This is a genomic window from Clostridium lapidicellarium, from assembly GCF_041224415.1.
GTDB lineage: Bacteria > Bacillota > Clostridia > Clostridiales > Clostridiaceae > Clostridium_B > Clostridium_B lapidicellarium.
On the sequence record NZ_JBGFFE010000017.1, the window covers coordinates 1 to 57,671 of the forward strand.

General features: G+C 39.1%; 44 protein-coding genes, 3 tRNA genes, 1 pseudogene and 2 riboswitches (1 of these 50 running past the window's edge). Of the genes and pseudogenes, 40 read left to right on the forward strand and 8 right to left on the reverse strand.

Translation table 11 applies throughout. The features are described 5' to 3' along the window. The first annotated feature begins 99 nt into the window (after window positions 1–99). The 9 genes and pseudogenes from AB8S09_RS11085 to AB8S09_RS11125 all read left to right on the forward strand — a co-directional run bounded on the left by AB8S09_RS11085 (window position 100) and on the right by AB8S09_RS11125 (window position 5,947). Window positions 100–175: transfer RNA gene (locus AB8S09_RS11085), tRNA-Pro, on the forward strand. Between the two features lie 98 nt (window positions 176–273). Next, window positions 274–347, forward strand: a tRNA-Gly gene (locus AB8S09_RS11090). Window positions 348–372: 25 nt separating this feature from the next. Next, a tRNA-Arg gene (locus tag AB8S09_RS11095) sits at window positions 373–449 on the forward strand. A gap of 717 nt (window positions 450–1,166) precedes the next feature. Beyond that, window positions 1,167–1,640, forward strand: a complete 474-nt coding sequence (locus tag AB8S09_RS11100) for a hypothetical protein (protein WP_294180232.1) — start codon at window positions 1,167–1,169, stop codon at window positions 1,638–1,640. Between the two features lie 73 nt (window positions 1,641–1,713). Further along, complete coding sequence (locus AB8S09_RS11105; protein ID WP_294180235.1) at window positions 1,714–2,070, forward strand: hypothetical protein; 357 nt, start codon at window positions 1,714–1,716, stop codon at window positions 2,068–2,070. 372 nt (window positions 2,071–2,442) lie between these two features. Next, window positions 2,443–3,405: pseudogene (ilvA, locus tag AB8S09_RS11110) on the forward strand (threonine ammonia-lyase); the annotation flags it as partial. Between the two features lie 209 nt (window positions 3,406–3,614). Continuing rightward, the gene (locus tag AB8S09_RS11115) at window positions 3,615–4,877 is read left to right on the forward strand and encodes a double-cubane-cluster-containing anaerobic reductase (protein WP_294180240.1); all 1,263 of its coding nucleotides are present in this window, start codon (window positions 3,615–3,617) and stop codon (window positions 4,875–4,877) included. 17 nt (window positions 4,878–4,894) lie between these two features. After that, entirely contained in the window at window positions 4,895–5,146 is a 252-nt protein-coding gene (locus AB8S09_RS11120; protein ID WP_294180243.1) for a putative Se/S carrier protein, read from the forward strand. Window positions 5,147–5,188: 42 nt separating this feature from the next. Continuing rightward, window positions 5,189–5,947, forward strand: coding sequence for an acyl-CoA dehydratase activase (locus AB8S09_RS11125; protein ID WP_294180245.1), 759 nt, complete (start codon window positions 5,189–5,191; stop codon window positions 5,945–5,947). 5 nt (window positions 5,948–5,952) lie between these two features. Here AB8S09_RS11125 and AB8S09_RS11130 read toward each other — a convergent pair whose 3' ends face one another. Continuing rightward, entirely contained in the window at window positions 5,953–6,828 is an 876-nt protein-coding gene (locus AB8S09_RS11130) for an SDR family oxidoreductase (protein ID WP_294180247.1), read from the reverse strand. 143 nt (window positions 6,829–6,971) lie between these two features. On the opposite strand from AB8S09_RS11130, the gene AB8S09_RS11135 reads away from it, so the two are divergent. Then, entirely contained in the window at window positions 6,972–8,975 is a 2,004-nt protein-coding gene (locus AB8S09_RS11135; protein WP_369869121.1) for an FAD-dependent oxidoreductase, read from the forward strand. Window positions 8,976–9,067: 92 nt separating this feature from the next. Here the strand turns inward: AB8S09_RS11135 and AB8S09_RS11140 are convergent, their stop codons facing one another. Next, window positions 9,068–9,646 carry a class D sortase gene (locus AB8S09_RS11140; protein WP_369869122.1) on the reverse strand — a complete coding sequence of 193 codons (579 nt, stop codon included), beginning with the start codon at window positions 9,644–9,646 and terminating at the stop codon, window positions 9,068–9,070. 479 nt (window positions 9,647–10,125) lie between these two features. Between AB8S09_RS11140 and AB8S09_RS11145 the strand changes: the two genes are divergently transcribed. From AB8S09_RS11145 to AB8S09_RS11205, 13 genes are all read left to right on the forward strand, one after another. Then, complete coding sequence (locus tag AB8S09_RS11145; protein ID WP_369869123.1) at window positions 10,126–11,247, forward strand: response regulator; 1,122 nt, start codon at window positions 10,126–10,128, stop codon at window positions 11,245–11,247. A 242-nt stretch (window positions 11,248–11,489) separates the two neighbouring features. Further along, a complete protein-coding gene (locus AB8S09_RS11150) occupies window positions 11,490–16,304 on the forward strand; it encodes a SpaA isopeptide-forming pilin-related protein (RefSeq protein WP_369869124.1) in 4,815 nt (1,604 codons plus the stop codon). A gap of 161 nt (window positions 16,305–16,465) precedes the next feature. After that, window positions 16,466–16,915, forward strand: coding sequence for a MarR family winged helix-turn-helix transcriptional regulator (locus AB8S09_RS11155; RefSeq protein ID WP_294180259.1), 450 nt, complete (start codon window positions 16,466–16,468; stop codon window positions 16,913–16,915). Window positions 16,916–16,923: 8 nt separating this feature from the next. Then, a complete protein-coding gene (locus AB8S09_RS11160) occupies window positions 16,924–19,149 on the forward strand; it encodes an ABC transporter ATP-binding protein (protein WP_369869125.1) in 2,226 nt (741 codons plus the stop codon). Then, on the forward strand, window positions 19,146–20,993 hold the full coding sequence (locus tag AB8S09_RS11165) for an ABC transporter ATP-binding protein (RefSeq protein WP_369869126.1): 1,848 nt from the start codon (window positions 19,146–19,148) through the stop codon (window positions 20,991–20,993). The genes AB8S09_RS11160 and AB8S09_RS11165 overlap by 4 nt, the downstream gene beginning before the upstream one ends. Window positions 20,994–21,297: 304 nt before the next feature. Beyond that, a complete protein-coding gene (locus AB8S09_RS11170; protein WP_369869127.1) occupies window positions 21,298–22,635 on the forward strand; it encodes an amidohydrolase in 1,338 nt (445 codons plus the stop codon). Continuing rightward, window positions 22,629–23,432 (forward strand): DUF3100 domain-containing protein, encoded by an 804-nt coding sequence (locus tag AB8S09_RS11175; RefSeq protein WP_369869128.1) that lies wholly within the window; start codon window positions 22,629–22,631, stop codon window positions 23,430–23,432. Before AB8S09_RS11170 ends, AB8S09_RS11175 begins: the two co-directional genes overlap by 7 nt. A gap of 1 nt (window position 23,433) precedes the next feature. After that, entirely contained in the window at window positions 23,434–23,886 is a 453-nt protein-coding gene (locus tag AB8S09_RS11180) for a hypothetical protein (RefSeq protein WP_369869129.1), read from the forward strand. Window positions 23,887–23,999: 113 nt separating this feature from the next. Then, window positions 24,000–24,485 carry a ferritin family protein gene (locus AB8S09_RS11185; protein ID WP_294180266.1) on the forward strand — a complete coding sequence of 162 codons (486 nt, stop codon included), beginning with the start codon at window positions 24,000–24,002 and terminating at the stop codon, window positions 24,483–24,485. 281 nt (window positions 24,486–24,766) lie between these two features. Then, on the forward strand, window positions 24,767–25,996 hold the full coding sequence (locus tag AB8S09_RS11190; protein WP_294180267.1) for an ammonium transporter: 1,230 nt from the start codon (window positions 24,767–24,769) through the stop codon (window positions 25,994–25,996). A 29-nt stretch (window positions 25,997–26,025) separates the two neighbouring features. Beyond that, entirely contained in the window at window positions 26,026–26,397 is a 372-nt protein-coding gene (locus AB8S09_RS11195) for a P-II family nitrogen regulator (RefSeq protein ID WP_294180326.1), read from the forward strand. A gap of 313 nt (window positions 26,398–26,710) precedes the next feature. Further along, window positions 26,711–28,057 carry an aspartate aminotransferase family protein gene (locus tag AB8S09_RS11200; RefSeq protein WP_369869130.1) on the forward strand — a complete coding sequence of 449 codons (1,347 nt, stop codon included), beginning with the start codon at window positions 26,711–26,713 and terminating at the stop codon, window positions 28,055–28,057. 140 nt (window positions 28,058–28,197) lie between these two features. Then, complete coding sequence (locus AB8S09_RS11205; protein WP_294180269.1) at window positions 28,198–28,878, forward strand: HAD family hydrolase; 681 nt, start codon at window positions 28,198–28,200, stop codon at window positions 28,876–28,878. Window positions 28,879–28,904: 26 nt separating this feature from the next. On the opposite strand, the gene AB8S09_RS11210 is transcribed toward AB8S09_RS11205, so the two are convergent. Then, window positions 28,905–29,768 (reverse strand): AraC family transcriptional regulator, encoded by an 864-nt coding sequence (locus AB8S09_RS11210; RefSeq protein ID WP_369869131.1) that lies wholly within the window; start codon window positions 29,766–29,768, stop codon window positions 28,905–28,907. 134 nt (window positions 29,769–29,902) lie between these two features. Between AB8S09_RS11210 and AB8S09_RS11215 the strand changes: the two genes are divergently transcribed. From AB8S09_RS11215 to AB8S09_RS11240, 6 genes are all read left to right on the forward strand, one after another. Continuing rightward, complete coding sequence (locus tag AB8S09_RS11215) at window positions 29,903–31,153, forward strand: dicarboxylate/amino acid:cation symporter (protein WP_294180271.1); 1,251 nt, start codon at window positions 29,903–29,905, stop codon at window positions 31,151–31,153. A 65-nt stretch (window positions 31,154–31,218) separates the two neighbouring features. Further along, window positions 31,219–32,670 (forward strand): UDP-N-acetylmuramoyl-L-alanyl-D-glutamate--2,6-diaminopimelate ligase, encoded by a 1,452-nt coding sequence (locus AB8S09_RS11220; protein ID WP_369869132.1) that lies wholly within the window; start codon window positions 31,219–31,221, stop codon window positions 32,668–32,670. A 47-nt stretch (window positions 32,671–32,717) separates the two neighbouring features. Continuing rightward, window positions 32,718–33,632, forward strand: a complete 915-nt coding sequence (locus AB8S09_RS11225) for an HAD family hydrolase (RefSeq protein ID WP_369869133.1) — start codon at window positions 32,718–32,720, stop codon at window positions 33,630–33,632. 272 nt (window positions 33,633–33,904) lie between these two features. Further along, a complete protein-coding gene (locus AB8S09_RS11230) occupies window positions 33,905–34,954 on the forward strand; it encodes a carbamoyl phosphate synthase small subunit (protein ID WP_369869134.1) in 1,050 nt (349 codons plus the stop codon). A 50-nt stretch (window positions 34,955–35,004) separates the two neighbouring features. Then, the gene (gene carB / locus AB8S09_RS11235; protein ID WP_294180275.1) at window positions 35,005–38,217 is read left to right on the forward strand and encodes a carbamoyl-phosphate synthase large subunit; all 3,213 of its coding nucleotides are present in this window, start codon (window positions 35,005–35,007) and stop codon (window positions 38,215–38,217) included. Further along, complete coding sequence (locus AB8S09_RS11240) at window positions 38,174–39,436, forward strand: M20 metallopeptidase family protein (protein WP_369869135.1); 1,263 nt, start codon at window positions 38,174–38,176, stop codon at window positions 39,434–39,436. The genes carB and AB8S09_RS11240 overlap by 44 nt, the downstream gene beginning before the upstream one ends. Window positions 39,437–39,447: 11 nt before the next feature. Here the strand turns inward: AB8S09_RS11240 and AB8S09_RS11245 are convergent, their stop codons facing one another. Together AB8S09_RS11245 and AB8S09_RS11250 are read right to left on the reverse strand one after the other, a co-directional pair. Then, window positions 39,448–40,662, reverse strand: a complete 1,215-nt coding sequence (locus AB8S09_RS11245) for a sensor histidine kinase (RefSeq protein WP_369869136.1) — start codon at window positions 40,660–40,662, stop codon at window positions 39,448–39,450. A gap of 2 nt (window positions 40,663–40,664) precedes the next feature. Then, on the reverse strand, window positions 40,665–41,342 hold the full coding sequence (locus tag AB8S09_RS11250) for a response regulator transcription factor (protein WP_369869137.1): 678 nt from the start codon (window positions 41,340–41,342) through the stop codon (window positions 40,665–40,667). Window positions 41,343–41,484: 142 nt separating this feature from the next. On the opposite strand from AB8S09_RS11250, the gene AB8S09_RS11255 reads away from it, so the two are divergent. From AB8S09_RS11255 to AB8S09_RS11295, 9 genes are all read left to right on the forward strand, one after another. Further along, window positions 41,485–42,429 (forward strand): glycosyltransferase family 2 protein, encoded by a 945-nt coding sequence (locus tag AB8S09_RS11255; protein WP_294180279.1) that lies wholly within the window; start codon window positions 41,485–41,487, stop codon window positions 42,427–42,429. Window positions 42,430–42,435: 6 nt separating this feature from the next. Then, window positions 42,436–42,855 carry a GtrA family protein gene (locus AB8S09_RS11260; RefSeq protein WP_369869138.1) on the forward strand — a complete coding sequence of 140 codons (420 nt, stop codon included), beginning with the start codon at window positions 42,436–42,438 and terminating at the stop codon, window positions 42,853–42,855. Between the two features lie 11 nt (window positions 42,856–42,866). Further along, window positions 42,867–44,960, forward strand: a complete 2,094-nt coding sequence (locus tag AB8S09_RS11265; protein ID WP_369869139.1) for a glycosyltransferase family 39 protein — start codon at window positions 42,867–42,869, stop codon at window positions 44,958–44,960. A gap of 40 nt (window positions 44,961–45,000) precedes the next feature. Next, window positions 45,001–45,179, forward strand: a riboswitch (cobalamin riboswitch). Between the two features lie 112 nt (window positions 45,180–45,291). Then, window positions 45,292–46,503 (forward strand): glutamyl-tRNA reductase, encoded by a 1,212-nt coding sequence (gene hemA / locus AB8S09_RS11270; protein WP_294180282.1) that lies wholly within the window; start codon window positions 45,292–45,294, stop codon window positions 46,501–46,503. A gap of 17 nt (window positions 46,504–46,520) precedes the next feature. Beyond that, window positions 46,521–47,795, forward strand: a complete 1,275-nt coding sequence (gene hemL, locus AB8S09_RS11275; RefSeq protein ID WP_294180283.1) for a glutamate-1-semialdehyde 2,1-aminomutase — start codon at window positions 46,521–46,523, stop codon at window positions 47,793–47,795. 718 nt (window positions 47,796–48,513) lie between these two features. Further along, window positions 48,514–49,368, forward strand: coding sequence for a DegV family protein (locus AB8S09_RS11280; RefSeq protein WP_294180327.1), 855 nt, complete (start codon window positions 48,514–48,516; stop codon window positions 49,366–49,368). Window positions 49,369–49,489: 121 nt separating this feature from the next. After that, window positions 49,490–49,903, forward strand: coding sequence for a GntR family transcriptional regulator (locus tag AB8S09_RS11285; protein ID WP_294180284.1), 414 nt, complete (start codon window positions 49,490–49,492; stop codon window positions 49,901–49,903). Next, window positions 49,900–51,033 (forward strand): DUF1648 domain-containing protein, encoded by a 1,134-nt coding sequence (locus tag AB8S09_RS11290; protein ID WP_294180285.1) that lies wholly within the window; start codon window positions 49,900–49,902, stop codon window positions 51,031–51,033. Before AB8S09_RS11285 ends, AB8S09_RS11290 begins: the two co-directional genes overlap by 4 nt. A gap of 85 nt (window positions 51,034–51,118) precedes the next feature. Beyond that, window positions 51,119–52,294, forward strand: coding sequence for a pyridoxal phosphate-dependent aminotransferase (locus AB8S09_RS11295; protein WP_294180288.1), 1,176 nt, complete (start codon window positions 51,119–51,121; stop codon window positions 52,292–52,294). A 50-nt stretch (window positions 52,295–52,344) separates the two neighbouring features. On the opposite strand, the gene AB8S09_RS11300 is transcribed toward AB8S09_RS11295, so the two are convergent. Continuing rightward, on the reverse strand, window positions 52,345–53,106 hold the full coding sequence (locus AB8S09_RS11300) for a cell wall hydrolase (RefSeq protein WP_369869140.1): 762 nt from the start codon (window positions 53,104–53,106) through the stop codon (window positions 52,345–52,347). Window positions 53,107–53,113: 7 nt separating this feature from the next. Continuing rightward, a riboswitch (cyclic di-AMP (ydaO/yuaA leader) is annotated at window positions 53,114–53,248 on the reverse strand. A 69-nt stretch (window positions 53,249–53,317) separates the two neighbouring features. Further along, entirely contained in the window at window positions 53,318–55,006 is a 1,689-nt protein-coding gene (locus tag AB8S09_RS11305) for a methyl-accepting chemotaxis protein (protein WP_369869141.1), read from the reverse strand. Between the two features lie 327 nt (window positions 55,007–55,333). Here AB8S09_RS11305 and AB8S09_RS11310 point away from each other — a divergent pair, with 327 nt between their 5' ends. After that, on the forward strand, window positions 55,334–55,894 hold the full coding sequence (locus AB8S09_RS11310; RefSeq protein ID WP_294180293.1) for an RIO2 family protein: 561 nt from the start codon (window positions 55,334–55,336) through the stop codon (window positions 55,892–55,894). Window positions 55,895–56,053: 159 nt separating this feature from the next. After that, window positions 56,054–57,409: a B12-binding domain-containing radical SAM protein gene (locus tag AB8S09_RS11315; RefSeq protein WP_369869142.1), complete on the forward strand. Its 1,356-nt coding sequence runs from the start codon at window positions 56,054–56,056 to the stop codon at window positions 57,407–57,409. 79 nt (window positions 57,410–57,488) lie between these two features. Here AB8S09_RS11315 and AB8S09_RS11320 read toward each other — a convergent pair whose 3' ends face one another. Beyond that, window positions 57,489–57,671 carry the final stretch of a PAS domain-containing sensor histidine kinase gene (locus tag AB8S09_RS11320; protein WP_369869143.1) on the reverse strand. Its footprint extends 1,671 nt past the window's final position, so only the last 183 of its 1,854 coding nucleotides appear in the window; the start codon falls outside the window, past its right edge; its stop codon occupies window positions 57,489–57,491.

A 57,671-nucleotide genomic window follows, 5' to 3' on the forward strand; every position in this document is an offset into this window, starting at 1 on the left:
CGCCATTAGCTCAGTTGGTAGAGCATCTGACTCTTAATCAGGTTGTCCGGGGTTCGAGTCCCCGATGGCGCACCATCACACATTATAATTTCATAATGTCGGGGTGTGGCGCAGGTGGTAGCGCGCTTGGTTAGGGACCATGAGGTCGCAGGTTCAAGTCCTGTCGCCCCGACCATTTCCTACCATTCATTTCTTACTGTTTAGTTTTAGGGAGAAGAAATTTTAAAATCCTGGTAAGTTCGCATGTTTGTGCAATTACCTCACAATAGATTTGCGGGTGTAACTCAATGGTAGAGTGCTAGCCTTCCAAGCTAGTTATGAGAGTTCGATTCTCTTCACCCGCTCCATTTGTATTTTTGAAATGAATACTGTGCGCCCATAGCTCAGCTGGATAGAGTGATGGACTTCGAATCCAGAGGCCGGGAGTTCGAATCTCCCTGGGCGCACCATAAATCATTGATATTAAGGGATTTGCAGAAATGTAAGTCTCTTTTTTATTTTTTTATACGTGTTAACAAATAGTTTATTAATATGACATTAAATTGTAATAAATACCGTATATAATTGAAAGTGTTCTAAGGGATAACCTTAGTTCATGCAAATGAATAGTCCCCTTTAAATATAATTGCAAGTGCTAATTGGTGCCTGTGGGTTGAAGGGCACGGTAAAATTGATACAACCCATCATAAACTAAGCTCCTTAAAATTTATAAATTATATAAAATAGGCATCCGTCATTTAGGATGTTTATTTTATATAAAGAAAAGGCCAGGGATGGAGATCCCTGGAATGAGGTTTATTACAGTATGAGTTTTTTTTAAACACCGGGGATAAAATCCCCAGTGTAAAGTAAGCAATAAGTACTCGATAAATAATTAAATACATTGAAGTACCTACATAACATAGAATGCGTATAATTCTATATATTATACTGGTAATTTAAGGAATAACATTGCGTTATAGTATGGATGTTTTAACAAGAACTTAACAGGAAAAATATCCTGCTGTAACAAATTATGTGTATATTAAAAGTATAAAAAAATAAACTCTTTGTGTACATGAAGTAGGCATCCGTCATTTAGGATGCCTACTTTATTTGAAATTGTATATAATATTTCATCTGACCTTCCGCATATTCTGTATTAAAAGTATTTGTTTGGAGGTTTTATGATGAAGGAGCAGCTGCTCGGCATATTATTAGAGTTTATTTTGGGTGTGGTTGGAATTATAGGAGGTTATGTCCTCAAAAAGATTTCAGATGTAATAGAAGAGCAGAGGAGATCTTTCATAGCCAGGAAAGATATGGACAATTATAATCATGCCCTTACTTTGGCAAAAGGGATGTATTACGTTTTGGAAGATGAATTCAATTCCAAGCGGAAATCAGGTGATATTAAAAAGAGTGAGATGGATAAAAGGCTGCTGCAGCTATTGCCGGATCTTACGCAGGAAGAGTTAGATGCTATAAATAAGCAGGTATGCAGTGATACTAACAGTGAAATAAAGGAAAAATTGTTTCAGATTGAAGAACTTAAGGAGACACAGTCTAAATTATGGCAGCAGCTGACTCAATTACAGAAGGAAAATTTGCATCTGAAACAAATTATATATAACATGCAAAATCCGTATCGAAACAAATAGGGAATTCATTTATGGAGATCAGGAAGTTTTTGTGATAAAATTAAATAAAATACATGGGGAGGAGTTGTTTTACGTGTATAGGGAATGGTTAAAAGTTTTAGAGAAGAATAGAGATAAAGTTGAAAGGGGACTTAATGAATTATTTAAAAAGGCGATCTCAGGACACCACGAGGAGGGGAAAGAAGGCATACTGACTATTGATGCCTTTGGAAATACTGACATATATTTTGAAGATAAAAAGTACGCACTGGAAAAAGTTTCAAAGGGGAATGAGCTGGAGATTTTAAGAATTGACTGCAATAAATACAAAAATTTAAAAAATAAAGAAGATATTGATAAAAAGATGAAGTGCTTGAAAAACGAAATCATACCTGAGACCATGAATAAATTATATGAGGACGTGAGAGGATGGGCATTGGAGGAAGGTTAATCAAATAATTTCTCAACTTATATGAATATGCGGGCTATCTCAAATTTTTCTTGAGATAGCTTATTTTAATTCACATATTTATTATTTAGAAATATTTAATTCACTGATTTTAAAATATGATATAAACAAATTGATAAAATTAAATTTATATGTTATTATAGACTTGAAATAATAAATGATATGTGTATAATTTACATTTTTATATATATGTAAGAACATTACGTACATATATCGTGTTGAAAACGTTTATCAAATAGAATACCCAAATGTATATATCGTGGGACATTTTAAATAAATAATTTTTTTAATGCACAGTTATATATATTTGAAGGCTTATAAACAATTATACAAATTAACAGGGGGGAATAGGTTATGGAACTAAATCTAGAAAAGATCAAAAAAGCTAAGGAAAATATCAAAGATGTGGTAAGAGAAACTCCTCTTTTTTACACCAGCACTTTTTCCAAAAAGTGCGGCTGTAATGTGTATTTGAAATGCGAAAATAAACAAAAAACAGGAGCTTTTAAATTAAGGGGAGCTTACAACAAACTGGTCAGTCTCAGTGAAGGGGATAAGAAGAAGGGAGTTATAGCTTCTTCAGCAGGTAATCATGCCCAGGGAGTTGCTTATGCGGCTACATCTTTTGGAGTAAAGTCAACAATTGTTATGCCGGTTACTGCACCCAAAGCAAAGGTTGAAGCTACCAAAGGATATGGTGCCGAAGTAATTCAGTCAGGTAAGGTTTATGACGAGTGTTATGCAAAAGCAGTAGAGGTTCAAAAGGAAACAGGTGCTACTTTTGTTCATCCCTATAATGATGTTGATGTAATGGCAGGTCAGGGAACTATAGGAATTGAAATATTGGAAAAACTGCCTGAAGCAGATGTGGTAATAGTTCCAATAGGCGGCGGCGGATTGATATCGGGTGTTGCTACAGCAGTTAAATCCATAAAGCCTTCCATAAGAGTTATAGGAGTGCAGCCTGAGATCATAGCTTCTGCAAAAGCTTCAATAGAGCAGGGAAAAGTAGTTACGCTGCCGGGTGCGGTATCTGTAGCTGACGGTACATCTGTTTGTACCCCGGGAGACAAATGTTTTGAATATATAAAGAAATATGTAGATGAAATAGTGACTGTAAGTGAAGATGAAATAGAATTTGGGATGTTTGCATTGATGGCGAGGAATAAATTGATAGCCGAAGGTGCAGGTGCATTACCACTGGCAGCTTTACTTGCTGGAAAAATAAGTGGAGTAAAAGACAAAAATGTAGTTGGACTCGTTAGCGGTGGAAATGTGGATATAGCTTCTGTTGCAAAAATAATAGAGAAAGAATTGAAAAAAGTACAATAATTATAGATGAGTGCTGTGAAATTACTTTTAAAATAATTTTACAGCACTTTTTTTATATTCCCCATATTCAAACATTATATAACAAAAATTGATAATTGATAATTTGATCATAATATAATGGAATAAGTGTGGGGATTTATTTATGATACTATAGAAGTGTGTTAGTTTGTATCAAATTATAGGAGGGAATAAAATTGGCGGATTATAGAAAACTTTGGAGTAAGCTTGGAGTTGATCTGGAGAAACATGATCAGTTATGTGCGGTACTTCCTAAGTTATATGAAGGGACATATCTCACTCAGGAAGACAGGCCTGCGGGAATGAATTACTTTAATTCAGTGCTGGCGGAAATACATGGTTCTAGAATTGAGGAATTGGACGAGCATAAGAAAAACGGCGGGAAAGTAGTGGGAACTTTTTGTGTATTTGTACCGGATGAAGTTATACTTGCGGTAAAAGCAATAGGAGTAGGGCTTTGTGCAGGATCCCAGTTTTGGGTTGAAGATGGTGAAAAGGTTTTACCGAGAAATATATGTCCTTTAATAAAAGCATTTATGGGAGCCAAAGTTGGAGGGACATGCCCTTATTTTCAATCCTGTGATATGATAATTGGAGAGACAACCTGTGATGGGAAAAAGAAAGCCTGGGAAGTGCTGAAAAATTATGTCCCGGTTCATGTTATGGAACTGCCCCAGATGAAGAGGGACAAGGATTATGACCAGTGGATAGATGAAATAAAAGATTTTATAGGTAAAATGGAGGAACTTACCGGAAATAAAGTTACCGTTGACAGTTTGAGAAAGAGCATAAAAATTACGAATTTAAAGAGAAGGGCTTTGAAGAGATTGTACGATTTGAGAAAACACAAACCTTCTCCGATAAGTGGTTTGGATGTGCTTCTGGTATCTCAGATTGCCTTTTTTGATGATCCGGAGAGATTTACGGAAAAATTGAATGAACTCTGTGATGAATTGGATGAAAGAGTCAAAAATGAAATAAAAGATGAGGGAAAAAAGAGAATTATGATAACGGGGACCCCCATGGCACTCCCGAATTGGAAACTTCATTCCATCATAGAGAGCTTAAATGCACAGATAGTAGTGGAGGAAACCTGTACCGGTACAAGGTATTTCGAAAATGAAGTAGATGAAAATGGAGACACACTTGAGGATCTGATTGGAAATATAGCGGATAGATATATGAAGATAAACTGTGCCTGTTTTACACCAAATACGGGAAGAATTGACGATATAATAAAATATGCAGGTGAATATAATGTAGATGGAGTAATAGATGCCAACCTTTCTTTCTGTCATACGTATGCCGTAGAACACAGGGCCGTGGAAAAGGCTTTGAAAGAACAAAACATACCTGTTATGCAGATAGAAACGGACTATTCCACAGAAGATTCCGGCCAGATAAAAACTAGAGTTGAGGCATTTTTGGAGATGATTTAAATCAAGGAGTTGGTGGTGTGGATACTGTAAGGTATTATATATTGTTCCCGAACCATACAGAAGGTATTAAAATGGAAGAACTGTTGAAGAAAAACGGACTTGGATATACAATTGTACCTACCCCGAGGGAAATTTCATCCTGCTGCGGGATATCGATAATGTATAATGTGAAAGATGAAGGGAGAATAAAGGCATTGATAGATGGGCACGGTGTGAAAACTCTTGGATTACACTGCGTTAATAAAAAAATAGTCAATCCATATTTGTAGAAGTTGTTATAATAGTTATTTTTCGGATAAAGGTGGTATTTTATGGTTTATGTAGGTATAGATATAGGCTCCACGGCCTCAAAAGTTTGCGTATTTGACGGCAAAATCAAAAAATTGCTTGTACTTCCCACGGGCTGGAGCAGTGTCAAGGTCGCCGGCGACATAAAACTGCGTTTGAAAGAAATTGGTCTTATAAAGGAAAACTGTAAAATAGTTGCCACGGGCTATGGAAGGATATCTGTTCCCTATGCTGATAAGACAATAACTGAGATTACATGCCATGCAAAAGGAGCTTTCTACCTCTTTAAAAATGACTGTACTGTAATTGATATAGGGGGACAGGATACCAAGGTAATTACCGTAAAAGGCGGCAGGGTAACTGATTTTACCATGAATGATAAATGTGCCGCCGGTACAGGAAGGTTTCTGGAGCTCATGGCTGGTACTCTCGGACTGGAAATAGATAAACTGTGTGAAATGGCCGGGCATGGTTCCGGTATAACCATAAGTTCTATGTGTACTGTATTTGCCGAATCGGAAATAATAGGCCTTATAAGCAGCGGAAGAAAAAGGGAGGATATAGCATTTGGTATAATAGACTCCATTACGAGCAAGGTAAAATCTCTTTGCCAGAAACACGGAGACGGATCTATTTATTTTTTAACAGGGGGTCTCAGCGACAACAGATATATAATGGAAACTCTTTCAAAAAAACTTAAACGTCCTGTTAAAAGCCATAAATATGGAAGGTATGCAGGTGCCATCGGTGCGGCACTTGCAGCTGAAAAGTTGAACAGTTAGTGAGTTTAGCCTCCTATGAAATCACCTCCATTTACATGTATGGTTTCGCCGGTAATATAGGAAGCTTCGGGTGAAGCCAGAAATACATAGGCAGATGCCAGCTCCACCGGCTGACCGGGTCTGCCTATGGGGGCAGTTGAGCCAAACTGGCCTACTTTTTGCGGACTGTAGGAAGACGGGATGAGAGGTGTCCATATTGGTCCCGGAGCCACAGCATTTACTCTTATATTATTTCCTATAAGTGACAGTGCCAGGGAGCGGGTAAAGGATACAATTGCACCCTTGGTGGAGGAGTAGTCGATTAGGTCTTTGCTTCCCCTGTATGCTGTTATTGAAGTTGTGTTTATTATGCAGCAGCCTGGTTTGAAATGCGGCAGTGCGGCACTTGTAATATAGAACATGCTGAAGATATTTGTCTTGAAAGTTCTTTCCAGCTGCTGCTCTGTTATATCTTCAATGCTGTTCTGTGGAAATTGTACCGCCGCGTTGTTTATCAGCACATCTATTTTGCCGTAGTTTTCCATGGCTTTTTTGATGGCACTTTTACAGAAGCTGCTGTCTGTTATGTCTCCGGGAATAAGGAGGCATTTCCTTCCTGAATTTTCTATGATTTTTTTTGTCTCTCCGGCATCATCATGTTCATCATAATATACTATTGCCAGATCTGCACCTTCTTTGGCAAAGGCTATGGAAACGGCCCTGCCTATGCCGCTGTCCCCTCCTGTAATCAGAACTGTCTTGTCTTTCAATCTGCCGGAACCGCTGTATTCGGGATTTTCACTTATGGGTCTTGGGTTCATCTTATGTTCCGCACCGGGTTGCCTGTCTTGTTTTTGCTGGGGTATGGATTTTGTAAAATTTAAATAAAAATTGCTGTTCATATATAAAAAACCTCCTGTTATTCTGGATATTCAGTAGTAGTATGTTTAATTTATAAAAATAATATTCCATAGTATATTTAAGCTAAAAATGGAAAATATAAAGTCAGATGAAATTAAAATATACAGGAGGTAAAAGATCAATTATGGAGAGCAGATCCTTGTTTCAACCTATTAAAATAGGAAAAATGGAAGTAAAGAATAAGATATCAATGGCTCCTATGGGAGCTTTTGGGCTTGTGGACAATGAAGGATGCTACAATCAGAGGGCCGTAGACTATTACGTGGAGAGGGCAAAAGGGGGAACGGGTCTTATTATAACCAGTATTACCAAGGTGGAAAATGAATTGGATAAGGTTGTACCCGGTATAATTCCCGTTATTTCTATAAATCCGGGCAGATTTCTTATGACATCCTCGGAGATGGCGGAGAGAGTTCATGCCTATAATTCAAAAATATTTTTACAACTTACCATGGGATTTGGAAGAAGCGGTGCCCCGGGGACACTCCTGACTTCCCAGCCCGTTTCAGCTTCTGATATTCCCAATTATTGGGATCCTACAGTTACCTGCAGGGCTCTTACCACTTCGGAGGTCGAATGGATAGTGGAGAAATTTGTTGAGGGTGCTGAAATTGCCAGACAGGCGGGTTTTGACGGCGTTGAGATACATGCAGTACATGAGGGGTATCTGTTGGATCAGTTCACTCTTTCCATATTTAACAGGAGGACTGACAAATATGGCGGAGATCTGAGGGGAAGGCTGCAGCTTCCGATAGAAATAGTCCGTGGAATAAAGGATGAAGTTGGCGGGGATTTTCCTGTGGGGCTGAGATACAGTGTAAAGAGCTGCATAAAGGACTGGAGGAAGGGAGGACTTCCGGGTGAGGAATATGTTGAGAAAGGAAGGGATTTGAAAGAGGGAATTGAGGCCGCAAAAATACTTGAGGCGGCTGGATATGACGAACTCAATACCGATTTAGGTACATATGATGCATGGTATTGGTCGCATCCACCTCTTTACCAGAAAGACGGTCTGTATCTGCCCTACACGAAGGAATTGAAAAAAGCCGTCAGTATCCCGGTTATAGCTGCAGGTAAACTTGGGAATCCCGATCTTGCGGAAAAGGCTCTTGAGGATGGTGCTGCAGATATGATAGGGCTTGGAAGGCCACTTCTTTGTGATGCCTACTGGCCTAAAAAGGTTCTGAAAAATCACCCTGAAAGAATTCGTCCCTGTATTGGATGCCATACAGGGTGTCTTGGAAGGGGATTCGAGGGAAAGCCGCTGTGCTGTACTGTGAACCCTGCAGCCGGGAGAGAGAGATATTACGAGATAAAGCCTGTATGTAAACCCAGAAAAGTGATGGTTGTAGGCGGTGGAATTTCTGGAATGGAAGCTGCCAGGATTGCAGCGATGAGAGGACACGACGTTACGCTTTATGAAAGCACTGACAAATTGGGCGGGGAAGTTATCCCTGGATCGGTTCCGGATTTTAAAATTGATGACAGGAGGCTCCTTGACTGGTATAGAAATGAAATGAAGGAGCTTGAGATTAAAATAGTATTCAATACTGAGGTGACAGAGGATATGGTGGAAAGGGAAAGTCCCGATGTTGTGATTGTTGCAACCGGTGCGAAGGATATAAAACTCAATTTGCCAGGTATGGGAGGCAGCAGGACTGCAACTGCAGTTGAAATCTTAAACGGCACTAAACAGGTAGGAGAGAATGTACTTGTGGTTGGCGGCGGACTTGTGGGGTGTGAAACTGCCCTTTACCTCGCAAAACAGGGCAAAAGAGTCACTGTTGTTGAGGCCAGGGACACCATATTGAATGCAGGAAAGCCAATACCGCACATGAATAAGATAATGCTGGTGGATCTCCTGAAAAAATATAATGTAAAGATCATTACGGGAAATTCTCTGCTTGAAGTGACTGAAAGAGGGGCGCTGCTTATTGACAGCAGTTTCAGGAAACAGGATGTATCTGCAGATAGCGTCGTAATTGCCGTCGGCTTTAAGCCTGACAGGGAACTCTATAATAAACTAAACGGAAAAATGGCAGATTTGTATCTTGTAGGAGACGCCTATGAAACTGCCAATATAATGGATGCAATTTGGAGCGGAAATGAAATAGGACTTAATTGCTGATTCTGAAATTGAGTGCCCTACTCAAAATTTATTTTGAGTAGGGTGTTTTGTTTTTATGCTTAAAAATTCAATTTGGAATTAGCAACCAATTATTAAAAAACCGCTAGTTTTGCACTTATTATGAGCCTGTGGGTGGCTACCCTTATGGGAGTGCAAGTAATAAGAGTCATAGTTGCATTGTTGGTGGAATTCAATACATCCACTTCGTCTGGAAGAACAACTTTTGTATTGTATACCTTGTATTTATAGACTCCATTTACCGTTTCCACCATGATCTCATCTCCTACTTTTAATTCTCCCAATCTGTTAAAATATTGCCCGAAGGTATAGCTTCTGTGGCCTGCCAGGGCAAAATTCCCCTTTTTTCCGGGCATTGCAGTTCCCTTGAAATGTCCCACGGCATATTTCAACGTAGTCATATCTGTTCCTTCGCCTATTGCAACTTTTAAATCTATTTTTGGTATGATGAGAATACCAACCGTACCGTAATTTACAGAAGAATCGGTACTATCTTTGGAAATTTTGACTTTCCCTTTATGTTCTTTAGTTTTCTGCTCGTAGTTTTTTACCATATTATTTTGTTTGTACATTGTCCAATATTTGGCTCCCAGTGCATATAAAAGTATAAAAATACCTATGAGAATAAATATAAAACCTGTTATTTTTCTCATTGAATTATCCCCCTCTTAAGCTACATAAATTTTAAATAAAAATATAAGTATATTAAAAAACCAATTATATTTCTTGAATTAATTCAAAATTTAATATGATAAAATTTTGTGATATATAATTGTAATTTTATACTATATAACGTTGCTACATAATAGATTAATTAGTATATATTTGCCTTGAATATATGATTAACTCTATTATAAAGTATATAATAAATATTATAAGTAAGTAATAAAAAGTATATATTATATTCAATAAAAAGTAATTTAATAATCTTTGAATTATCATATGTTTAAAAAAAGTACTGAAATTTGATAAAATTATATTAAGAATTATATTAATTTTTGTATTATTATTAATCTTATTTTTAATACCATTTTTAGATTAGTGTTTGAGCTTAAACTGAAAAATATGAATATGTGTGTAGTGTCAAAGAGAGGGGCACTGCCATTATATAGTTTTGCGGGGGGAATGATAGATGAGAACTATAATTGTAGAAAATGAAAAACCAATATTAGAATTAATGAAGCTAATGATGGAGAGAAACGAATATTTGGAAGTAGTAGGTGAGTATACGGACTCTAAAGAAGCATTGAAAGGTATATATAAATTTTCACCGGATGTGGTTTTTCTAGAGGCGGAAATGCCATTTATAAATGGCATTGAACTTTCAAGGAAAATAGAAAGTTTCAATAAAAATATACAGATAGTCTTTGTGACTGCTTATAAAAAATATGCTTTGGATGCTTTTAAAGTAGGTGCAGTAAGCTATATTTTAAAACCAATTACGGAAGGGGATTTAGATGCTACAGTAAACAGACTACTTAAAAATAAGTCTGCTATAGAAGAAAGTTTTGAATATAGAAAAAAGCACAAGGTGTTTATCTTAGGATCTTTTAAAGTATATAGTAATTCAGGAAAGAAAGTTACCAGGTGGTCTACTGCAAAGGTGCAGGAACTGTTTGCATATTTGATATGTAAAAAAGGTAGATACATAAGTAAATGGGAACTCTGTGATATACTTTGGCCGAAATCCTATCCTAAGAAAGCTGAACATAGTTTGTACACTACTATATATAGATTGAGATCTGTTTTAAGAAATGTAGGTATAAGAAATATAGTACGTTATGAAAATGGAAAATATGGTATGGAACTGAAAAATTTTTATTGTGACAGCTGGGAATTTGAAAATTTTGTTGAAAGTAATTCTGCGGTGAATGATGAAAATATAGTTGATTGGGAAAAAAATACTGAACTTTATAAGGGAATGCTTTTTGGAAGCAACGATTATTTATGGGATATGGAATTAAATGAAAAACTGTGCAGATATTATTCTTTTAGCACTAAAAATATAGCAAAATATTATATAGAACTGAAAGCTTATAATAAATCGGAAAGATATTTAAAAAAAGCAATTGCTGCAAATTCCTTTGATGAAGAGGCTTATGAGCTTATGATGTGGGTTTGCTTTTATATGGGAAATAAAATAGAGTTAGTAAGGCATTATAAGAAATTGAGCGATTTATTCAAAAAAGAACTTCAAATGAAACCTAAAGAATCTACTATAAGACTTTATAAAAATTTGATCATGAAGCTGTAAATATTATTTATTTTTGTGCTTTAAGATCATATTTTATTTTGTGAGGAATTTGTGAGGAATTTGTGAAGCTTATGTGATAAAAATTTAGTATTATTAAAAAAGATAGAGTAAAAGTAAATACTAATTAGTAATTACTTTTTACTCTATTAAGGTCACTTGCATAAAATTATAAGTTATAAAAATCATAATTCTAAAATTTTATTGCAAAGACCTTTTATTTTATTTTGGAAAGGAGGGAGAAAATGAAAAAGAAAAAATTTTCTTCTATTGTAGTCACTTTTATATTTTTACTTCAGATTTTCTCAAGCTTTATGCCAATTGGCAGCGCTAAAGCGGATGATACTGCATTTCCCTTTGTAACAGGAGCTGTTCTCACAGACGGCAGTGGAAAGGACATAAGTCAGGAAACAAATGTGGACAAGAATTCGGATGTAAATGTGAATTATGATTTTTCTATTCCGGAAGGTCAGACTGCAGTTAATGGGACTCCTTATACTGTACAGCTCCCAGATCAAATCAAATTAAAGGGAACTCAAGCTGATACCAGTGTGAAGGATTCTTCCGGTACTCAAATAGGATCATTTGTAGTAGATACGGCTTCCAACAAGCTAAACATCACTTTTTCAAAGGATATAACTGGAGCTTTATCAGGCAAATTTTCTGTAAGTACTCAGTTTGACAGTAGTAAAATAGGAAATGAAAATCCTGTATCCATTAATTTTGGAAAAAATTCTGTCAACGTGAATTTCAGGCAGGATACGTCGTCAGAGAATACTGGAACGTCAAATACAATTGGACAGACAGTTTCTCCAAGTGATGTTTCAGCATCTGCTAGTACAACTACTGGCAATGATATCACAGATTCATTTCATTTTATTACGGGATTCAGCGGCTTGACTGACAAGGATGGCAATCCATTGGGTGACAATGTAGATAAAGCTTCAGAAATTCATGTCAGCTACGAGTGGGCTATTCCAAATACAGTAAATGTAAATCTAGGCGACTACTATAAAATGCAACTGCCGAAGAAAATTCATATTGCAGCACCTATTGATCAGCCAATAAATGATGATAATGGAGTAAAGGTAGCGGATATGCATGTGGATACGAGTGGGCTTGTAACGCTTACGTTCACAGATTATCCAAGTACGCATTCCAATGTAAGTGGTTATTTTTATATTGATTGTCATTTTGAAGAAAGTGAAATAGGTAATAATAATCCGGTGACTATTACTTTTACTATTCCCGGCATATCAGATCCTGTTACTGTCGATGTAAATTTTGAACAGCCCAAACCGTCTATTACAAAAGATGGAGGTTATGATCCGGCTACAGATGAAATTACATGGCAGATAACAGTGAATAAGGAAAATGTCAATGTCACGAATGCCAGTGTTGAGGATACTATAAATGCAGGACAGGTATTCGTACCAAATTCTGTTACAGTCAACGGTTCTCCAGCTGATGCTTCAGATTATAGCTATGATCCCAGCAGTAAAAAATTCATCTATAATTTTGGGAATATCAACACACAGCAGGTTATAGCCTTCAAAACCAGTATACATGATGATCTGGCCGCCCAAGGTCAGGGAAGCTATAAATATAATAATACGGCTGATTTAAATTATACTGACAATGGAACTCCGCAGACCATAATTTCCAACACGAAAACTGTCAATGTGCCTGTGAAGTTGATTAGTAAAAATGGACATTATGATGAAGCAAATAAGAAAATTGACTGGACAATTACAGTAAATGAAAGCAGAAGGGCAATTGACAATGCAGTAGTTACTGATATGATTCCTGAAGGTCTTACTTTAATTGATGATTCGGTTAAAGTAGATGGAGCTGCTGGTTCAAGTTATACAATATTAGGACAGCTTTTTACCTATAGTTTAGGAAGTATAACTGAAAAGAAGGTAATTACTTTTTCAACTTCTGTGGATCAAAGCGTATATAATAGTAATAATCATAAAAACTACAATAATACTGCTTCATTAACAGGTAATGGAGTTCCAGATGGAACATCTGACAGTGTTGGAGTTGGAGTTTCACCAAATATCATTCAAAAAACCGGATCAGGATACGATGCTTCCACAGGTATTATTACCTGGACAATTACTGTGAACGGCAATAAGACAAATGTTGCTGCCGGTGCAAAAGTTACAGATACTATTCCTGTAGGCCAGAAATATGTGGCTGGTTCTGCAAAGCTGGATGGTGCTCAAATAGGAGATGGCGGATATACAGCAGCAGATTCCGGAGATTCAAAAAAAACTGGAACCTTTGTTTATATCTTTAACAATGCATTTTCTGACACACATACTATAACCTTTCAGACACAGGTAACTGATGGCAAAAATTATAAGGCAAATTATAGCGGTAAATATTACAATTATGTTAATCTGACTGCTGTTGATATAAATCAGGATACTACTGGAGCCCAGCAGGTAACCAGTAATGTAATCACCAAAACAGGTGCAGGTTATGACTATTCAACAAGAGAAATTACATGGAAAGTTGTAGTAAACAAGAATGCAATGCCCATAACCAATGCAGTGGTTACCGATGTTATTCCGGAAGGACAGCAGTATGTAGCTGATTCTGCAAGTATAGATGATGGTGCAAATGGTTCATTTACTATATTATCGGATAATCAGGTTGTTTATACTTTTACCGGTACTATCAATAAAACTTATACTATAATCTTCAAGACAAAGCTTACTGATTTGAGTATTTTCAATACCAGCGGAGATAAAACATTAAATAATACTGCATATATTACTGGGGATGAAATACCTACAGATGGCAATGCAACGAGTACAGGTAAACAGACTGTTAAAAATTCAGTAGTTACTAAAGAATCTACTTATACAAATGGCAAGTCCTATATCGACTGGACGGTAAAGGCAAACTCCAACTGGAGTATTCCTTTAGCTGGTACAACTATAACCAGTGCAACCATAAGTGATAATCTGCAGGATGGACTTTCACTGGACACGGACACCGTGGAATTGTACAAAGCTACTGTAAATTCTGATGGAAGTCTCACACCGGGAGATAAAGTTGCTCTTACTGCTGATAATGTGAAATACAATCCTGACACCAGAAAATTTGATTTCACATTTCCACAAGGTGCAGGAACTGGAGCTTTCATTTTGAAATTCAGGACGAATGTAACCAAGACGGGTACCTATACAAATTCAGTGGAATTTAAAGGAAGCGGAGTAAATGAAAAATCTACTACTACCCAAAATGGTGTCTGGTTTTCACAAGGCGGCGGCGGTGCCACTGGAGAAACTGGAAGTATTAAGGTTATAAAAGTTGGTGATGATGGTGTCACACTATTATCAGGTGCAGTATTTCAGCTTCTTGACCAGTATGGAAATGTCAAGGAAACTTCTGCTCCTACAGGAGCTGATGGTTCTATTGTATTTAAGAATCTTAAATATGATTTGAATTATAAGGTTAAAGAAATAACGGCTCCTATGGGATATAATTTATCCAATGAAATTTATAAGTTCCAGGTTCACAATGCTGCAGCCCAGAAGGATATTACTTATAATTACAAAGACAGCATTATTAAAGGTAACATACAATTTAGTAAAGAAGGGGAAGATGGTGATGCTCTGACAGGAGCAGAGTTTACCCTCTATGATAGTAATGGAAATGCAGTGCAGACAGTATTAAGCGGAAGTGATGGAAAGGTACAGTTTACTGGTGTTGAATATGGAAGCTATACTATAAAAGAGACAAAAGCGCCAACGGGTTACAATCCTTCCACCCAGGTATTGACTGCGGCTATAGGAGATAATGACGATGGAAAGACTGTAGATGCCGTGTATAATGATGCAGATGGAAATCCTTTAAGTGTACTTTCAGATACCAAGATAAAAGGAAACATACAGTTTAAAAAGACGGATCAGAGTGGAAAGCCACTTAAGGGAGCGGTGTTTACCCTTTACAAAGTAGGTACTGGCGGTACTCTTACGGCAGTCAAAAATTTTGACAGTAAGGATTTGACTTCAACTAGTGATGACAATGGATTTGTTACATTTAATGGTGTGGAATACGGGGCTTACAAAATAAAGGAAACTACGGCACCTTCAGGATATTATCTCTCGTCCAAAGTGCTGTGTGCAAGTATAACTACTGACGGGAGTACTGTATATGCAAGGCCTGAAGGAGATACGGGAACGAATGTATACAGCCTTTCAGACACAAAAATCCCGGGCGGTGGAAGTGTAGGTATCCAGGGAACTATAAGTGTGAAGAAAACTGACAATGGTGGAAATGCTTTAAGCGGTGCGGTATTTACGCTCTATAATGCCAGCGGGAATCCGGTTCAGACTGCGGTTACGGATGTCAGTGGAACTGCTCAGTTTACCAAAGTAAAGCCGGGAAAATATACTGTGAAGGAAACCACGGCTCCTGCAGGGTATGTGCTTTCCGGCCAGGTGATTCCCGTAGAGATAAACATGAGCAAAGTCTATGACATTGGAACTGTGAAAGATTCTAGAAATACACCATTAACATCATCAATTGAAGTTAAGAAAACTGACAACGGTGGAAATGCATTAAACGGTGCAGAATTTACATTGTATAAAGATGGTATTAAGATAAATTCAGCAGTAAGCGGAAAAGATGGAATTGTAAAGTTTGATGGTGTGGATTATGGAAAATATACTATTAAAGAAACTTCAGCACCAGCTGGATATTATTTAAATAAGGATATATTGAGTGTCAATGTAAATTTTTCAAAGACCTATCAATTTACTGTAGTAGATGTAAAGGAAACTCCACCTCCGGACAATCCGGGTGGAGGGACTCCAAATACTGATAATCCAGGCGGAGGTAATCTAGGTTCGAATAACCCTGTAGGACCTTCTAAATCCGGTAGCTCGGAAGGAACTTTACCAGTGAATTTGTCAAAGGTTCTTCCTAAAACGGGAAGTATATTAGATACTGCAATACTGCTGTTAGTTGGAATTGCAGCAGTTCTTGTAGGAGTTCTGGTACTTGTAAGAGGTAAAAGATCTGGAAAGACAATCAAATAGGATATGTTGAAAATGAAGAAAGTGTTGCAAAACCATTTCAAAAATAGTTTTGCAACACTTCTTTTTTTACTTGACTAAATTCTTATAATGAAGTAAGATATATTTTGCATGCTAAACATTTTTATACGAAATATAGTAAAATTTCAGAAAGAGGAGAAGACATGGATGATTTAGAAGATGGGATAAAATTATTGAAGACAGTAAAAAGGGTTATGAAAAATGCACATAAAATCATGGCAAGGCGGTTTAAAGATCTTGATCTTACGGGGCCTCAGCTGTTTGTTGTTATGAATTTGATACGCCATGGAGAAATGAAGATAAGTGATTTAAGTGAGAAAATGAGTTTGTCCAATAGCACTGTATCGGGAATTATCGATAGGTTGGAGAGACGGAACATAGTAAAAAGAGTCAGAAGCAGTGAAGACAGAAGAATAGTCTATGTGTATATAACCTCTGAATTTAGAAAAATTGCCGGCGAAAAACATGGGGAAGTTGACAGAATATTTAAATCCATGCTGGATACGGCTACCCCGGAGGAGATGGATGTAATAAATAGAGGATTATATACTCTTGAAAAAGTAATGAACAGGCAAAAAATGGATGGGAAGTGAAGGACATAATGTTTAAATTGATAAAATACCTGAAGCCATTTGTTGTTTTGATTATAAGTGCGGTTATTCTGCTTTTCCTGCAGGCAATGTGTGATCTTGCACTGCCGGATTACATGTCTAATATTATAAATGTGGGAATACAGCAGGGAGGCATTGAAAATTCTGTGCCGCAGGTAGTGAGAGAAAGTAAAATGGATAAGCTTTTGGTATTTATGAATAAAAATGACAGTGGGAGAATTTTAAAAAATTATATGCTGGTGGATAAATCCAGTCCGGATTATAGTAAATATTTAAAAAGTTATCCTAAAATTAAAAGTGAGCCGATTTATGTTTTAAGAAATGTTGATGGATCGCAGATTGACAAAATGAACCCCGTAATAGGAAAGGCTTTTTTGGCCGTTTCCGGTGTTGAAAAAATCAAGGCCAATGCCAAAAATGGGGTTATAAATTTTAATGGACGCAGAGTACCTGCAGGTGCCGATTTATTTGCACTTTTTTCAAAATTGCCCGATGCACAGCGTTTGAAAATAAGTGAGGATATGAACAAAAAATTCACTTCACTGGGTAACGGCATGATAGTGCAGGCGGCTTCAGGTTCAATTAAGGACGAATATAAGGCAGTGGGAGTGAATACGAATAAAATTCAGAGCAGATATATTGTCCATATGGGCGTGATAATGCTTCTTGTTTCTCTGGTTGGTGCAGTCTGTACTATTTTAGTGGGATTTATAGGGGCAAGAATTGCTGCAGGACTGTCGAAAAATTTGAGAAGGGATCTGTTTACCAAGGTGGAGAGCTTCTCCAGTGAAGAATTCAATAAATTTTCCACGGCATCCCTCATAACGAGGACTACCAATGACATTACCCAAGTACAGCTGGTGGTCTTTCTTTCCGTGAGAATGCTTGTATATGCACCTATTTTGGGTGTGGGCGGAGTTTTGAAAGTACTGGGAAAGAGCAGGTCCATGACCTGGATCATTGCCCTGGCAGTAGTTGTACTGCTGGGACTTGTAGGCAGCATATTTGCAGTAGCCTTTCCGAAGTTCAAAATTATACAGAAGCTTGTAGACAAATTGAACCTCATCACCCGTGAAAATCTATCCGGAATGATGGTTGTAAGAGCTTTCAATGCACAGGAGTTTGAAGAGGACAGATTTGACAAGGCAAACCGAAGTTTGACAAATACGAATTTGTTCATAAACAGGGTCATGTCTGCAATGTTCCCGGTTATGATGTTTATAATGAATGGAATCACAATACTTATAGTCTGGGTCGGCGCACACCAGATTGCAAATTCCAGCATGCAGGTAGGGGATATGATGGCATTTATGCAGTATGCCATGCAGATTATATTTGCCTTTTTGATGATGTCCGTGATGTTTATTTTGATTCCAAGGGCTTCAGTGTCTGCCCAGAGGATAAATGAGGTCCTGAAAGTGAAACCTTCTATATTGGATCCTAAAAAACCGCTGCATTTTCCCGGCAGAGTTAAAGGTGTTGTGGAATTTAAAGATGTATCTTTTAGATATGATGGTGCTGAAAAGGATGTGCTAAGTAATGTAAGTTTTAAGGCATATCCCGGTGAGACAACGGCTTTTATCGGATCGACGGGATCCGGAAAATCCACACTTGTGAATTTACTTCCGCGGTTTTACGATGTAACTGGAGGACAAATCCTTATTGACGGCATTGATATAAGAAAAATTACACAGCATGAACTCAGGGATTTGATTGGTTATGTACCGCAGAAGGGCTCACTGTTTGAAGGTACCATTGAATCCAATCTGAAATATGCCAGGGGTGATGCTTCAAATGAGGATATGGAAAAAGCAGTGGAAATTGCCCAGGCGAAGGAGTTCATTGACGAAAAACCGGAAAAATTCAAAAGCGGGATTTCCCAGGGAGGTTCAAATGTGTCAGGAGGTCAGAAACAGAGATTATCCATTGCCCGTGCTCTTATGAAAAGACCCAGGATATATATATTTGATGACAGTTTTTCCGCTCTTGATTTTAAAACTGATTCCGCTCTTAGAAGAGCTCTTAAATCTGAAACAGAGTCAAGTACCGTTCTGATAGTTGCCCAGCGTATTTCCACGATTAAAAATGCAGAGCAGATAATAGTGCTTGAAGAGGGAAGGATAGTTGGAATTGGAACTCACGATGAGCTCATGGAAAAATGTGAAACTTACAGGGAAATTGCACTGTCACAGCTATCTAAGGAGGAATTGGCATGAGTGATCAGAATAACAGGCGAAGGTCTTCCCGTAAAGGCAACAGGGGCCCGGGAGGTATGGTGATTTCAGGGGAGAAGGCCAATAACTTTAAAGGTACTATGAAAAAGCTTATAAAGTATTTAAGCGTGTATAAAATATCGATTGGTATTGTGATAATTTTTGCAATTGTAAGTACCGTGTTCTCCATAGTGGGACCTAAGATACTTGGAAAGGCCACTACAAAATTGTTTGAAGGTGTCATGGCAAAGATCTCAGGAACCGGAAGTATAGATTTTGGCTATATAGGCAGGATAATCGTACTCCTTGTGATCTTGTATGTAGCAGGATCGCTGTTTTCCTATGTACAGGGCTGGATAATGTCGGGGATATCCATGAAGGTAAGCTATAAATTTAGAAAGGATATTTCGGAAAAGATCAACCGCATACCCTTAAAATATTTTGACAGGACCAATCACGGCGAGGTACTGTCCAGAGTTACAAATGATGTGGATACTTTAAGCCAGACCCTGAATCAGAGTTTGAGTCAGATTATTACTTCCGTCACCATGGTTTTGGGAGTTCTTGTCATGATGTTTAGTATAAGCTGGCAGATGACTCTTGTAGCAATTTGTATAATACCGCTTTCTTTCGGGATTATAATGATCATAATAAAGTACTCGCAGAAATATTTCAAGCAGCAGCAGGATTATCTGGGAAACTTGAATGGACATGTTGAGGAGATGTACGGCGGGCACATTGTCATGAAAGCTTTTAACGGCGAAAAGAAAAGTATTGACAAATTTGACGGGATGAATGACAGGTTATTCGGGTCAGCCTGGAAATCCCAGTTTCTATCTGGCATAATGATGCCTATGATGAATTTTATAGGTAATCTGGGTTATGTCGGCATATGTATTCTGGGAGGTTGGCTCACGGTGAAAAAGGTCATAGAAGTAGGCGATATACAGGCTTTTGTCCAATATGTCCGATCTTTTACCCAGCCCATTTCGCAGATTGCCAATATTTCAAATATACTTCAGCAGACAGCCGCATCGGCAGAGCGTATTTTTGAATTTTTGGAGGAAGAGGAAGAAACCCCTGATTCGTCTGCCGCTGCAAGGCCTGAGAATATAAAGGGTTATGTAGAATTTAAAAATGTCCGTTTTGGATATGATCCGGATAAAATAATTATAAATAATTTTTCGGCATCTGTTAAGCCGGGGCAGAGAATTGCCATTGTGGGTCCTACTGGAGCCGGGAAAACTACGATTATCAAACTCTTGATGCGTTTCTATGATATAGATTCGGGGCAGATACTTGTAGACGGCCGCGATATAAGGAATTTTACCAGAAAAGATCTCAGATCCATATTTGGCATGGTACTTCAGGATGCCTGGCTGTATAATGGAAGCATAATGGAAAATATTCGCTATGGGCGTCTTGATGCGTCAGATGAAGAAGTTATTGAAGCGGCAAAGGCGGCCCATGTGGATAACTTCGTCCATACTCTGCCTGAAGGATACAATATGATATTGAATGAGGAGACATCAAATGTGTCCCAGGGTCAGAAGCAGCTGCTTACCATTGCAAGGGCGATAATTGCGAATCCCAGGATTCTTATTTTGGATGAAGCCACAAGCTCCGTGGATACCCGAACTGAACTTCAGATTCAAAAGGCCATGGAAAATCTCATGAAAGGACGTACTAGTTTTATAATTGCCCACCGACTCTCTACAATCCGTGATGCAGATCTTATACTTGTTATGGATCATGGTGACATTGTTGAGCAGGGAAACCACCGGGAACTTCTTAAAAAAGGTGGGGCATATGCGAAACTTTACAACAGCCAGTTTGAAGTGGCCTAGATAAACAGGGTCAGGAACAGCATTTTTCAAGTTGTTCCTGACCCTATTTATCTTTTATTTATTCAGTTTTTTGAATTGAATGTGCAATTTCTTTTTATGACTACACAAAGAATTTTTGACATTTTAATAAAAACTTTGACAAAAATATTACTTAGTAATAAAATATGCCTATATATATTTTCAAATTATCATATTATATATCCGCTGTACTCGGACAATTATGAATAATTGTGTTTTTAACATTCATATGGGACCCGGCAGCGGATATATGGAAAAATTCAAATAAAATTTAGGGGGCATTTTTATGGATAGTAATGAAGTTAAAAATCTGAAGCAGCTGGTGTGCAAAACTATTGATGAAAATTCCGGGAGAATAATAGACTTTTCAAAATCTGTGGAAAAAGAACCGGAGCTGGGATTTAAAGAGGAGAAAACATCTCAGAAGGTGAAGAATGTTTTTGACAGTATAGGTCTTAAGTACAGGGATAAACTGGCCATTACCGGGGTGAAGGCAAAGCTGAAGGATAAGTGTGACGGCATAAATGTGGCTGTTTTAGGGGAACTGGATGCAGTTATATGCAGGGGAAATGAGAATACGGATCCTGAAACGGGGGCAGCGCACACCTGCGGGCATCACCTTCAGCTGGGAGCTTTGATTGGCACGGCTATAGGCCTGAAATTATCCGGAATTTCTGACAAGTTAAATGGAAATGTAACTTTTATGGCAGTACCTTCAGAAGAGTGTATCGAATTTGCCTATAGACAAAAGCTCATGAAACAGGGAAAAATTCATTTTCTGGGCGGTAAACAGGAACTTATATATCAAGGGGAATTTGACGATATAGACATAGCCATGATGATGCACTCCTTGAAAAATTGTCCGAACCCCACCGTATTGATAGGAAAATCCAGCAACGGGTTTCTGGCAAAAACTATACGGTATATGGGAAAAGCAGCTCATGCTGCGGAAGCGCCTGAACATGGAATAAATGCACTAAATGCTGCAATGATTGGACTTATGGGCGTAAATGCCCTCAGGGAGACCTTTAAAGACGAAGATTATGTAAGGTTTCACCCCATTATTACAAAAGGAGGGGATGTGGTGAACAGCGTTCCCGACGATGTGAGGATTGAAAGCTATGTCCGCGCAAGGACCATAGATGCCATGGTGGGGACAAATAAAAAAGTTGACAGGGCGCTTAAAGCTGGAGGAGATGCAGTAGGTGCAAAAACTGTTATCAGGACTATACCGGGATACCTGCCCCTTGAATGTTCACAGGAGTTAAATGATATATACGGGCACAATTGCAGTGAACTTTTGCCCGAAAGCAGTGTGATTGAAGGAGGACATTTCTTCGCCTCTACGGATATGGGTGACGTGTCCCAGCTAATTCCAAGCATACATCCCTATATAGGCGGAGTCAGGGGCAATCTCCATGAAAAAGATTTTGAAGTGGAAGATTATTATTCAGCTTGTGTCCTTCCTGCCAAGCTATTTGCAATGCTTGTAATAGATCTCCTGGTTGATGATGCAGAGAAAGGTAAGCATGTTATCAAAAACTTTAAACCTCAGTTGTCTAAAGAAAAATATTTGAAAATTTTAAATGGATTCAATAAGGTGGTAGGAGGAGAAAAATGTTAAAAAAATATCTCAAAATTTTTATATTGGCTTTTGTGCTGGTTGTAATTTCAGAACTTATAGGTGAAAAGAAAATTAAACTGGGACCTGGATATCTGGTATTTTTACCAATGCTCTTCGCCCTGGTTATGGGTCTTATTATAAGTCTTCCAAAATTGAAGGTGATTTCCAATGGGGAAATGAGTTTATCCAATGAAATCATGGGGATTGCCGTAATATTATTTGTGGCCAAGATAGGTGCTACCATGGGACCTTCTATTGTTTCCCTCGTTGAATCAGGCTGGGCACTTTGCTTTCAGGAACTCGGACATTTTTTAGGAACTGTTGTTTTAGGACTTCCAATTGCCGTTTTGCTGGGGCTTGGGCGTGAAGCTGTGGGTGCCACTTTTTCAATTGATCGTGAACCCAACATTGCCATAATTTCTGAGAAATACGGCATGGATTCTCCGGAAGGCCGCGGAGTTATGGGAATATACATTTGTGGAACACTGTTTGGTGCAGCTTATATTGGACTTCTTGCAGGCTATATGGGTTCCCTTAAAATATTCAATCCGCTGGCTCTTGCTATGGGCTCAGGTGTCGGATCCGGAAGCATGATGGCGGCAGCTTCTGGTGCCATTGCATCTGTATTTCCATCGGAAGCCAAGGAAATAGCCAGCTTTGCGGCAGCATCCAACCTACTTACTACTATAGTTGGAATATATTTCACGTTATTTGTATCACTGCCTGTTGCAAACAAATTCTACAATTGGCTGCAGCCCAGAATCGGAAGAAATAAAAAAAGAGTAGGAGAAGATTAAAATGAAAAAATTGATTCGAGAAGCCGTTATTTTATTTGGAGTCGGAATAATCGCACTTGTTGGAAACAGCATAAATGACAAAGTACCTTTGAAAGTTGGACTTATCGGAATGTCCATACTGATCTGCATTACTCTTGCTGGAATTATTATAAAAAAAGTTGTTCCGGTTAATCTGCCCATGGTGTTTTGGGTATCTATAGTGGCTGTGCTGGTAACATGTCCCCTTAATCCCTATGGAGCCTATTTGGACAAACAATATCTCGATAAAATAAATATGCTGGCCCTTACGACACCTGTACTGGCTTTTGCAGGACTGTCCCTTGGCAAGGATTTGAAACTTTTCAAAGAGCTCAGCTGGAAAATAGTGATTGTAGCCCTTACTGTCTATACCGGAACTTTTATATTTGCAACCTTGATTGCACAAATTGTCCTGAAATTTACCAACAAGATATAATGGGGCCATTTGCAAAATGTATATCTCAAGTGGTATTATTAGCAAAGAAGATAATTATGGTTTAGAACCAAATATTTATTGAAAATAATTATCAAGAAGGGGGAGAAATATACATGGCAAATGGTAGTTTCAGCATACTTGAAATGCTAAAGATAGCTATACTGATGGAGGAGGAAGGCTATAAATTTTATACTAACGGTATAAAACATACTACTGGAAAAGTTCAAAAATTTTTAAAAGTTGCTGCAGGCCAGGAATTTGTTCACAGGGAAAAGTTCCAGAAACTATATGATAAAATTTCCCGGAACAAACAGATTGAGTCCGAGTATCTCTTGGACAGTGAGGTATCCGGATATCTCAGGGGACTTATTGAAGACAGGGTGTTTGATAAGACTGAACAGCCGGAAGATGCATTTAAGGATTTGAAAACTGCTATACAGCATGCAATTGAAACTGAGAGACTTACGGTGCAGGTATATTCCCACATGTATAACGGAATTTCTAAAAAGGATGCGAAGGATATGCTGTCTGTTATATTGAAAGAAGAAAAGAGCCATGTGGAATATTTTTCAAAATTGCTTGATGACATGGTGGATTGATTGAATATCAAAAATATAATAAATGAACTCCTAAATATTGAGATGTATTTTAGGAGTTCTATTTTTTGCAGTTAAATAGGTTATTTTTGTGAAATAATGTGGAAACGATTGTATGCTTGATATGACTAAAATGTGTATGACAATATTTAACCATAAAAAATAATAATTTGATAAAATTTTGATATAAATGTTGATAATTTGATTAAAATTTAGTATTATATAAATTAAGTTTTTAAAACCTCGGGGTAATTTAAATTTTAAAATTTTAGGAGGCAGTTTTTATGAATAGTATAAATGGGGCAGATACTGTATTTGTGATAATATGTGCAGCACTTGTAATGGTAATGACTCCGGGATTGGCGCTTTTTTATGGAGGAATGGTAAGGGGGAAAAATACTCTGGACAGCACTCTTCACAGTTATTCTGCACTGGCGATAATATCTATTCAGTGGATACTTATAGGATATACACTGTGTTTTGGAAAGGATATAGGTGGACTGATAGGCGGTTTTAATTTTGCAGGGCTGAAGGGGGTTGGCTTTGCACCGAATGCAGATTATGCAAGCACGATCCCGCAGCAGGTATTCATGCTGTTTCAGCTTATGTTTGCCATAATAACTCCCGCACTTATATCGGGGTCCATTGCAGAGAGAATGAAATTTGTACATTGGGTGGTATTTCTAATATGCTGGACAACATTGGTCTATGATCCCATCGCCCACTGGGTATGGGGTGCCGGTGGATGGCTTAAAAATCTTGGAGCGCTTGATTTTGCAGGCGGCGATGTAGTTCATATAAGCTCCGGTGTATCGGGACTTGTTGCCGCACTTGTGCTTGGAAAGAGAAAAAATGTTGGAAAGCCGAGCAATCTTCCCATAACGTGTCTTGGGGCTGCAATTTTGTGGTTTGGATGGTATGGATTCAATGCAGGGAGTGCTCTTGCTGTAAATAATGCGGCTGTAAATGCCTTTTTAACTACCAATACATCTGCAGCGGCTTCGGCTGTGAGCTGGAGTATTTGTGAATTTATCCATAGGAGAAAAATAACTTCCCTTGGAGTTGCCAGCGGAATAGTTGCAGGTCTTGTGGCTATAACTCCGGGTGCTGGTTTTGTCAGCCCTTTGGCTTCGCTGGTTATAGGGTTTGCAGGAGGATTCATATGTTATTTTTGTATTACCTTTGTCAAATCCAGGCTTGGATATGATGATGCGTTGGATGCTTTTGGCTGCCACGGCATAGGAGGAATATGGGGCGGAATTGCCACCGGTATATTTGCATGGAAGGCAATCAATTCAGCAGGTGCAAATGGGTTGATACACGGAAATCCCAAACTTCTGGGGGTTCAGATTGTAGCTATCTTATCCAGCGTGGTATACTCGGCTGTTGTTACGTTTATTATAATTAAAGTAATTAATGCCGTAAGTAATATAAGAGTAGACAAAAAAGAAGAACAGTCGGGACTGGATGTTGCGGAACACGGCGAAGAAGCTTATGGTGGAATTCAAATGTAGAATATTTTTTGATAAGGGGGTATTAAATGATGGCTGATAAACTTACCAAGGTGGATATAATTACATCTAGAGGCAAATTTGAGGAATTGAAAAAAGCTCTAGGAGATATTGGAATTGCTGGCATGACAGTTACAAACGTGTTGGGATGCGGAATGCAGAAAGGTCATAAGGAATATTACCGCGGGCTTACCATGGACATAAATTTGATGCCTAAGGTGAAAATTGAAATAGTGGTCTGTGAAGTACCTGTGGATCTTGTGGTGGAGACTGCAAAAAAGGTTCTCTATACTGGAGAAATGGGGGATGGCAAGATATTTGTATATAATGTGGAAAATGTTATACGTATAAGTACGGGAGATGAGGGAAAGGCAGCCCTTCAGTACGATGACAGGAACAGGTAGAAATGCTGCACTGTATTGAAATAATTGCTTTATCTGGTAAAATAGATATAATAATATAATTTAACTCGATAAATGGGGAATTATTTAAACAGGACTGCATTTTATCCCGGAGGGGGAGGCCAGTGATGTGACGCGGGAGTACTGGAGGGAAAAGAAAGTTCATATATTGTTATAGAGGTTAAAAAGCTGGGAAGTTCTGTGTATCATTACATAGATGGAAAACTTCCGAAACCAGGTGAAAATTGTATCGGTAAAGATGAACAAGAGAATGTATGTAGAAATAGAAAATTAAAATATCAGGGGGGTTGTGTTTATGAATGTAGACAGGTGTATTGGTGAAGTTAAGAGGGACAACAATGTTGTTTCAAGGGCCTGCAGAATTCCGTATTTTCCACTGGTGGTGGAAAGCATAAAAGGATCAACTGTAAGAGATATAGATGGAAATGAATATATAGATCTACTGTGCAGTGCTGGTTCGACAAATGTTGGGGGAGCAAATGAGAAAGTGAAAAAATCCATAATAGATCAGGTAAACAAGTATATTCACTATACTCCAGGGTACTTGTACAACAAGCCCATGATTGATCTGGCCGAGAGACTTATAAAAATCACGCCGGGCAAGTTTGCAAAAAAAGTTGCTTTTGGACTTTCGGGATCGGATGCAAATGACGGTGCAATTAAATTTGCCAGGGCCTATACCGGCAGAAGTTCTATAATCACATTTATCGGGGCCTATCACGGTGCCACTTACGGTTCCATGTCCATGTCCGCAATTACAACCAAAATGAGAAGAAAACTTGGACCTTTTTTACCTGGTGTGTACAGTTTTCCCTATCCTAATTGCTATAGATGCATCTATGGTAAAAAAGAGAACTGCTGTAATTTGGAATGCCTTCGTCAGATTGGAATTGCCTTTGAAAGCTACCTGCCTCCGGAAGATGTTGCGGCAGTTGTGATTGAACCTATTCAGGGCGATGCGGGGATCATAGTGCCTCCGGGAAAATATATGAGAAAACTCCGTGAATTGTGTGCTCAAAACGGAATTTTGTTTATAAGCGAAGAAGTCCAGCAGGGATTTGGACGCACTGGCAGGTGGTTTGGCATTGAAAACTTTGATCTGATTCCGGATGCAGTCATACTTGGAAAGTCCATATCCAATGGAATGCCTTTAAGTGCAATTGTGGGAAGAGAAGAAATGATGCAGAGCCTTGATCCTCCCGCTCATATATTTACTACGGCCGCCAATCCGGTATGCTGCGCCTCTGCCGTAAGCACTGTAGACATAATTGCTGAAAAGGGGTTTCTGGAACATGTAAATGAAATCGGAAATTTTGCAAAGAATTATCTGAATCATTTGAAAGATGAATATACTATTATAGGAGATGTAAGAGGGATTGGCCTATCCATAGGAGTAGAACTTGTCGAGGATAAAATAAGCAAAGAAAAAAATATAGAAGCTGCTCTTAAGATATGTTACAGGTGCTATGAAAAGGGAGTTATACTCATATCTCTAAATGGAAATGTTCTTAGAATTCAGCCTCCTCTCATTATTACAAAAGATGAAATGTACAGGGCTTTGAAAATTATAAAATCCTCCATTGAAGATTACCTTCATGGAGATATACCTGACGATGTGCTGGACACTATAAAAGGCTGGTAGGGAATCTGCATCAGAAAGTATCTGAAAAAAATTTGATTTTCAGGTACTTTTTTTATTTTTTGCACTGCTTTTAAAAAATGCCTCTATGGATTGACCGGGTATTGTATGGTAGAATACATATTATGGACGTGAAAATTTGAATGTATTTGAGAAGAGATGAAAGCAAATTGAGATGTAGATATGTGTTATTTGATTTAGATGGGACATTGACGGAGTCCAAGGAGGGGATAACCAGGTCGGTGCAATATGCCTTGAAAAAATACAATATTTTTGTGGAAAATCTGGATTCACTTCAAAAATTTATAGGACCGCCCCTCAAGGATTCGTTTATTCAATATTATGGTTTTAGTGAAAAACAGGCATGTGGGGCAATTGGATATTATAGAAAGTATTTTGTATCCAGGGGAATGTTTCAAAATAAGGTATATGAAGGTATTGAAGACCTTCTGAAGAAACTCGAAAAATTAAAACTGAACCTGATGGTGGCTACTTCAAAACCTACGGTATTTGCCGAAAAAATATTGAGGCATTATGGACTGTACCCGTATTTTAGTGCTGTAGCCGGCGCCAATTTAGATGGGACAAGATGTACTAAGGGAGAAGTTATAGAGTATATTTTGGATAAGTACAATATAGGTGATCTTGACCGGGTAGTTATGGTAGGTGACAGAAAACATGATGTCCTCGGGGCTTCACAAAACGGAATAGATTGTATAGGCGTCACCTATGGATATGGTTCCGCCGGAGAGCTTAAAAATGCAGGTGCCGCTTATATTGTTCATGATGTGGGGGAATTGTTTACCAGGATTGTTTCCATTTAGGGAATAAATCCAGTAAATATACTGTCCTACCTCATGAAATTTTTTTTATAATACTCCTTCGGGGAAAGCATGAAGATTTTTTTAAAGGCCCTTGAAAAATTTGAATAGTCGTTGAATCCCGATTCCATACAGGCATCCGTGATGCTTCTGCCCTTTTTTATGAGCAGGTTGGACATGATTAACCTTTTCTGTATTATATAATTGTGGATTGTATACCCTGTTTGCTCTTTAAATTTATGCATAAGATAATATTTGCTCATGTAAAACCTGGAAGATATACTGTCTATTGACAGATCACTGCTTAGATTTTTATTTATGTAGTTAAGGATACTGCCTATATTTTCATCGCATTTTATATCGGAAAATTCCCTGAGGTTTTTTTGATCTAGAAACCACCTGTTTATATACACCATAAATTGTATAAAAAGGCAGTTTATAAGTGTTTTATAGCCGAATTCCCGGTTTTTTAAAGAGGACTTTATACGGGAAAGCAATTTTTTTGTGTCTGCAAGCTGGGGACCGTCAAGTCTGAGCAAATTAAACCTCTGTGCAGATGCCAGATCGAAACAGCTCAGCAGGTTGCAGTTGTTATTGTATTTTATAAGAAAATCCGGGTTTACCCAGAAGATTATTCTCTCATAAATTTTATTGGGGTCTATTACTGCCTTGTGTATGTCGTTGCTGTTTATGAGAAGTATGTCCCAGGGCTTTAATTTATAGGAATTCCCCTCGATCAGGTAGGTTGTATCACCTGATATGAAGATGACTATCTTGTTGAAGTCATGGTAATGAAATTGAAAGTCGATGGATTCCCTGTTTTTTAGATGGAATATTTTAAAATCCCTGTGGAGGTAGCCCTTCTTTATTTTAAGAATTTTATTTTTACACATATATTTATATCTCCAATCGTTATAATTATAGGTTAAAGCATTTTTTGCAATGTTTCAAGCATTTTTAACAATAAAAAACGCAAAAAATTGGGATATAATAAACTATATAAACAATATTTTGGAGGTATTGATTAATGAAGTCTTTTTTGAAGAATTACAAATTTCCCGCTATACTGCTCGGCTCAATAGTTTTGGGTGCGGTGATAGGCATAGTGGCAGGACCTAAAGCTGTGGTATTAAAACCTTTTGGGGACTTATTTTTAAATCTGATGTTCATGATAATAATACCACTGGTGTTTTTCAGTGTTTCCTCCGCCATAGCCAGTATGAATGGGATGAAGAGACTGGGAAAGATCATGGCAAGCACATTCTTTATTTTTTTATGTACATCTCTTGTAGCTTCCGTAGTTGGTTTTATGGGTGCCGTTGTTGTAAATCCGGCCAAGGGGATAGATTACAGCACGTTGAAAAAAATTGTTTCTACCGGAGGGGGTGCTGCACAAAAGGCCAAACAGGGGGGGATTTTGGAACAGCTGGTAAATACCGTTACCGTTTCGGATTTCGTTTCCCTGCTTTCCAAGAATAATATGCTCCAGCTCATTGTGTTTTCAGTACTCTTTGGGATTTCAACAGCCCTGGTAGGTGAAAAAGCTAAGCCTGTCACAAAGTTTTTGTCGGCAGCTTCGGACGTCACTATGAAAATGGTGAAGATAGTGATGTACTATGCACCAATAGGACTTGGGTGCTATTTTGCTTCAGTGATAGGATCCCTCGGTACCAAAATACTTCAAGGCTATCTTAGAGTTTTCATTCTCTATATAGTTCTGGCCCTGGTGTACTATTTTGGATTTTTTACCCTGTATGCTTTTCTGTCAGGGGGGAGGAAGGCAGTCAATATATTCTGGAAAAACGTGCTGACACCTACTATAACAGCCTTAGCTACCTGCTCAAGTGCGGCGACCATTCCGATCAATCTGGAATTTACGAAAAGAATGGGTGTAGCCGATGATCTGGCGGAAACCGTAATTCCAATGGGTGCAAATATACACAAGGACGGATCTGCCATAGGCGGTGTCATGAAAATTACATTTTTGTTTGGACTTTTTGGTAAAAGCATGGCCACTCCTTCTTCGGCACTGTCCATAATTTTTGTGGCGTTTCTTGTAGGAGCTGTAATGGCGGCTATTCCAAGTGGGGGTATGATCGGGGAAATGCTTATTTTAAGTGTATATAATTTTCCGACGGAGTTACTTCCCATAATTGCTGTCATAAGTGTTATAATAGATGCACCAGCCACCGTGCTGAATTCTGCTGGAAACACAGTGTCCAGCATGCTTATATCGAGACTTGTAGAGGGAAAGCAGTGGCTTTCCGCCAAAAACTAACAAATTGACAATTGTAAATTGTGCATTGTCAATCGTAAATTGTAAAAACTCGGGAGTTGATTATTGTGAATTTAAAAAAAATATTAAATAATATAGAATACGAAGTTGTCAGGGGAAATGACAATCTGGATATAGGGGAAATACAATATGATTCGAGAGAAATAAAGAAGGGGGATGTCTTTGTATGCATCCGGGGATATGTTACAGACGGTCATAAATATATAGGAAGTGCCTGTGAAAATGGAGCTTCGGCAGTTGTGCTGAGTGAAGATGTGAAACCCGTGCCCGGTTGTACCGTAATAAGGGTAAAAGACACCAGAAAGACCCTTGCCCTTATGGCCTCAAATTATTATGGAAATCCCTCGGAAAAATTGAAGGTCATAGGTGTGACGGGCACCAACGGCAAGACCACGTCGACTTTTATGGTAAAGTCCATATTGGAAGCGGCAGGCTTCAAAGTAGGTCTCATAGGGACCATATCCAATTTTATAGGAGATAAGAAGATACCTTCCCATAGGACCACTCCTGAATCTCTTGAGCTTCAGAAATTATTGGCACGGATGGTGGAAGAGTCCGTGGATTATTGTGTCATGGAAGCTTCCTCCCATTCGCTGTATTTGGACAGAACTTACGGGATCAAATTCTGCCAGGCGATATTTACGAATTTGACTAGAGACCACCTGGACTTTCACAAGACATTTGAGAATTACTATAGGGCAAAATTGATCCTGTTTCAAAATGCACTCAATTCCATAGTGAATATAGATGACAGGTACGGTGAAAGAATATGCAAAGATGCACCGGGAACTAAAGTTACCTATGCCATAGATAAAAAGGCAGATGTCCAGGGAGGCAGTTTGAATGTACATTCCAGGGGAATAGCTTTTACCATAACCTACGGCGGGGATAAAGAGTCAATAAATTTAAACATCCCGGGTAAATACAATGCGATGAACGCCCTGGGAAGTGCAGCGGCATGTTTGTGCGAGGGAGTTGATCTTCACAATGTGAAAAAGGGTCTTGAGCAGATGGAATCTGTTCCGGGAAGATGTGAGGTAGTTACAAAACCTTATAATTTGGGATATGAAGTTATAGTGGATTTTGCCCACACACCTGACGGACTGAAGAATATACTGAAAACCGTCAGGGAATTTACTAATGGAAAACTCATATGCGTATTTGGATGCGGCGGCGACAGAGACAACACAAAAAGACCTGTAATGGGCAAAATAGGTACTGAGCTTTCTGATTTTGCATTTATAACCTCGGATAATCCGCGGACGGAGGATCCCATGTCCATTATAAGGGAAATACTGACCGGAGTTGAAAAACACAATTATACTGTTATTGAAAACAGGAGAGAGGCTATAAAGGCGGCCATGAAGATGGCAAAAAGGGGAGATGTGGTAGTTGTGGCAGGAAAGGGACACGAAACCTATCAGATTCTCAAAGACAAGACCATACATTTTGATGAAAGAGAAGTAGTAGCGGATATTGTAAAGGAACTTTCAAGTTAAAATTTTACTGCCGGAAATTTTTGTTCATTGTAAAGGAGGAGAAAATCTTGAATTTATATATTTCGGATTTGGATGGAACACTGATGAATTCAAAACAACTTATAAGTAAAAGATCAGCTTCAATTATAAACGGGCTCATATCTTCAGGACTTAAATTTACTGCTGCCACGGCCAGATCCTATGAGTCGTCAGAAAATATATTGAAGCCCCTAAACCTGAACTTGCCTGTGATTTTAAACAATGGAGTATTTATCTACGATCCTGTTTCAGGCAAAAATGTTGTAGAAAATTACATGGATAACAGTTCGGCAAAATTTGTTTTAGAATATTACGAGTCCAGGGGCATATGTCCTTTTGTGTCAGCAGTGAATTTAAAAGGAGACAAAAAATTATTCTACAGGGGGATATCGAACAGAGGGCAGGAAATATATATAAATTCAAGAAAAGCACAGAAGGACAGTAGACTGACCCTTATAGACAGATCTCTGCCTCTTGAAAGCTATAGTGTAGTGAATATATTTGCCATAGAGAAAAAAGAGCGTCTTGACGGTGCATATGCATTGTTCAAAGATAAACTGGACGTGAGCTGCCAGTACACTGAAGAAATATATTCCAGGGGATTCTTCTGGCTGGAAGTTACGAACCCCAGGGGCAATAAAGGGCTGGCAGGAGGGTTCCTGAAAAAATATTTAAAGGCCGACAAACTTATTTGTTTTGGAGACAACCTGAATGATGTGCCGCTTTTTAAAGTATCAGATGAAAAATATGCGGTAAAAAACGCCTACCCACAGCTCAAAAACCTTGCCACGGGAATTATAGGCCGCAATGATGAAGATGGAGTGGCTGAATTCCTCTTAAAATCCAGTGCAGCCGCAAAATACCGAGTGGACAGGCAGCCCTCGGAAAATGCCGGAAAAAGCCGGGTGGACAGGCAACCCCCGGGGGTTGTTAATAAATTGTGAACAAATTTAGGACGCTTGACATAAGGCAATATTTTAATTAGAATTAACTCAAATAGAACTTTGAGTGAAAAATGCACTTTAAATTGGTCCTGTGAGGCCAGAAAGGGATGTATTGTTTTGGTTAGTCTTTTTTATGACTTTAAAAAAATGAACAGTTTTAGAAATTTTGGCAATGAAAAAGTTATTTCCATAGATAATTTTTTTTATTGCCTTTTTCTTTTCAAATAGCCGATTAAGTGTATTTTTGCTTATAAAAATGCAGGAGGTAATTTATGAGAGCAAAACTTATATTGGAAAATGGAAGTGTCTTTTGCGGCGAGGGCTTCGGCTGCCTCAAAGACAGTGTTGGTGAAGTGGTATTCAACACCGGTATGACGGGATATGGGGAAATATTTACGGATCCTTCTTATTATGGTCAGATAGTGACCATGACCTATCCTCTTATAGGAAATTATGGGGTTGATCTGGGCGACTTGGAATCAGCTTCACCTAAGGTGAAGGGAGTTGTCGTTAGGGAAATATGCCATTATTCCAGCAGCTTTAAGTCGGAGATGGAACTTGAGGATTACCTTAAGATAAATAAGGTAGTGGGACTCTCTGGAATTGATACCAGGGCACTTACAAAATCGCTCAGGTCAAAGGGCACCATGAAAGGAATCATAACTGTAGAGGATCTGGATTTTCATGCAGTAAAAAATACAATTGAATCCTTTTCCAATAAAAATGCAGTATCTGAAGTAACTGCGAAGAAAAAATATACAGTTGGAAAAGGACAAAAGAAAATAGCAGTTTTGGATTTTGGCGTCAAGAAGAGCATGATAAAAGCATTTTTGGATAGAAACTGCACTGTAACGGTATTTCCGGCAGCATCTAGAGCAGAAGATATTCTTGAAATTGATCCGGATCTGATATTTCTGTCAAACGGGCCCGGAGACCCTGCAGATCTGCACTTTGAAATAGAGAACATAAAAAAGCTCATAGGCAGAAAACCTATAGTGGGAATATGTCTCGGGCACCAGCTCCTGGCACTGGCGCTGGGGGGAACCACGGCGAAACTTAAATTTGGACACAGAGGTTGTAACCATCCTGTGAAAGATCTTACAAGCGGTAAAGTCAGGATAACCTCTCAAAATCACGGGTACTATGTAGATAAATTGCCTGAGAATATGGAAATAACTCATGTCAGTTTAAATGATGGAACCATAGAGGGGATGAAACACAAATCACTTCCCATATTTTCGGTACAGTTTCATCCAGAGGCATGTCCCGGACCAGAGGATAATGGTTATATATTTGAGGAATTTATGAAATATGCACTTTAAAATTGTCAACTGTCAATTGTAAATTGTAAATTGTAGAAGGGAGCGGCATTATGCCTTTAAATAAAAATATCAAAAAAGTTATCGTAATAGGATCCGGCCCTATAGTCATAGGTCAGGCAGCTGAATTTGACTATTCAGGTACACAGGCCTGCGAGTCCTTGAGAGAAGAGGGAGTTGAAGTAGTACTTGTAAACAGCAATCCTGCTACTATAATGACTGACGGTGAAGTGGCGGACAAGGTTTATATAGAGCCCCTTACAGTGGAATTTGTGGAAAAAGTCATAAAAAAGGAAAGACCTGACAGCCTTTTGGCCAGTGTGGGCGGCCAGACAGCTTTGAATCTTGCACTGAAGCTGTATGAAGGCGGCATACTTGAAAAATATGGTGTAAATATAATAGGAACTTCTATAGAATCGATAAGGGAAGGCGAGGATAGAGAACTTTTCAAAGAGGCAATGGGCAGAATAAACCAGCCTGTGGTGGAAAGCGGAACTGTAGAAGATGTAAAAAGCGGGGAAAAACTTGCGGACCAAATAGGGTATCCTGTTATAGTAAGACCTGCCTATACCCTTGGAGGTACCGGCGGCGGTATAGCTGAAACTGAAGAGGAATTGGAACCCATATTAAGATCGGGACTTGAACTTAGTTCCATAGGTCAGGTGCTTTTGGAGAAGAGTATAAAGGGATGGAAGGAAATAGAATATGAAGTTATGAGAGATAATGCAGGCAATTGCATAACTGTCTGCAATATGGAAAACATAGATCCTGTCGGAATCCATACGGGGGACAGCATAGTGGTAGCTCCCAGCCAGACCCTGTCGGACAGGGAATATCAAATGCTCAGGACCGCCTCCATTGATATAATAAATGAAGTTGAAATAAAGGGAGCCTGTAATGTACAACTGGCCTTAAATCCTGATTCCCTTGAGTATGAAGTTATAGAAATAAATCCCAGAGTTAGCCGTTCATCGGCTCTTGCCTCCAAGGCGACGGGATATCCCATTGCAAAGGTGGCGGCCAAAATAGCACTTGGTTACAATCTTGACGAGATAAGAAATGCAGTTACCAAAAAAACTTATGCCTGCTTTGAACCTTCGCTGGATTATGTGGTTATAAAAATTCCCAAATGGCCCTTTGACAAATTTGAAAGCGCCAAAAGAGAACTCGGCACAAAAATGATGGCTACCGGCGAGATAATGGCCATAGGAAGCAATTTTGAAGCTGCTTTTTTAAAGGGAGTCAGGTCTCTGGAGCTCGGGGCTTATTCACTGGATTATGGAAAATTTAAAAATCTTGCTTTGGAAAAGCTCAAGGATAAAATAAAACGCCCTGATGATGAGAGAATATTTGCACTGGCAGAATTGCTGAGGAGAAAGTACAGGGTAGAAAAGCTTTCGGAAATCACTGGAATGGACAGGTTTTTCATACACAAATTCAAGTGGATAATAGATGAAGAGGAAAAACTTAAATCCTGCAGTATAGGCAGCCTGGATAAAAAATGGCTTGAAATGCTCAAGAAAAAAGGCTTTTCAGACAAGGGAATAGCTGACATGCTCGGGGTTTCTCCAGATGAAATATACAGGCTGAGGAGGATATGGGGCATAATTCCGTCCTACAAGATGGTAGATACGTGTGCGGGGGAGTTTGAAGCACTTTCACCCTATTATTATTCCACTTATGAGAAATATGACGAAGTTTCTGTTTCCTCCGGTAAAAAAGTTGTGGTAATAGGCTCAGGCCCTATAAGAATAGGCCAGGGTATAGAATTTGACTATGCTTCCGTACACTGCATAAAAACCCTTAAAAAATTCAACATAGAAACCATAATAATAAACAATAATCCTGAAACTGTCAGCACTGACTTTGATATTTCAGATAAACTCTATTTTGAGCCTATCACCAAAGAGGATGTACTGAGCATACTGGACAAGGAAAAACCCTATGGGGTGATACTCCAGTTCGGAGGAGAAACTGCAATAAAGCTGGCGGAGTTTTTAAAGGAAAAAGGGATAGTCACTCTTGGAACTACTGCGGATCAGATAGATATGGCAGAAGATAGGGAAAAATTTGATTCACTGCTTGAAAAATTAAATATTCAGAGGCCTAATGGCAGGGGAGTATGTTCTGTTGAAGAAGGGGTCGAAGAGGCGGAAAGGGTTGGCTTCCCGGTTCTGGTAAGGCCTTCCTATGTACTTGGAGGGCAGGGTATGGAGATAACCTATGACGTGGAAGAGCTCGTCTACTATCTTTCTATGGCTTTTGAAAAAGACAGGAAAAATCCCGTACTGATAGACAAATATCTTATGGGGAGGGAAATAGAAGTGGATGCAATATGTGATGGTGAGGACGTACTTGTGCCGGGAATCATGGAGCACCTGGAAAGGGCTGGAATTCACTCCGGTGATAGTATAACTATGTATCCAAGCCAGAACATAAGCGGCGGCATGAAGAAAAAAATATTGGACTGTACCATGAAACTGGCCATCGGCATAGGTATAAAGGGAATGATAAATGTACAGTTTATAGAATATAGGGGGAATCTCTATGTAATAGAAGTCAACCCCAGGGCTTCGAGAACAGTTCCCTATATAAGCAAGGTCAGCGGTGTCCCCATAGTTGATATTGCCACCAGGGTAATGCTTGGTGAGAAACTTAGAAACATGGAATATGGAGTTGGAATTTTCAGGGAACCATCTATAGTGTCCGTAAAAGTTCCTGTATTCTCCACCCAGAAGCTCCCCAATGTGGAAGTTTCCCTGGGACCTGAGATGAGATCCACAGGAGAGGTGCTTGGAGTTTCCACTACCCTGACTGGTGCACTTTATAAAGGCTTTGTTGCTGCAGGGATGTTTTCACCTATGAAAAAGGGAACCATACTTGCCACTGTAAGCGACCATGACAAAAGTGAATTTCTGCCGATAGCAAGGGAAATTGACAGGATGGGAATAAAATTTATAGCCACCAGAAATACGGCAAAGCTATTGAGAGATAGCGGCATTGAAGTTGAAGAGACAAGAAAAGTAAAGGAAGGACATCCGAACATCATAGATATTATAAAAAATGGACAGGTGGATATGGTAGTGAATACCCCGACAAAGGGAAATGATTCCACCAGGGATGGATTTCATATAAGGAGAGCGGCAGTGGAAAGGAATATAGAGGTAATAACATCCATTGATACATTTAGGACAATGATAAAGGTAAAGGAGGAAAAAGTAGATGAAGACGCACTTCAGGTGTTCTGCAACTGCGGCATCAGGTGAGGATATGACAGGGAAGGAAAAAGCGAAAATAAAGAGAATAGAGGATATAAGGGGACTTGCGAAAAAATATTACCGGGATGTAGTGGAACTGAGGAGATATTTTCATATTCATCCGGAACTTAGCAAAAGGGAATTCAACACTCAGAGAAAAATCATCGAGGTTTTGGGGGAACTGGATGAGATGAAAATAAGAAAAGTCGGAAAAACCGGTGTCATTGCAGATTTAAAGGGCGGCAGACCTGGTGGAACCATAGCAGTTCGTGCCGATATGGATGCACTTGCCATAGATGATGAATGCGGCAGGCCGTACCAATCACAAAATAAGGGTGCCTGCCATGCCTGCGGTCATGATGGTCATGTGGCCATGCTGCTTGGTACTGCCAGAATTTTGCATGGATTCCGCCGTGATATTGCTGGGAATATAAGATTTATATTTCAGCCCAGTGAAGAAGAAGTGGCCGATGGTTCGGGAGCTGAAGCCATCATAGAAGACGGCGGCCTTAAAGGTGTGGACGCTATTATAGGGGCCCATCTGTGGCAGCCTGTCAGAAGTGGGGTCGTGGGAATTTCCGCCGGACCCATGATGGCGGCAAGCGATGAATTTGAAATAAGAATTGAGGGGAAAGCAGGTCATGCCTCCATGCCGCACCAGACGGTGGATTCCATACTGACTGCATCTGAAATTGTAATTGCCCTTAATACAATTGTGGGGAGGGATGTGGATCCGATGAAACAGGCCGTTGTATCTGTAGGTGTCTTCAATTCGGGACGTGTTTACAATGCCATAGCAGGTGAAGCCGTGCTCAAGGGGACCATCAGGACGCTGGATGAAGAAGTTAGGAGCCAGGTGTTCACCCACATAAAAAAAATTGTGGAACACACCTGTGAAATGACAGGGGCCCATTGCGATATCAAAAAGAATGCATGCACATATGTAGTTGACAATGATCCGAAAATTGCCGCCATCGTCTTGAAAGCCGGCAGGGAAATGATAGACGGAAAGGCCCATCCCATAGATCCGTTTATGAGCAGCGAAGATTTTTCATATTATATGAGGAAAATACCCGGGTGTTTTATCTTTGTGGGTGTGGGCAACCGTGAAAAGGGAATAATATATCCCCAGCATCATCCCAAATATGATATAGATGAAAGTGCCATGCTTTACGGTATGGAAGTTATGGCCAATGCAGCTTTGAAGCTTTTGGAAAATTTCAGGTAGATATTTGGTTCTCAGGCTGTGTGAAAAATGACTTTGAAGAGGGAGCCTTCCCCGGGAGTACTCGACACGGTTATGGCTCCCCTGTGTTCTTCAACTATTGATTTGGCGATTGAAAGCCCCAGACCGAAATTCCCGTTGTTTCCTGATCTGACTTTATCTACTTTATAGAACCTGTCGAATATTTTGTCTATGTGCTCCGGGGCTATACCTTCCCCGGTGTCCTGTACCGTTATCTGTATGTTTCCATTTATCCTGCACAGGTTTATTTCAATGGACTTTCCTGCAGGTGTATGTTTTATGGCATTGTGGATGAGGATTGCCATGAGCTGTTTTATGCGGCCCTCGTCTCCCGTAAAATTTATTTTGGATTCTATATGGGAAGTCATCTGTATTTCATGTTTTATTGCGGAGGCTTCAAAGGGGACAATGGACTGGGTGACTGCACTGCTTAAGTTGAAATTTGAAAAATTCAGCTGCTGCCGGTTGGAATCGGATCTTGCAAGATAGAGCAGATCCTCTATGAGTCTGGTCATCCTTCCCGTTTCCAGCTTGATATTTTTCAGCCATTTGTGCTGGCTTTTTATGGTGTCGTCCGGACTGCCAATGACTATATCGAGATTTGTAGTTATAACTGCAAGAGGTGTCCTGAGTTCGTGGGATGCATCTGCTACGAAATTCTGCTGCTTTTTCCAGGCACTTATTATTGGCCTCAGGGATATGCTTGCAATAAATAGGCTTATGATGAATACCAGTATGAGGCTTATTGTACAGACTGAAATCGATATGATTATCAGGTTATGGAGTATTTCATTGTCCGGGGTCTTATCCAGAAAAACCAGTATGAAGCCGTAATTTTTGGGGACTTTCAGGTATCTTAAATTGTAATTTCTGTAGCTTATGCTGCCCCGTGATGTATTTTCCCTAAAAACAGACTTTACTATGGCCTCGTAAGTGTATCTGTCTATATTTGAATTCCAGGATATTTCGATTATGTTTCCGTCATCATCTGTTTTTACAAAAAAACTTTCCATGGAGTTCATGTTTCTATTTGGAGGTTTAAGCGGAGGCACTCTTTCCGTCTCTGCTGTTTTAATCATTTTTTCACGGGATGAGTGTTCAAAGTTTCTATCCATAAGTATGTATATTCCCGAAAATATGGTGATGAGTACCAGGCTTGTAAGTATCAAATTAGTTAGAACCAATTCCACCTTTAACTTTTTAAACATGATCAGACCTCTTTTAGGCAGTATCCTATGCCCCTTATTGTTTCAATTTTCACGCCGCAGTTGAGCTTTCTGAGCTTTTTTCTCAGGTAGGAAAAGTACACTTCAATGTTGTTGTTCATTTCCACGTCGGAATCCATGCCCCATACTCTGTCCAGAATTTGATCCTTAGTGATTACCTGATTTTTGTTTCGTGCTAAGAGCTCCAGAAGCTGGGATTCTTTTGTGGTCAGTTTTACCGTGTTTCCCCTGCATTTGATTTGGCCTTTCTGGGGATCAAAGATCAGGGAGGCCAATTTTATGTTCTCGTCCTGTATGAAATCCACGTGCCTCCTTCCAAGAGCCCTTATTCTGGCCAGAAGTTCTTCTGTAGAAAAGGGCTTTACCAGGTAATCGTCCGCGCCGTTGTCAAGGCCCTCCACCCTGTTTGAAATGGAATCCATGGCTGTAAGTATTATAACTGGAGTTTGGATTTTGTTTTTTCTGATGTCTTTAAGTACGTCCAGCCCATTTTTCCCGGGAAGCATCCTATCAAGTATTATTACGTCGTATATTTGTGTCTCGGCCATTTCCTCCCCTTCAATTCCGTCATAGACTGCATCCACACTGTAATTGTTTTTTCTGAGAATATATACCAGGGCATCTGAAAGCATTACCTCATCTTCAATTAAAAGCAATCTCATGATTTCACCTCACTTTATAGTACAATTATACGCCAGAAATACAGATTTTTAAAGGATATGGTTTATTTTTAAGGCTTTTTTAAGGTTGAAACTACAAAATTATAATAATCAATTTAATTTCTACAAAACTGAGGTGAAAAAAATGCGGCAAGAAATTGTTTATTCTGTGGTGGTACCTCTGTATAACGAGGAAATGGTAATAGACGAGAGCTATAAAAGACTTAAGAAAATCATGGACACCACTTCTGAAAGCTATGAGATTATATTTGTAAATGACGGAAGTTTGGATAAAACCCGTGAAAAGGCAGAGAAAATCTGCAGTCAGGATGTGAATGTCAAGCTTGTTAACTTCTCCAGAAATTTTGGACATCAGCCTGCCATAACCGCAGGAATGAGGACTTCCAGCGGTAAAGCAGTTATTGTAATAGATGCGGATCTTCAAGATCCGCCTGAAGTAATGCTCAAGATGATTGAAAAATGGAAACAGGGATATGATGTGGTCTATGGGAAGAGAATAAAGAGAGAAGGTGAATCCTTCATAAAAAAATTTACCGCCGGCGCTTTCTATAGGATCCTAAAGAGCATGACCAGCATTGATATTCCTGTAGATACTGGAGATTTCAGGCTTATAGACAGAAAAGTGTGTGATGTCTTGAATTCTCTGCCGGAAAGGAACAGATATGTAAGGGGGCTTGTCAGCTGGATTGGATACAGGCAGACATATGTGGAATTTGTAAGACAGGAGAGATTTGCAGGAGACACTAAATATCCCCTAAAAAAAATGTTCAAACTGGCTTTTGACGGTATAACGTCTTTTTCCTATAAACCCCTTGTAATATCAGGATATTTGGGTGGGGTATCATTTCTCGCAGGCATGATCATGCTGGTGAAAGATCTTGTGGATTTTGCGGCAAAGGGTTTGAAACTGGTGAATTTTCAGTTCCTGCTGTCTGTCGATCTGATTATGTTTGGAATTGTGTTGTCCTGTATGGGCATGATAGGCCAGTATATAGGCCGAATTTTTGATGAATGCAGGGGAAGACCCAATTATATTATTGAAAACATAGTAAATAAAAGGGGAGATTAGGAAATTATGAGTCAGCTGATAAAAACCGTGGATTTTATTTTCAATGGAAAGCTTAAATTGCTGAGCAGGTTTTCTGCCACCGGTGTACTTAATACCATAATAGATTTCCTGGTGTTTACCTTGTGCCAGAGTATAATCGGTCTTTATTACACCGTAAGCCAGGTTGTAGGTTACAGCTGCGGTGTGGCAAATAGCTTTATATTTAACAAGAAATGGACTTTTCAATACGATAATCCGGACAAGAATATTGTTCATGAAATATTGCAGTTTGTTGTTGTAAATATAGTGTCGCTTATTATAACAGTGATTTTTATGAAATTTTTAGTGGATAGATTTGCTCTTAACGTATATATATCAAAGGTGATTGTAACATTTGCAGCCCAGATGATAAATTTTCTGTCATATAAGATATGGGTTTTTAATTGAGGGGTGAAGTTATGAAGAGCGTAAAATTTGTAAAAGAAAAACTTGCTTTGTTTGCAGTGATGGCTCTGTCGGCAGTGCTGAATCTGGCAAACCTTGGTGCTGAAGGGTACGGAAATGAATACTATGCGGCAGGTGTGAAGAGCATGCTTGTAAATTTCAAGAATTTCTTTTTCGTCTCCTCCGATCCCGGCGGTTTTGTATCCATTGACAAACCTCCCCTGGGATTTTGGATACAGACCCTCTCTGCCAGGGTATTTGGATTCAGCGGATGGAGCATACTGCTTCCCCAGACCCTGGCAGGAGTTGTATCTGTCGTGATATTGTATTACATGGTTAAAAGGTCTTTTGGGAAAGCCGCGGCGCTTGTTTCTGCATTGTGCCTTGCAGTTACTCCGGTTTTTGTAGCTGCGAGCAGGAATAACACCGTAGATAATCTGCTGGTCATGGTACTGCTCTTTGCCTGCATGTTTTTATCCAGGGCGGCCGAAAAGGGTAAATTCAAATATCTTCTCATAAGTCTTGTACTTGTAGGTGTGGGTTTTAACATAAAGATGCTGCAGGCTTATATGGTTATTCCCGCCGTATACATAACTTACCTGATTTCTGCAGCTGCACCCGTGAAAAAGAAAGTCAAACACCTTGTTATAGGTACTGCTGTACTCGTAGTTGTGTCACTTTCCTGGGCAGCTGCCGTGGATTTGGTTCCTGCCGGCAGCAGGCCTTTTGTAGGCAGCAGTACGAATAATACGGTTATGGATCTTATACTGGGGCACAATGGAATCGAGAGGTTGAGCAGCAGCGGAGGCATGGGCGGCGGACCCGGCGGAAACAGACAGGGAGGAAATATGGCCTATTTTAAGAAAGATAGAAACCCTTCAGGTGCGCAGAATGTGCCTCCAAATGGTGGGTTTCAAAGAGGCTCCGGCGGCAATTTTAAGGACGGCAGCCAGCAAAATGGCGGCCCTCAGATGCAAATGCCTCAGGGAGCGGGTCAGAATAAGAAAGGCATACAGCAGATGGGCAGAAATGGACTTTCAGGAAATTTCGGAGGTCAGACAGAAGCAGGCGTTACAAGATTGTTTTCGAAAAATATACTTTCAGATCAGATAGTGTGGTTCCTGCCTCTGTCCTTGTTGGGCTTTATTGCCGCGGCAATAGTGGAAAAGTTGAAAATCCCATTTGACAACAGAAAAAAATTGGATTTGATTCTCTGGATGATGTGGCTTCTGCCGGAATTTATATATTTCAGTTATACAAAAGGGCTGTTCCACCAGTACTATTTGACCATGATGGCACCGCCAGCTGCGGCTTTATCTGGTATAGGCCTTGTATCAATGTGGAAACTCTACAGGGACGGTTCCAAAGTTAAATCCATGCTTCTGCCTGCATCCTTTGTTGTGGAGGGGGCACTGCACCTTATGATGCTGTCTTATTTTTACTCTTCCATATCTGCAGCAGTGAAGGGTATTATAATAGCGGCGGCCGTACTGAGTTTTGCTTCATCTGCACTGCTTGTAATTTACAAGAACAGGGCGGGAAACGCAGGTTTTGCAAAGATACTTGCCTCTCTTGCATTTGCAGGGATACTTGTGACACCTTCCATAGGTTCTGCGGCAGCTGTGGTTCATGGCGTAAATGGCAGCATGCCTGCTGCAGGATTGGAGCTTCTGTCGTCAGATACAGGTTCTGGAAATACCGGAATGAAGAATAGATTTGGATCCTCAAACGACAGTAAAGAACTGATAAGTTTTCTCGACAGTCATATTAAAAATGAAAAATATGATCTCGTAGTATCCAGTTCCAATGCCGCTGCCGAAATGATAATTAAAAGCGGCAGGAGTATAATGCCTCTCGGCGGGTTCACAGGCTCCGATAAGATACTTTCCCTCAGCCAGTTTAAAGAACTTGTAAAAAAAGGTGAGGTAAGATATGTACTCACGGGTGGAATGGGAAGAAATTCACAGGATATAATGAGCTGGGTTCAAAAAAACGGAAAACTTGTCCCGGAAAATCAGTGGAAAAATACCACATCCGTCGGCAAAACCGTAAATCCCGGGGAAATGAATTCCCAGTCGCTGTATGATTTGAAGGGAATTTTAAAATAAAGTTGAATCTTTTATCCATAGTGTTTATAATTAAATTGAAATTTAATAATAAGTACAAGGTTTAAATACAAATAATTAAAGGGGAATCAGGTGAAAATCCTGAACTATCCTGTAGCTGTATTAGACGAGTTTAAGCTATATGGGCCACTTGGAAACGGGGAAGGCGTATTTTAAATGATGACTCTTAAGTCAGAAGACCTGCCTGTACTTTGCACCTTTAACTCTACAAGTGATAGAGGGGGCCTGCATATTGATGAATTATTTTTGTGATGATGTATGATTGATTGTTGAAGATCCTTTTATCAGCTTGGTTAAAGGGATCTTTTTTATTATGGAGGTGATAAAAATTATACAGCTTATTGGAGTAAAAAGTGACTGTGATATTGAAATAAGACAAAAATTTTCTATTATATCGGCGAGACTTGTTGATAAATTGAAAAGTATATATGATGTTACAGGAAATGTATTGATTTTAAGCACCTGTAACAGGACAGAAATATATGTCAGCTCCGATCTTGAGAGGGAAGCTCTGATCCGGAGTGTATTTGACCGTTTAGGATGGGACAAAGAACTTGAAAAATATATATTCTACGTAGAGGACAAAGATGCGGTCAGGCATCTCATGGAGGTATGCTGCGGCTTTCATTCCAAGATTTTGGGAGAAGATCAAATATTGGGACAAGTTAAAACCGCCTACAGCACTGCCCTCAAAGCTAAAACCATAAATGGACAACTTCAGAGGATGTTTCAAAATGCCGTAACCTGCGGCAAAAAATTCAAAAGTGTCTGTGAGATATACAAGATCCCCGTGTCCGTACCTTCCATAGCAGTTAGAGAAGCAGAAAAAAAGAAAATGAAAAGGTACATGATTTTGGGCTTTGGTGAAATAGGACAGCTTGTTCTTAAATACTTGAATTCCCTAAATGCGGAAATTGTCTATGTGGCAGTGAGAAACATGGCCAAGGTGGATGAATTTTATAGAAATTATGATTGGATTAGGTTCATAACATTCAGAGAGAGGAAAGATTACTACAAAAATGTGGACTGCATTATAAGCTGCACTTCTGCACCGCATACTGTGATTTCAAAAGATGAACTGCCGGACAAAAAATTGCTCGTATTTGACCTTGCGGTACCTAGGGATGTAGACAAGAATGTAAAAACACTTCCGAATGTTGAATTGTATGACATAGACAGCATAAGTGTCATTGACCAGAACAACAAGATAATGAGAAAAGAAAAAATGGAAAAATACAGATATATCATAGACGAGTATATAGATGAATTTGTTAAATGGCAGGCAGTAGATGAAATTTCCCCTGAAATACAGAAGATAAAGAACTTTGGCAGCAGGATATGCGAAAAGAGGATAAAGACCTTTAAAAACAAAAGATATACCAAGGACAATGAAAAGCTTGTAAGGACTATGATAGAGAGCACTGCCAAAGTGTATATAAATAGAGCCATAAATACTTTAAAAGAAGGAAAATTCCAAGGCAGAGAAGAAGAATATATGGAACTTATAAATAAAATATTTTGTTGATAGGGAGATAAGTGAAAATGAAAAATGACGATATATTTAATGAATCCAAATTGTATATGCCCGGAGGTGTCAACAGCCCTGTAAGGGCCTTCAAGGACGTTCCCATGAACCCGCCTGTTATAAAAAGTGGAAAGGGAGCTTATCTATATGATGAAGATGGAAATAAATATATAGATTTTGTCTGTTCCTGGGGTCCCATGATGCTGGGACATTGTGATACAGACGTGGTGAAGGCTATAAGGGACACCTGCGAAAAAGCCATATCTTTTGGTGCCAATACTAAACTTGAACTGGAACTTGCAAAATATATATGTACTACCGTAGACAACGTGGAAATGCTCAGAATGGTTAACTCCGGCACAGAGGCCACGATGAGTGCCGTAAGGCTTGCCAGGGGCTATACTGGAAGAGACAAGATAATAAAGTTTGCCGGCTGTTACCACGGCCATTTTGATGACTTCCTCGTGGAAGCGGGCTCTGGAGTTATGACGGAGGGCATTCCGGGCAGCGTAGGCGTTCCTGAAAGTAGTGTGAAGAACACCCTTGTGGCCCAGTACAACGATATTTCAAGCGTAGAAGATATATTCAGGCAGCAGGGCAGTGAAATTGCCGCAGTCATAGTAGAACCCGTAGCAGGCAACATGGGTGTAATTCCAGGAGATGAAAAATTCCTGAAATCTCTCAGAAAGTTATGTGATGAATACGGCTCCCTCCTCATATTCGATGAAGTCATGAGCGGATTCAGAGTTGCCTACAAAGGCGCCCAGAGCATCTATAAAATAAAACCGGATCTCACGACCATGGCGAAGATCATAGGTGGGGGACTTCCCTGTGGAGCCTACGGCGGAAGAAAGGACATAATGGAAAAGCTATCTCCTGTCGGTCCTGTGTACCAGGCAGGCACCATGTCCGGCAACCCCATTGTAATGGCTGCAGGCCTTACAACCCTGAAAAAACTTCACAGCAGCCCCCAGTACTATACTCAAATTGAAAAGCTCGGCCAAAAGTTGGTAGATGGAGTTAGAAAAATAGCTAGGGACAAAGATGTCCCGGTGGTTGTAAACAGGTGCGGCGCCATGTTCTCGCTGTTTTTCACTAAAGATTCCAAAGTGAGAAATTACAGTGATGCCAAAAAATGCGATACGGGTATTTTTGCAAAATACTTCACCCATATGATAAAGAAAGGCATTTACATCGCACCTTCGCAGTTTGAAGCCGTATTTTTGAGTGTAAAACATACAGAAGAAGATATTGACAGATTTTTGGAAGCATTTGACTCCTTCAAAATCTGACTGACATTTTGTCCCCTCTGCTTTGCAATGTCAAAAGCGAGGGGACAAATTTTGTTCACAGTTTATTCATGACCCCCGGGGGTCATGAATAAACTGTGAACAAATTTCAACAGATCTCTGAAAGCTCACAAGGTCAAGCTATCCTTACTGAAATGTAGTGCAATTTCAGGTATTTCAAGTAAGGTAGATATGCAGAATTGTACAAATTTCGTCTTAAACTTATGAATAAAACGTGAACGACGAGAGGCGATTTCCCGTCAACCATGGTGATTTCCGGCAAATTTCCTTCAACTATGGCAGCTTCCCGCACTGCAGGCGCTTCCCATCAGTTTCCGATGCTGCCGGTAGTTTCAGCAGGAGCGGTTTCGGTACCAGCACTGTGAAGCAGTTTTCCGATGCTGAGGGCGATTCCCGGCGATTTCCATCAATCAGGCGGTTTCCGTCAGATTTCACAGCAGCGGCTGGGTAGTTTCCAGAATGGAGTGCGGTAGCTTCCGGCAGTTTTGGACAAGTAGCTGTAAGCTCTCAAGTGGGCAATTATTGGTTGAATGTAAGATAAGCTGCCGGGCAATCATCGGTTGAAGAACAGTTAATTCCATACTGTATTGCAGATACAGGCGGGGCTGTGCGAAAAGCCCTTCGCTGCTTTTAAATTTGAATATTTTTTCCGCAGTATGATATAATTTAAATCAATACGAGGAGTGGAGGTATGAGCATGATGGAAAAAATTGCACTTTTGACGGATTCTGCCTGTGATATAGATGAAGGTACCATAGAAAAATATAATGTAGAAGTATTGCCCTTTAGAATTATATATAGAGATCGGGAGTATGTAGATAAAATTGAAATTACTCCCAGGGAAGTATATGATAATATGAAATATGAAATCCCCAAATCATCTCTTCCTTCGCTGGATGATATGGAAGGTGCTTTCAATAGATTTGAGAGGGAAAATTACACCCATGTGATAGCTGTTACAATTTCAAGCGGACTTTCCGGTACATATAATGCTTTGAAAATGGTTAGCAAAAAACATGATAAGTTATCCACATATGTTTATGATTCCAAGTCCACTTCCCTGGGCGAGGGTGTAATTGTAAAGGAATGTGGAAAACTTATGGATCAGGGGAAAAGTTTTAGTGAAATTGTGCACTGCATACCTGAAATGAAGAAAAGGATGCATTTCTTTTTTGTCTTCGGCACTTTGGAATATGCCAGAAAAGGCGGACGTATAGGAAAGTTGTCCGGCATTCTGGGCGAGGCTCTGGACATAAAGCCCATAGTATATTTTGACAATGACCAGGGTATTTGTTTCACCTGCGGCAAAGTGCGGGGGCGGAAGAGATCCCTGAGCAAGATGATAGACATAGGCAGTAGATTTCTGGCCAAATCTCCCTGCGACGTATATATAGCTTATGGCAATGCCAGAGAAGATGCTGAAGACATCTATGACAGGATCTCAAAACTGTCCAATGTGAAAAACATATATATGATAGGGCAGATAAGTCCTGTAGTGGGTGTCTATTCAGGACCTGGAACTGTCGGTGTGTGTTACATGGAGCAGAAAAGCTGACCGAAGCCAATTGCCAATTGACGATTATCAATTGGCAATTGTTCACTGGAGATTGAATAAGTTTGCAATTTTATTCTACTTGTTATATATTATATATAACAAGTAGAATAGGAGGGCAGTTATGATAATTGAAATTGATTTTGAATCCGAAATACCCATATATGAACAACTTAGAAGAAGCATTATAGAGGGCATAGCATCTGGAGATCTGAAACCGGGAGAAAGCCTTCCTTCTGTCAGGCAGATGGCACAGGATATAGGGATAAATCTGCATACTGTCAATAAGTCCTATAATATATTGAGATCTGAGGGATACTTGAATATAGACAGGAGGTCAGGAGCTGTTGTAAATGAAAACTATCCTAAAGACAGTGAAAAATTTAATAAAAAGCTGGCCGGAGAATTGAATTATTTACTGGCGGAAACCTATTTGAGAAATATTAAATTGGAAGATATATTGAAACTGTGCTCGGATATATATGGAAAATATAATTTGTCTGGCAGTGAAATTAAAGGGAAGGTGAGACGTAGATGATGGAAAATTTATTTTATGTGTACTTGTCTTTTATATTTTTAATTGTACTTGTAATCAATATGCTGACGCCGAACTTTACTAGGAAAGAAATCGTATTTGGGGTCAGGGTACCTGGGAATAAAATAGACAGCCCTGAGATAAAAGGTATCAAGGGGAGGTTTATAAAAAACAATTTGATAATTGGGGTTCCATTTATACTGCTGTTTAGTTTCCTGAATTATAAATTTACCAATGTGACTGTGATTTTGATTACTGTTTTTGCTTTTGTCTTTATAAATTTTTTGGTGTATATGATATCCAACAGGGAAGTTAAAGTTCTTAAATTAAAAAACTCCTGGTTCAAAGGTAAAAAGCAGGTTGTGGCAGTGGATGTAAGTTATTCCAGAGATAAGGGAAAAAATCTGGTGCCTCTGCGGCTTTTCCTGATCCCGCTGTCTATAATTTTGATAAATATAATTTTAGGATATGTAAATTATGCAGCTTTACCCCACAGGGTTCCCACTCACTGGGATTTTTCAGGAAATATCGACGGCTATCAGCTCAAATCCAGGTTCTTGATCTGGGAAATTCCTCTTTTTCAGATGGCATCCACTTTTATGTTTTTTATAATTTGTAAGATCATAGGGTGGTCGAGGCAGCAGTTAAATGTTTCAGATCCTGAAATTTCCGTAAAAAAAGATATGAGATTCAGGAGGGTGTGGTCCGTGTACATGGTGATTTTTGCTGCAGCAATGAACCTCCTTTTAACCTTTGGTACTATTCAGATATTTGGAGTATTCAGGGTGTCCAATTTGCTTGTGGGCATTTTGACGGTAGCTTTTGCTGGATTTATGATTTTGATTACCATGGTTTTATCTATAAGGATTGGACAGGGCGGAAGCAATTTGGATATCGGAAAGGACAGTTTTGGGAAAACTGAATCTGAAGTTATCGATAAGGACGATGATAGCTTTTGGAAACTGGCAAATACAATATATTATAATCCTGATGATCCGTCCCTGTTTGTGGAAAAGAGATTCGGAGTAGGCTGGACAATAAATGCGGGAAGACCTGCCGGAATGGCAATATATATTGGAATGATTGCACTTTTAGTTATAATTGTAATTGTAGCAAAAAATACAGCCCCGTAGCACATTCACCTGTAAATTGTCAGTTGGTTCAGTTTATGTTAACATTGTCCTATATACTTTTTAATTATAAAAAGGGGGTAAAAAATTGATATCTGAAAGAATGAAGGAATACGTATCTAAAAGCTCTACAGTGAGGGCTATGTTCGAAGAGGGGAAAAGGCTCTCTTCAATCTATGGGGAGGAAAATGTCTTTGATTTTAGTCTGGGCAATCCCAATGTGAAGCCGCCTGAATCCATAAAGGAAGCTGTATATGAAATATTGGACAAGGAGCCTCCCAATTTGGTTCATGGATATATGAGCAACTCCGGCTATGAAGATGTGAGAGATAAAATTGCTGGGGATATAAGCAAAAAATACAATTTAAAACTTACCGGGAACAATCTGATAATGACCTGCGGGGCGGCAGGTGGATTGAATATTGTTTTGAAAACTCTTTTGAATCCAGGGGACGAGGTTATTGTATTTTCACCGTTTTTTGGAGAATATGAAAATTATGTGAGGAATTTTGACGGAAAACTGGTTATTATACCATCCGACAGGGAGACCTTTGAACCTGACTTGAACCGGTTGGAGGATAAAATAAATTCCAGGACTAAGGCTGTGATAATAGATTCGCCGAATAACCCGACGGGAATTGTCTATTCAGAGAAACTTATTAAAAGTATGGCTGGGGTGTTAAATAGAAAGCAGGAACAGCTGGGCACCAGCATATATTTGATTTCCGATGAACCCTACAGGGAAATAGTATATGATGGGATAAAGGTTCCCTTTGTATTGAATTACTACAGGAATTCATTTGTCGTGTACTCCTACAGTAAATCACTTTCTCTTCCCGGAGAGAGAATAGGATATGTGGTCTGCGGCAGTGAAACGGATGATTTCGACAATGTAATGCAGTCTCTGAACGTGGCAAACAGGATTCTGGGATTTGTAAATGCACCTTCGCTGTTTCAGAGAGTTATTGCAAGGTGCCTGGATTCAAAAGTGGATGTAAATATATATAAGAAAAACAGAGATCTTTTGTACAACCATCTCGTTAAAATAGGTTTTTCCTGTATCAAGCCTTCAGGGGCTTTTTACCTGTTTCCAAAATCTTTAATACCTGATGATGTTGAATTTGCAAAGAGGGCAAAAAAATTCAATCTGCTTGTAGTTCCGGGTTCTTCTTTTAAATGTCCGGGTTATTTCAGGCTTTCCTATTGTATTTCATATGATAAAATAAAAAAATCACTGGACAGTTTTGACAAATTAATTAAATAATATAAAGGGCCGGATTCAGAAAATCTGGCCCTATGTTTGTCCATTTCCATTTAATAGGTGAATACCATCTTGCCGTCCCTCAAAGCTATTGGTTTTGACCACAGCCATGTGTTTGTAGTGCTGTCGTCGAAATAATAGAGTGCACCTTTTGTGGGATCATAGCCCTGTAGTGCGTCATAGGCGGCTTTTTTTGATTCCTCGGACGCAGGCTTGTTTATCCATCCGTTTGATACCGGCGTGAACTGATAGTATCCTCCTGACTTTTCATATATTACATCCTTTATTGTAGAAGGATATTTGGAGCTTTGAACCCTGTTTAACACGACGGCTGCAACGCCTACTTTAGCTTTGTAGGATTCGCTCTGTGCTTCTGCATTTACCAGTCTTGCAAGTAAATCCAGGTCACTTTCGCTGTAAGGCACTATGCCCGGAGAGGCTGTCTTGTTTTTAAAAATGTAACCCGAGGGTATATTGAGTACCTGGCCTGGACAAATATACTTGTCCACATTAGAGTTGGCAGCAGTCAATGTATCCAGGGATATATTGAATTTTTTAGCTATTAAATAGAGAGTGTCATTGGGCTGCACGGTGTAAGTCCTTGAATCTATCTTCAGGACTTCATCTGGATATATATAAGTCTGGTTTAAATTGTTGTTTTGCATTATTGTATCCACACTGTTTTTAAATAACACTCCTATTTTGAATATTGAATCATCAGGTTTTACCGTATAACTTGCTGCATGGACCTGGGTGAAAGATATGGTACAAAGTGATACTGCAAATATCGAACTTACGATTTTCTTAAAATGCATGTTAGATTATCCCCCTTAATTTTGCCTGCGGAGTTAGTTGACGGGTTCGGGATTGTGGGATACCCCTGCTTTTAAATTAAAAGATTCACCCCTGTGTGTTTTCCCCCGCATTCCATTTCTGGAATTTAGGCTTGTCTCGTTTGACATTCTAACAGTATTTCCAGAAAATATCCATATGGGATTAGTGGCAGCTGTGGCAGATTAATCCTTCCTACAGTTTGAATCCGCCCATTATTTTTGCAATTTTTTGTGCCAGTTCCGCCAGGCTCTGGGATGAGTCGGCTATACCCGTAGAAGCTTTTGTGACTTCCTCTACGCTGCTCAGTATCTCCTCCGATCCTGCAGCGGATTCCTCTGCCGTGGAAGCTGTGTTTTCAATGGATGAATTTATACCCGCCATCATTTCTCTCATCTGTTTTGACGAGGCATCAATGTGTTTTGACATGGTGTTCATGAAATCAGCGTCATCTTCATAGTGCACGCCTGTTTCCATCAGAAGGTTGTAGTTTGGCTGGACGCTGTTTGATATGTAGCCCAGCATTTCATTTCCGCTTGAGGATAAATTCTTAAATGCACCTTCCACTGAAAGCACCATTTTGTTTATGTTGTCCACAGTTTTGGAGGATTGTTCCGATAATTTTCTTATTTCTTCCGCCACAACTGAGAACCCTTTTCCCGCTTCTCCTGCCCTGGCGGATTCAATAGCGGCATTCAGCGCCAGAAGATTGGTCTGCTCTGCTATGTTCCCTATTGTTTCCGACATGACTTTAACCTGTGAAACTGCTTTTCCTGCCTTTATGGCTTCTATAATTTTGTTTTTCTTTTCATTGTATATGGACTCTCCCTCTTTTATGTTCTGGGCACGTTCCTTTATTTCTGAAGAGGTTTTAGCTGCTTTTCCAGCATCATCCAGGAGACTGTCCACACTTTGTGTCATTTTTTGGGAAGATGTATTTATCTGCTGGGTGACACTGCTCAAATTCTGTGCCCCCTTTGCTATGCTGACCGTGGATTCATTTACGGAATTCATCATTGAGGATATCTCTTCCGTAGATGCCGATAATTCTTCACTGGATGCACCCATCTCCTCGATACTTGTATTTATTTTGCCGATTAAGTCCCTTACGTTGTTTTTGGCCGTGTTCAGATTGACGGCAATGTCTCCAATTTCATCTTTGCTAGTTGTTTTCAGGGATTTGCTTAAATCTCCGCTGCTTATTAGATCTGTAAAGGCCAATATTTTATTGATTCTATTTATGAATCCGGATGTGATTTTTCTGCCTAAAATTACTGCGGCAATTATTCCAAGGAGAGTCAAAGCTGTGATTGTATAAAGAGAAATCCGGAATGTACTGTTGATTTTGGCGTACTGGTTTTCGGCTTTGTTATTTATTATTTTGATTAATTTTTCTATGGTTTCCGTAAGCTTGTTTCTATAAGAAGCGGCCTGCATGTTTAAAGTCATGGCGTCATCGTATTTGCCTGCTGCCATCAGATTTAGGATTTTGTTACATGTGTCCAGCCATTCTGACCTCTGGTTATTTAAGTTTGCCAGCAGGGATTTTTCCTCCAAAGTCAGATCTGATTTCTCATATGTGTTGATTATGTCGGTATTCTGACTCTGCAATTTTTTCATAGCTTCGGTTGTGCCGGTCAGATTATTTTTGTCCCTGCTTTCGACAAAATTTATTATTTCAAGACGGAGCTTCATTGAATTGGCATCGAACCTGTTTAAGTTTTCTATTGATTTTAGATTGTCGTTGTATAAACTGCTGGATTCCCTATTTACCGTATTTAGATTCAATGTACCTATAACACCCACTATTACAATAAATAGAGATATCGAAAGAAAGCCTACCAAAAGTTTTGCACCTATTTTTAAATTTCTGAACCATGTCAATTTAACCCTTCCCTTCTAACATTTTTATTTTTTGCATATGACATCATAATGTGGCTGAAAGTATCCTACTATTTAAATTTTAGGTATAAGAACTCATTTTTACAATAAATTTAAACATAATTTAACAAGAACTTAACTATATCAGTCATATTAGATGACTTTAAATTATCAATCTCTAATTTTCAACAAATTAATCGTAAATTATCCATAAAGCTACAAGATACAGATGTAACACAATTTGGTTTTTGTAATACTATATAATAAGATTTGCTTATATTCCAAATTGTAAGCACTAACCAGCGTCTGGATAAAAACGTGGGAGGTGTTATGTTGAAAAGTTGCCATATCCATTCAAGGAAAGTCCCGGTGAGTCTGAGGCACTGCAGGTATCTGGGAAGTGGACATAGTGGACAGGCATATCTGATGCCCGATGGAAGGGTTTTAAAGATATTCAACAGCTCCACTAGCTGCAGGAATGAATATAATATATTGAAATCGGTAGAGGGAAACAGGTATTTTCCAAAAGCATATGAAGCTGGGAAATATTATATTATAAGAGATTATGTAGGCGGAATAAATGTAGAAAGATATCTGAAAAAATACGGATTAAGCAGGGAATTTGTTATAAGAGTGGCGAATTTGGTCGAAGATATGAAAAAAATGGGATTCAAAAAATTGGATATAAGGTTTCCGCACCTGTTTGTCCAGCCAGATGGATCCCTTATGATGATAGATCCTAGGAAGAGTTATGAAGAAAATATACCTTACCCTAAATCTTTTCTGAAAAGACTCAGAAAAATGGGACTGCTGGAGCAGTTCATGAAGATACTGGATGAGGAAAAACCTCTTATGAACTGGGACAGATATATGAAAGACAGGTGTATTTAAAAGTTAAGGATTTATAGTGCAGAGTACGTGAATTTGGCAAATTTTCAATGCTCTGCACTGTATTTTGCTCTATGCTTTCAGCTGAAAAGAGTTGAAATATTTAAGCAGAAATACTAAGATACTTGTAAGTGATAAAATTATAGATAAGGATGTGAATTTATGAAAGTAATTTTTATTACCCCGGTGGCAGATATAAGGAGAAATGCCTTATATAGGTTTGGCGGTAAAATTTATGGACATTCTAACTCTATTACAGGACCCTTGATACTCGGCAGGATATTGAAAGACGCCGGGCACGATGTGGAAGTATATGAGGAAATGTATAAGAACTTAAACTTCGAGAAATTTGAAGATGCAGATGTAATAATGATTTATACCATGACTTCATCTTCTACGAGGGCCTATCGTATTGCCGATTATTTTAGAAAAAAACATAAAAAAGTAATCATAGGAGGTATTCATGCTTCCAGTCTGCCTGAAGAGGCACTTCAGCATGCAGATCAGGTTGTGGTAGGGGAAGGTGAAAGGGTTATTGCAGATGTAGTCAGCGGGAAAATTAAGGACAAAATAGTTTATTCCAAGTGTATAGAAAACCTGGATGAAATACCTTTTCCGGATTACAGTCTTTTAAAAACTCCCTGCAAGGCGGCAAATGTCATGACTTCAAGGGGATGCCCCTTTAGCTGTACCTTTTGTACCACGTCCAGAATGTTCCATCCTTACAGAAGGCGAACCCCTGACAATGTAATAAAGGAATTGAGAATGTACAAGCAGCAGGGTTTCAAGTATGTAAATTTTGAGGACGATAATTTTACTGCAGACAAAGAAAGGGCCAAGGAGATACTCAGGAAGATGATCTCAAATAATCTTGTATTTAAAGAGACATTTTTCTTTGGCCGGACAGATATGGCAAATGACGAGGAACTGCTTCAGCTTCTCCACGATGCCCATCTGACCAGAGTACTTATAGGAATTGAATCCTTGAACCAGGAATCCTTGAACAACATAAACAAAAAGCAGAAGATTTCCGACATTGAAAAATGCGGTACTGCTCTTGCAAAACATAAAATAAGACTTATAGCCAGCCTGGTATTGGGACTGGATGATGACAGCAAGGAGGACATGGAAAGAGGCGAGAAATTCTGTGAAAAGATAAATGCCTATCAATTTCAACCTGCAATTTTAACTCCTTTTCCTAAAACACCTGTCTATGAACAGTACAAAAAAGAAAACCGTTTGCTGGACAATGATTGGCAGTACTATGACATGATGGTTGTAAACTTCAAGCCAAAAAAAATGTCCCCTTATGATCTGCAGGCGGAATTTTTCAAAGTGGCAAGGTTATTTTATACTTTTAAATCCTCTTTTAGCATGCTCAAAATTTTTGGATTTGCAGCCTGGATTAGAAGACTAGGGCTTTGGATTGCAGTGAAATTCGGAGAATCTTTTTTCAAGAGAAAATCCAGCCAAAAAGATGGAAATGTATATAGTAGAATGAAGGAAGTATCTGTTTAGAATTTATTTATCTCAGGGAAAATGAAAATTTTTCCTCGGATAAAAAAAAGGACTTATGGCAAATTGCTGTAAGTCCTTTTTATTTCTCCAGTGAATATATGTCTGAAAACTCTATGTTTATTTTTTCCACATTGGTCTTGAACAACTCGCTGCTTTTCATATTGTCTTCCTTCACGAGCTCTACCGGAAGCTCTATGAAAAATTTACTTCCTTTTCCCTCCTTGCTTTTGACGCTTATCTCTCCACCGTGCAGCTCCACCAG

Excerpts from the sequence above, each read along its gene's own strand:
- AB8S09_RS11190 (WP_294180267.1), top strand. The coding sequence starts at position 24,767 with ATGAATAGTATAAATGGGGCAGATACTGTATTTGTGATAATATGTGCA.
- AB8S09_RS11200 (WP_369869130.1), top strand. The coding sequence starts at position 26,711 with ATGAATGTAGACAGGTGTATTGGTGAAGTTAAGAGGGACAACAATGTT.
- AB8S09_RS11135 (WP_369869121.1), top strand. The coding sequence starts at position 6,972 with ATGGAGAGCAGATCCTTGTTTCAACCTATTAAAATAGGAAAAATGGAA.
- AB8S09_RS11170 (WP_369869127.1), top strand. The coding sequence starts at position 21,298 with ATGGATAGTAATGAAGTTAAAAATCTGAAGCAGCTGGTGTGCAAAACT.
- AB8S09_RS11280 (WP_294180327.1), top strand. The coding sequence starts at position 48,514 with ATGGAAAAAATTGCACTTTTGACGGATTCTGCCTGTGATATAGATGAA.
- AB8S09_RS11205 (WP_294180269.1), top strand. The coding sequence starts at position 28,198 with ATGTATTTGAGAAGAGATGAAAGCAAATTGAGATGTAGATATGTGTTA.
- AB8S09_RS11180 (WP_369869129.1), top strand. The coding sequence starts at position 23,434 with ATGAAAAAATTGATTCGAGAAGCCGTTATTTTATTTGGAGTCGGAATA.
- AB8S09_RS11285 (WP_294180284.1), top strand. The coding sequence starts at position 49,490 with ATGATAATTGAAATTGATTTTGAATCCGAAATACCCATATATGAACAA.
- AB8S09_RS11245 (WP_369869136.1), bottom strand. The coding sequence starts at position 40,662 with ATGTTTAAAAAGTTAAAGGTGGAATTGGTTCTAACTAATTTGATACTT.
- AB8S09_RS11265 (WP_369869139.1), top strand. The coding sequence starts at position 42,867 with ATGAAGAGCGTAAAATTTGTAAAAGAAAAACTTGCTTTGTTTGCAGTG.
- AB8S09_RS11100 (WP_294180232.1), top strand. The coding sequence starts at position 1,167 with ATGATGAAGGAGCAGCTGCTCGGCATATTATTAGAGTTTATTTTGGGT.
- AB8S09_RS11250 (WP_369869137.1), bottom strand. The coding sequence starts at position 41,342 with ATGAGATTGCTTTTAATTGAAGATGAGGTAATGCTTTCAGATGCCCTG.
- AB8S09_RS11185 (WP_294180266.1), top strand. The coding sequence starts at position 24,000 with ATGGCAAATGGTAGTTTCAGCATACTTGAAATGCTAAAGATAGCTATA.
- AB8S09_RS11140 (WP_369869122.1), bottom strand. The coding sequence starts at position 9,646 with ATGAGAAAAATAACAGGTTTTATATTTATTCTCATAGGTATTTTTATA.
- hemA (WP_294180282.1), top strand. The coding sequence starts at position 45,292 with ATGGAGGTGATAAAAATTATACAGCTTATTGGAGTAAAAAGTGACTGT.
- AB8S09_RS11130 (WP_294180247.1), bottom strand. The coding sequence starts at position 6,828 with ATGAACAGCAATTTTTATTTAAATTTTACAAAATCCATACCCCAGCAA.
- AB8S09_RS11300 (WP_369869140.1), bottom strand. The coding sequence starts at position 53,106 with ATGCATTTTAAGAAAATCGTAAGTTCGATATTTGCAGTATCACTTTGT.
- AB8S09_RS11150 (WP_369869124.1), top strand. The coding sequence starts at position 11,490 with ATGAAAAAGAAAAAATTTTCTTCTATTGTAGTCACTTTTATATTTTTA.
- AB8S09_RS11230 (WP_369869134.1), top strand. The coding sequence starts at position 33,905 with ATGAGAGCAAAACTTATATTGGAAAATGGAAGTGTCTTTTGCGGCGAG.
- AB8S09_RS11160 (WP_369869125.1), top strand. The coding sequence starts at position 16,924 with ATGTTTAAATTGATAAAATACCTGAAGCCATTTGTTGTTTTGATTATA.
- AB8S09_RS11240 (WP_369869135.1), top strand. The coding sequence starts at position 38,174 with ATGAAGACGCACTTCAGGTGTTCTGCAACTGCGGCATCAGGTGAGGAT.
- AB8S09_RS11290 (WP_294180285.1), top strand. The coding sequence starts at position 49,900 with ATGATGGAAAATTTATTTTATGTGTACTTGTCTTTTATATTTTTAATT.
- AB8S09_RS11165 (WP_369869126.1), top strand. The coding sequence starts at position 19,146 with ATGAGTGATCAGAATAACAGGCGAAGGTCTTCCCGTAAAGGCAACAGG.
- carB (WP_294180275.1), top strand. The coding sequence starts at position 35,005 with ATGCCTTTAAATAAAAATATCAAAAAAGTTATCGTAATAGGATCCGGC.
- AB8S09_RS11310 (WP_294180293.1), top strand. The coding sequence starts at position 55,334 with ATGTTGAAAAGTTGCCATATCCATTCAAGGAAAGTCCCGGTGAGTCTG.
- AB8S09_RS11215 (WP_294180271.1), top strand. The coding sequence starts at position 29,903 with ATGAAGTCTTTTTTGAAGAATTACAAATTTCCCGCTATACTGCTCGGC.
- AB8S09_RS11155 (WP_294180259.1), top strand. The coding sequence starts at position 16,466 with ATGGATGATTTAGAAGATGGGATAAAATTATTGAAGACAGTAAAAAGG.
- AB8S09_RS11260 (WP_369869138.1), top strand. The coding sequence starts at position 42,436 with ATGAGTCAGCTGATAAAAACCGTGGATTTTATTTTCAATGGAAAGCTT.
- AB8S09_RS11145 (WP_369869123.1), top strand. The coding sequence starts at position 10,126 with ATGAGAACTATAATTGTAGAAAATGAAAAACCAATATTAGAATTAATG.
- AB8S09_RS11175 (WP_369869128.1), top strand. The coding sequence starts at position 22,629 with ATGTTAAAAAAATATCTCAAAATTTTTATATTGGCTTTTGTGCTGGTT.
- AB8S09_RS11125 (WP_294180245.1), top strand. The coding sequence starts at position 5,189 with ATGGTTTATGTAGGTATAGATATAGGCTCCACGGCCTCAAAAGTTTGC.
- AB8S09_RS11255 (WP_294180279.1), top strand. The coding sequence starts at position 41,485 with ATGCGGCAAGAAATTGTTTATTCTGTGGTGGTACCTCTGTATAACGAG.
- AB8S09_RS11195 (WP_294180326.1), top strand. The coding sequence starts at position 26,026 with ATGGCTGATAAACTTACCAAGGTGGATATAATTACATCTAGAGGCAAA.
- AB8S09_RS11210 (WP_369869131.1), bottom strand. The coding sequence starts at position 29,768 with ATGTGTAAAAATAAAATTCTTAAAATAAAGAAGGGCTACCTCCACAGG.
- hemL (WP_294180283.1), top strand. The coding sequence starts at position 46,521 with ATGAAAAATGACGATATATTTAATGAATCCAAATTGTATATGCCCGGA.
- AB8S09_RS11315 (WP_369869142.1), top strand. The coding sequence starts at position 56,054 with ATGAAAGTAATTTTTATTACCCCGGTGGCAGATATAAGGAGAAATGCC.